A 52,409-nucleotide genomic window follows, 5' to 3' on the forward strand; every position below is an offset into this window, starting at 1 on the left:
TGCTATGTTGTTGATATTTTTATTTACAGATTATTTTCAGGACTTTTAATAACTTATTGATTCTTAATTGTTTGTCATCAGCAATCAGCACTTGCATCCCATTTCATTATCAATAATCAAAGCTTGTTGATAATGAAATGGGAAATCACCCCCTTTTAATAATTAATATTTATTGCTCAAACACAATCAGAGACTTGGTTTGATGATGAGGCATAGCCTCATCGAACTCAGGTAATTAGGGATTGAATCACCAGCAGAGATTAATTATCCCGACGAGTTGAGGAGTTTTTTGGGACGAAAAATTTGGCGATCGCAGATAAATTATATCGCCAAACATCCAGAACTGTGGAATGTTTTCATCAAGCCAGCGACTCGATCGAAAAAATTCACGGGGCGATTACTTACCAGTACTAAAGACTTAATTAGTTGCGGGGATGAGCTTGAAGATACTGAGATTTGGTGTTCAGAGCCAGTCAACTTCTTGGCAGAATGGCGATGCTTTGCGCTATGGCGAAATCCTGGGCGTGAAACCCTACTATGGCGATTGGCGAGTACATTTCGATCCACAAGTTATTGAAAATGCAATTGCAGCTTATCATTCTGCTCCGGCTGGCTATGCGGCAGATTTTGGGGTGACAGATGCGGGTGAAACTTTACTAATTGAGGTAAATGATAGATACTCGATCGGTTCCTATGGTTTATTTCCCGCAGATTATGCCCGATTGCTATCTAGTCGATGGGCACAAATAACTGGATCTAAAGATTATTCGCTCTATTAGAATACTCACATCTTGCACCAATACAAAATCACTATGGCAGTCCTAAATCAGATCCTTTGGTATTGAGACTGGTGCGTTACGGCTGAAGCCTAACACACCCTACATCGACATAGCCGATATCCGAAATCCCCCCGTCACCCCGTCACCCCACCCATCAGCAACGCCTAATATCTTAGCCCTGTCGAGCGGGTAGTGTCTTCATCAGCGTTGCCATTTCGATCGCGTTGAGCGCGTAACCCCATCCGTGATTTCCTTTAATCCCTGCTCGTTCTAAGGCTTGCGTCATCGTATCTACAGTCAGTACCCCAAAGATAACTGGCGTACCGCTTTGAAATCCTACTGCCGCCACACCTTTGGCGACTTCTGAAGATACATAATCAAAGTGGGGAGTATCGCCCCGAATTACCGCGCCCAAGCAGATCACCGCATCATAGCGACCAGATTCTGCCATCCTTTTGGCTACCAGTGGCACCTCAAAGCAACCAGGCACCCACGCATAGTCCACTTGAGTACCATTCGGGTCAACATCAATTCCGTGGCGTTTGAGACAGTCCTGACAGCTATCTAGAAGTTTATTAGTAACAAGGTCGTTAAATCGACCGACGACGATCGCAAACCGTAAAGAACTATCACAGACGAGAGTGCCTTCAAAAACTGACATTTAATTATGAGTTACATGTAAAACTAGATAACTCTATTATAAAGCTGTTACGGAATGTTGCGAGCGGCTGCATTCGAGACAATGTAATCGTCTGAGCAGCCAACCAGCTCAATCGGCAATCTAGACTACTAGGAAGTTCAGGACACCAACGACAACTACTAGCAGCAGCCAAGCTCCTGAGCCAACGAACAGGAGTTGTTTCGATCGATCCCAGTTTTGTGGTGCTGCATAAGCAACAGGCACGCCGACGATCATCACGAAAGACAGTACCACTAAGGCAAATAGTGCCAAGTTGAAAATTACGATCATTATCTATGCGCTCCCAAAACAGCAATATTTAATCCAGCTATTAAAAATTTAGCATCTCTTTGTTGGTTGTTGGTGATTTCTCGGTAGTTATCTCCACAGTCCCACTCTAGGAATGAATCGCGTATGTGGGCACCTGGAGAAAGTAGTTACGATTGAACTGTTCTTCCTCGATCGCGGTAAAGAATCTCAGTACTGTAACTAGTGAGTATAAGTCTACATCTTTATTTGTCATGGGCAACGCTGTACAGACGTTTTGGGGCTGCGATAATCCGATCGTCACTAGATTAGTCTGTGGCTGTAAGGATACCTCAAAATCAATGTCTACTAAAGCATCTAATCCCAATCTTACCAATCGATCGCTGATATTTAGGTGTGTTCCTAGTCGAGCTAGCTCGATCTGTTCATTAGTATTGACTAGATATTTAGCAATACCAACTAGCTGCTCGAATATTTCACGACTAGTCGATAGATTAGTAGACTGATAATCAAGAGCTAATTTACTATTTGTCTGAATTGCTCTTTGACGATAGCCTTGCAACTCACTCCAATTACTCGGACATTTTTTCACCCAAGTAACTGCGCCCAAATCTGCGTCGTGCTGGACTGAATCTTGACGAAAATCGAGTACTTCTAATCGATTACGATTGCTGAAATTGGGTGGAACTTGCTTGAGTTGTGAAATCGTACTAACGATCGCGGCTGGACGCACTTCAACTAGCCGAACTTCAAATTTCTTTTCATATGAATTAAAGTCTAGCTCGACGATCGCATCGCAAGTTACGCGCGGAATCTCATGGTCGTAATGTCCCCACCAAATTCCTGGAAAACCTTTCGGGCTAGTCGCATCAATTATCTCAAACTTTGTCCGAATATACTGAACGGTCTTACCTTTAAAGTCTTGGATGTTTTTGTTTCTTATCTCCTTGAATTGACAGTTTTTAATTAAGATCTTAGGTGCAGGATTGCCCATTCCATAAGGTTCCAGCAATAGCAGATCTTCAAATAATTCCCGTCCGCCAGATTTGCTGAGATCGGCAACTGTAATAATTAAGTCCGTCTGAATCGCTATTGGTGGTAGTTTTTCAATTTGGGCGTGTAGCTGACGATCGATCGCTTCAGTAAATATGGGAATATTTTCGACATTAATACTTATCCCCGCTGCGAAGGGATGTCCACCGAAACTATTGAGTAAATGAGCTTGAGAATTGACTAATTGATAGAGATCGACATTTTGAGTCGATCGAGCGGAACCTCTAGCAATTTTAGCTTTGTCTTTACCTGTATCATCCTCACTATTGGTACTTAATAGAATTGTCGGTTTACCGTGTTCTTGAGCAATTTGTCCGGCGATCAAACCCAATACTCCAGGCGACCAATTATTATCTACTAACACAATGACTGAAGTAGTAGACAGATCCAGTTCGGCTAATTTCGCCTGAACTTTCAGCGTCATATTCTTTTGTAATTCCTTTCGCCGCGTATTCGCTAATTCAGTCTCGGCTGCCAACTCATGACACCGCTCAATGTCCTTGCTAGTTAATAGCTCCACCCCAAAACTCGCATCGCCATGAATCCGACTAATGGCATTTATTCGCGGTGCAATTCCAAACGAAATATCCGTCGGTCGATCGCCATTCCGCTTACACAATTGTAATAACTTATTGACCCCTGGACGAAAGCCATCGATATCGGTTTGATTTTGCAATGTCAATCGCTTAATACCCATCTGGGCGAGATAGCGACAATCACCATTAAGCTTGACCAAATCGGCAATTAACCCAATCGCAACTAAATCTAACAAATACTCTACAGGCTGCTGCGGAACATTTGGTAAAGTTAGATAAAAAGCCTCCATTAATTTGTAAGCGACTGCAACACCAGCGAGGTTAAATAACGGATGACTTTCTTCAAAATAGCGCGGGTTAATAATTGCCGCCACAGGTGGACGTTGGGCTGGTAAAGTATGATGATCGGTGATAATCACATCCACACCCAAATTAGCTGCATATTCAACTTCTTTAATATTCGTACTACCCGTATCGCAAGTAATAATTAAATTCACCCCTTGTGCCGCCAATCGCTTCACCCCAGCCATATTCAACCCATGCGATTCCTTCATCCGATCGGGAATATAATAACTGAGCTGTCCTCGCCCGAAAAACTGCCCCAAGCCGTCCCAAAGTACGCTCGTCGCCGTTACCCCATCCGCATCAAAATCACCCCAAATAGCCACCTTTTCGGCATAGATATAGGCTTTTTTTAATCTCTCCACCGCCGCAGTCATTTCGATCCCAAAAGCAAAGGGACTAATGGGCTGATATTTGTCACAATCTAAATATCCAGGGATGCGATCGATCTCACGGATCCCCCGCTGCCATAATAATTGAGCGGCATATTTACCATTGACAGTCGGTTTACACGATCGCACCGCCGCGACAAATTCAGCGGGAATTTCTAATTGAGGTGGGAGTTGCCAGTCTAAGCTCATATTGCACCATCTTTATATAGCAATCCTAAACTATTTTCGAGACTATTACTCAGAGGATGTTTGGAAAGTATAAGATGGCACTCGTAAACCCGAGAAAATCCCCCCTTACCCCCCTTAAAAAGGGGGGAACCGGATAGAAGTCCCCCTTTTTAAGGGGGATTTAGGGGGATTTACCCACCTGAAACGTAGCAATTGGACTTTCCAAACATCCTCTCAATCTGGCATGAAATCGCGATCTTGCTGTTATGCTATCAGAAGAGGTTGAGGAATAATATGATTAATGCGGTTGAGGCTAAAACTTTAAACTACTACTTGACATTAAACTATCCAATCACTATTTACCCAGATCCAGAGGGTGGTTATGTAGCTGAAATAAAAGATCTACCTGGATGTTTGACTCAAGGGGAAAACATCGAAGAAACGATCCAAAATATCAATGAAGCACGAGAACTATGGCTACAAACAGTATATGAATTAGAGCGAGAAATCCCATTGCCAACAGATTAATTGTGATATTGGTTTACTCATGAATATTAATAAGATTAAAGATAGATTCGATCGCGGCGAGTCACTAGACTACTTATTTTTTTGGAGTCATCGACCGAATCCCGATGGAGCGGTAGGTAAAACTTGTTTCAGTCAATGGTTTGAGGCTAGCTTTGAAATAGATGGCATTAGCTACAAAACTGCCGAACATTACATGATGGCAGCCAAAGCACGCTTATTTGACGATCGAATTATCCTCCCTGAAATCCTAGCAGCAAATCATCCACGTCAGACCCAAATATTAGGCAGAAAAATCCAAGGCTTCCAGGAAACAATCTGGAACGAACATCGCTTTCAAATCGTTGTTGATGGTAATGTTGCGAAGTTCCAACAAAACCCCCTCCTCACAGAATTTATCCTAAATACCCAAGATCGTATTTTAGTTGAAGCTAGTCCAGACGATCGAATTTGGGGCATCGGATTAGCTGCTGACAATCCCAACATTAAAAACCCCCATCTTTGGCAGGGCAATAATCTACTCGGTTTTGCCTTGATGGAAGTTCGATCTCTCTTATAAAACGACCTAAATCTAAAATTTCTGCCGATTGCAGTTAAAATTAATGAAAAAGCCCACCTAGCAAAAGCTAGATAGGCTTGAAGCAAATAATTAAATTCAGTTTAGAATAAACCTAACGTTAAAGATTTGTCGATCGGTAAGGTTGCTGCGATACCTAAGTAGACTGTGAAGACAGTACCGAAGAGGAATACTGCCATTGCAACTGGACGACGGAAAGGATTTTGGAATTTGTTGACGTTTTCTAAGAAAGGAACTACCAACAGACCTAATGGTACGCCAGCCATGCAAGCGATTCCCAACAGTTTGTTAGGTAACACCCGCAAGAGTTGGAATACGGGCCACAAGTACCACTCAGGTAGGATTTCGAGGGGAGTTGCAAAGGGGTTTGCAGGTTCGCCGACGAGAGCTGGGTCGAGGATAGCTAGAGCAGTACAACAACCGATCGTCCCAAAGATGACGACTGGGAAAATGTAGAGCAGGTCGTTAGGCCAAGCAGGTTCGCCATAATAGTTATGACCCATGCCTTGAGCTAATTTGGCTCTTAAAGAAGGATCGGATAGATCCGGTTTTTTGAGAGTTGACATAGTAAATAATGGCGTAAGTTTTTGTTATTGGGTGATGTCTCGATCGATGGATGGGTGGTAAACCAACTGTGTAGCACTACCAAACCATGCCATCAAATCTATCAATTTACAAAGGACCAGAGATCCCTTGCTTACGAATCATGATGAAGTGCAACAACATGAAGACAGCAATCAACCAAGGCAGCACGAAGGTGTGCAAGCTGTAGTAACGGGTCAAAGTTGCTTGACCGACGCTGGAACCACCACGGAGGAGGTCAGCCATCGCTACGCCAACAACTGGAATCGCTTCTGGTACTCCAGATACGATTTTAACTGCCCAGTAGCCGATTTGATCCCAAGGTAGGGAATAACCAGTTACACCGAAACTGACAGTGAGTACTGCTAGGATAACTCCAGTAATCCAGGTAAGTTCGCGAGGTTTTTTGAATCCACCAGTGAGATAGACGCGGAAGGTGTGGAGGATCATCATCAATACCATCATGCTGGCACTCCAGCGGTGGATGGAACGAATCAACCAACCGAAGTTGACTTCGGTCATGATCTTCTGAACGGATGTGAAAGCATCAGCTACAGTGGGCGAATAGTAGAAAGTCATCGCAAATCCAGTGGCGAACTGAATTACGAAGCATACTAATGTGATTCCACCAAGACAGTAGAAGATATTAACATGGGGAGGAACGTACTTACTAGCAATATCGTCGGATAGTGCTTGGATTTCAAGACGTTCATCAAACCATTGGTAGGTTTTACTATTTGTGACTTGCTTGGTAAACATTGACGGGTTCCGTGCTTCTCTCTAATGTCGTGTTGTATATTATAACGCCAGTAGGATCTAGATCCTGTGGCTCGAAATAATGACTGGCTAAGATGTGTTATGTTGCCAAACAGTAATGTACTAAACATAACTGCTTGTACCAAACATGCCCAAAATTGTTTAATTTAGTAATATTTGGGTGCAGATCGCTCATATTACCTCTACAAAATTTAACACACCTCGAAAGGAGAGTGGTATCGATCGTGAGAGCTAGTTCTTGGTTTGGTTGGATCTTGAGTCTGCAAGTGGCTCTATTTTGGTGCTGGGGGACACCTCCAGCGGCTGCTTTTACGCCGGAGCAGCAATTAGTATTACAAGCATGGCGGACGATAAATCAGGCTTATTATGATGACAGCTTCAATCATCAGAATTGGTGGCTGACTAGAGATCGCACGCTCAAGCAGCAAATTCCCACTGAGGAAGCGGCTTATCAGGCGATTACCAAGATGATTGCTAGTTTAGATGAACCCTTTACGCGGCTGCTGCGCCCCGAACAATATCGCTCTCTTCAGGTGAATACAGCTGGGGAATTGTCAGGAGTGGGCTTACAAATCGGCGTGAAGGCGGGGAGTAAATCGATCGAGGTGATTGCTCCGATCGCAGGTTCTCCGGCTGCCATGGCGGGGATTTTGCCCCGTGACATCATCGTCGAGATTGACGCTACACCCACATCAGAATTGACGCTCGACACCGCTGCGGCGAAAATGCGGGGTGCTACTGGCACTAATGTTAGCCTGATCGTCCAAACATCTGACCAATCGCCGCGCGAGGTGATTTTAATTCGTCAAAAAATCGAACTTAACCCTGTCACCGCCAAACTCCATACCGAAAATGGTCGTAAAATCGGCTACTTGAGATTAGCTCAATTTAGTGCCAAAGCCGCCCAAGAACTCGGTGAAAATATTACTAAACTCAAACAACAAGGTGCGACAGGTTACATTTTAGACTTACGAAATAATCCTGGCGGATTGGTGCAAGCTGGAGTTGAAATTGCTCGTCAATGGCTCAATGAGGGGACGATCGTCTATACTGTCGATCGACGCGGAGCGATCGATGAGATCGATGCTACAGGTACTGCTCTAACTGATGCGCCCCTGGCTGTGTTAGTAAATGAAGGTACTGCTAGTGCGAGTGAAATCCTCGCGGGAGCATTGCAAGATAACGGACGAGCGACACTGATCGGGACAAAGACTTTTGGTAAAGGTTTGATTCAATCTCTATTCGACTTACCCAACGGGAGTGGTTTGGCTGTCACCGTTGCTAAGTATGAAACCCCCAATCATCATGATATTCACAAATTGGGCATCACACCCGATCGAGTCGTTCCCAATTCAGAGATTACCTTAGAGTCCGCAGCTACAGCCGAGGATACTCAGTATTTAGCAGCCGTCAAAGAATTAGGGAATAATTCATAATTAAACTTAACAACCACTCAATAAACAACCAGTCGGTAACTTATGAATGCACAGACTCTACAAGAACGGATCGCCCAAGTTGAAAGCAAGCGAGCATTACTCTTAAAGTTCAAAACCGATCCTACTCTTGGCACTTTATCCTTAGATGTAGATCAAGCTTTGATTGAAATGGATGACTTGATGATGGAGTTTCACAGAACTTTTCCGAATGGAGTAGTAATAGCAGAACCACCAATCGTTATCGAATAAATAATAGTCCGCATCCACATCGGTGAAGAGTATTCACAAAGGGCACCCCTACAAATTGTTTGTAAGGGTGCAGTTGTGGATGCTTTAGTTGTCAACTAAACCCCTGGAGTTTTTTTAATTCCCCGCCAAGAATTGTCCAAGCTTTGAGCTAATATTTGCATCACTTGTGTTTTCTCGTTTGCTGTTATAGCAAGTAGTTGTGGTTCTAGATTTTATCGATCCCAATACATCTATAAACTAAGAATAGCCACGATCTCCATCGATAAAAACGATCTGACAGATATTGGTGGGGATGGGCGGGTTCGATTTAAGAATAATGTTGCTCGATCGAAACTTTTAGCATAAACTCGCCCCTACGAGTTGGTGTAAATATAAATAAAGGTAAAAAATGACATTGATATAGATCTGTAGGGGCGGGTCTATGTAATTAGCTATGGACGAAACAAATCAACTACGAACGAACCCGCCCTCCACACACAATGATAAAAAGGGGTCGATCTTTAATCAGATCGACCCCTTTAGTTTGGGAATGAGTAGGACAGTTTCTACTGAAGAACCAAGGTAACATTGGCGTTTTGTAAACCACCACGTTGTTGAACTTCAGAGAGGGTTTTGTTTACTGCATACTTTTGGTTGATTGAGTTGATTAACTCAGTTTGGTTGTGCTTTTTGGCGACGCCCCAGAGGTCTGCGATAAGGTCGAAAGAACCATCGCTGTTGCGGGACCAACCTAAATCGTACTCACCTTCCAAGATGGCGACGATATCAGCACGGACGCGCTGACCTTGGTAGCCGCGTAGGTCTGTTTCGGTCTTGACGTTGATGCCAAGGTCGCGCAGGGAGGTTTTGAGAATTTCAGCGTCAGTGATTTTGGTACGGAGAGTGCTAAAGTGAGACATATCGGTTTCCTCTAATAATTGAGTTGGGCGAAACGACAACTTGAACTGTTACGGCAATCGATCGATTTTGTCATTCGATCGAGGTTGGTCTCCTCGCTAGTGTCGATCGGGTTGTTGTGCCCCCCGATCGAATTTACTAGCACCTTGACTCCGATAATCGGAGCAAGCTTGTTAAAACTCCAGTCGGTGATATTCAGCGACTGAGGCAGCGGCGGGACGTGCTCGCTGTCTTGCCCAATCTCGCAAAGCAGTTACCTGCTCTGTCATTGTCCGCGAGAGGGGCAGAGTAGCCTTGATGGCGGCGATGATGTCTAGTTGCGTGAACTCGCGGTTCTGAGCAAAGGCATCATACATAGCGGCGATCAAAGCTTGTTCTATTTCAGCTCCCGAGAAGCCATCGGCAACTTTAGATAGTTGCTCTAGGTCGAAGCGTTCTAAATCTCGGTTACGCTTACTCAAGTGAATTCTGAATACGGCTTCCCGTTCGGACTGAGTGGGTAAGTCTACAAAGAAGATTTCATCAAATCGTCCTTTGCGGAGGAACTCACCAGGCAGTTTTTCGATCCGGTTGGCTGTTGCCATCACGAAGATGGGTGAGGTTTTTTCCTGCATCCAAGTCAGAAATGAACCAAAGATACGGCTGGATGTACCGCCATCGGAGTCTCCCGAACCTGACCCAGAAAAGGCTTTGTCTAGTTCGTCGATAAATAGAATCGCTGGAGAGATCGATTCGGCTGTTTTGAGGGCACCGCGCAAGTTGGCTTCAGAGCGTCCTACCATTGAGCCATCATAGACTCGACCCATATCTAGTCTGAGTAGAGGTAAACCCCACAGTCTAGAGGTGGTTTTGGCAATCAGCGATTTCCCACAACCTGGTACGCCCAGGATGAGCATCCCTTTGGGTTGAGGCAATCCATATGTGCGCGCTCGTTCGCTAAAAGCACCAGAGCGTTGCACTAGCCAGCCTTTGAGTTCTTCCAATCCGCCAACTGCGTCGATGGTTTCATCCTCTTCAATAAATTCGAGAATCCCATTCCGACGAATCAGTTGCTTTTTCTCAGACAGAACTATATCAACTTCGGCTTCGGTAATTTTGCCGCGCTTGACTTGGGCTTTGCGGTAAACTTTCTCGGCTTCATCTTGGGTTAATCCAAGCGATGCTTTGAGGAGTTTTTCTCGCCCTTCATTTGAGAGGCGATTTTGGCGAGTTTTGTCTAATTGGTGAGAGAGAACTCGATCGAGTTCGCCCAAACTAGGCAGTGCGAAATCGAGAACTACTACTTCTTTTTCTAACTCGATCGGTATTTGTTGGATTGGCGACATCAGAATAATTACTTTCTGAGTACCTTGGAAGCTAGCTATAGCATCCCGCAACCAGCGAGTCACCGCCGCTGAATCTTTGAAAGGGTGTAAATCCTTGAAGACAAATATAGCTGGCTCCTTGTGTCTGGTCGTCCATTCGATCGCCGCTTCGGGGGAGATCGTGTTGTGCTGGGTCGTACGGGCTTGTCCGTGCTCCACCATCCCATGAGTCAATGTCCACACATACAACTTCCGAGGTTGCTGCTTCATCTGTGAGATTGCGGCGATTTCCTTTTCGGCGCGATCTTCCTCTGCGGTGACAAGGTAGATGAGGGGATATTGAGCTTGAATTAGAATATTTAGCTCTTCTTGCATGAGTTTCTATCCTCTAAAGATGGTGACTACGCTAGCCTCGTTGGTGTAACCTCTCCCCTGGAGAATCGACTACCCTGACAGTAGTTTTCAGAACTTACCCAGCAGCGATCGCTAGGTCTTGCTGCGTTTGAGAGTGAGGAGAAACTCCTACTTTGTCTGTACGTGAATTCGAGCGTTCTGTCAGTATCCCTGGTTGTTGCCCCAGAGCCACCATTTCCCCATCTCTAATTACGACCGGATGTTCGCATTCAGGACAGCTATAGACTTGGTGCGTCGAACCATTTATTTTGACCCCATCTACCACATCGGAGTGGTTGAGATAGAATTCCACAGCTTTTTCTACGATGTTAGACATCGAATCAGCATCTACTGCCGATCGAATTTTCAACTGACGATGTAGTTGTGGCGTCAGGTACAAAGTGACCTTTTGCTTGTCTTCCATACGATTTTCAACTGCTTTACCCGGGTATGTAACTACTCTAACTTGCTGCTTTTAAACTGTCAAGCTGTCAAAACGTTATAACGTCATATCGTTACATTAGTTTACAAACTCGTAGGTAAACCGGATCGACTGCGGTGAATAAATTCTAGTGGTAGGCGATCTGGATCGGCGAGGAAAGCCACTTCATAGACATTTTCCCCGATAATTTGCTGGGCAGGGGCGAGTAATACCGTCGGTGCTGGTTGAGCCGCTGCGGCGAGGATCGTCGCCAGATTGTCAATCCAGGTAGTCAAATCTGGCGCAAGCTCGGTGAGATCGAAGGAAAGATGATAATAACCGACATAGTGCTCGTCGCCAAAAGCATCTGGAGCTTGTTTAGGTTCGGGAATTTGGATCAGTTCCAGCCGTCCACTCAAGCCTTCGAGCCAACAAGCGAGGGTATAGCCAGTGGTAAACCTTTCGCTCACTGTAAATCCCAGACACTCATAAAAGGCGATCGATCGATGGATATCGGCTGTGCGAATGGAAATGTGGTGCAACATAGGTAGAGGGTAGAGGGTAGAGAGTGAAGGTTTAGGGTTTAGGGTTTAGGGTTTAGGGAGACTAAAAATTCCTGAAACTTGAAGGGTAGGCACTGCCTACCCTTCGACTACAACTTCGCTTAACATTGCTACTCAGCTCGAAATGCTTTTCTTTTCCCAAAGCCTCTACCCTCTACTCTCTACCCCTAACTAAGGAGACATCCGAAAATACGGGTACTGAATTGGAATCCCAGGTTCTTTTTCGAGCGCGAAATTAATCACTTTCCAACAGGGTTCGGCAGTAGCTTCAGGACTAAATTCAACAGGTAAGCCAAACAATCGCGGTACAATTGGCTGCTCTGCGTCGCCCACCCAGGAATGATAACGACGATCTTTGCCAGATTCTGTACCGACGAGATAGCTCCCAATCAGCTCCCGATAGCGTTCGGCAATGATTACCTTGGTAGCGCGGTAGCCTTGCGTATACAGCTTGTCCAAGGCATCATGGATCTCAAACCGAATGCCATCGGGATGATTATGTTGACGGTACCACTCATCTTCCCACAGGCACCAATGTCGGCTGGATTGAAGATGTACCAGTTCGCCTGTCTGTGGATCGGCTTCAAAAGCCCCATGTCGAGAGCATAAGTAAGTATCTGTCAGTGTCAGTGCGGGAATAGTTTGCCGACAATGGGGACACTGAATCTCTGAACCGAAAATAGGGTATTGAAGAACAAAATTCATGTCAAAAGCGCAGCAGGTGAGATGCCTGTACGGAATCAGTAAAGAAGGATTGACGGGCTTGGCTTTGCGATTAGTTATCTTAATTATAACTTTACGCTGGATTCTCCGCAGAAGCAGCTACTTCCCGATCGGTGAGAAATTAGATATTTAGTATAGGCGGTGAATAGCTTGCACTGTTGGCGTTAGCCTGCCGTAGGCAATGCGTAGCCGTTGGCGTTAGCCTGCCGTAGGCATAGTGTGGATGGTGGATGGTGAATGGTGGATGCCTATTTCTTGGGTGGGAAGGGAGTGGGTAGAAGATCGAAGCCCACACTATGTAGATAACAGATATCCACCCATACCAACGAGCAGTGTCAATAAGTGCTCGGAATTTAGTCACGATTTTTGGTATCGAGCGGCTTTAATAGAGAGATCCGATCGTTTTCGAGTTTTTGTGGGAATGATAATTCTAGACTCAAGCCGATCGACCGATCGAGCTAGAGGCATTTTCGATCCGATCGCCGGAGCTAAACTATGCACAAAACGGTCTAATTTCAGCAAGATCTAATCAGACGCTACTGAAAATAGTAAATTCACAAGTTGATATCTCGATCGAGTGATGTGGGTAATATAAAACTGAGTAGATCTGATTTACCACATATGTAGTAAATTATCGCTCATTTGTCTGCATAATATATCTAATAAGATCGCGATATATATTTAGAACCGCTAATGTGGCTTGCCATCCAAAGGTAGCGACTCTCTCTAGAGGCTGCGATCGAGTGGCATATTGCCTGATGGTAGGTTGTCACCAACGCCAAAGTCAACAAAATCCAACTCAAGCCAGATGATTATTTGGTTAACGATCGAAAAGTTGACATCAACTTTTGCTCGAATTGAGATATAACAAATATCTGTTTAGGAACAGGAAAATGGACGATAACAAGCAGCAGATTATTCACTACTTCATTGAAGAAGCACAGGAACATTTAGAGACAGTAGAACAAGGATTATTGGATCTAGCGGAAGTTATCTCCGACGCAGAACGTGTCAATGAAATGTTTCGCGCGGCACACTCCATCAAAGGTGGTGCAGCCATGCTGGGGTTTGAAGGTATCCAAGCAACCGCTCACAAATTAGAAGATTGCTTCAAAATTTTACGCGATCATCCCGTGCCGATCGATCGCAGATTGGAAACACTCTTTCTCAAAGGCTACGATGCACTCAAGGCATTGGTTGATGAATTGGCAAGTTCTCCAACTACGAATTTACGTCCAGAAGTAGTTGATGAGGTACTTTCAGGCTCCGCCGCAAATTTTGTCGCTTTACAAGAATATCTCGAAGAGATGCTCAATACTCATACTCACGACACTACCAAGGAAGCACCAGTGGTTGCTGCGACTAGAGATGTTGCGATTGGTGCTACTGCTGTGATGGCTCCACCGATTAACATCGTAGCCACAGTCATGACGACACTTCAACAGATGTTGGTATTATTTAAGCAAGGTGAGAGTCTCGCTAACCGCCAGCAGTTGATCGGTATTGCCCAATCTCTATCGACATTAGCAGTAGATGCAAATAACTGGCAAACTTTAGTCACAGCAACGACTCAGGCGATCGCCAACGAGCATAACACTTATAATGCTGTAGCTCCACTGGTAATCCGCGAATTGAAGCTTGCTGGAGATCTATTAGCAGCAAATCGCGATCGAGATATTACTATTTCGGCTAATCTCCAACAAGCGGCGGCTCCAGTGGCTCCAGTAGCTCCTATAACTGCAACGGTACAGATGACCCAAATTACCATTCCGGTCGATGTGCGTGTTGCAGCGCAAGCCATCTTGCAAAACTTCAGCCGCCAGCAAGTGACTGAGTTGGTAGTCTTACTCCATCGAGTAATCTCTTCTAAGCAAAACTAGTTGCACCTAAATCTGGGGGGATGTCTTGCCATCTTCCCTCGCCTACCGCCCGAATTGCTTCCGTGAGGTTAACCTCTCCAGTGTAGAGTGCCCGACCGACAATCGTGCCAGTGACACCAATAGTCGAGAGCGATAGCAGACTAAGTAAATCACCGAGAGAACTAACGCCACCAGAGGCAATTATCGGAATCTCGACACCACTAGCTAGTTCTCGCAGTGCCTCTAGATTTGGCCCTGTCATGGTGCCATCGCGGTGAATATCCGTGTAGATAATTGCGGCTACGCCCATGCTTGCCATCTGTTTGGCCAAATCTGTCGCTAATACTTCTGAAGTTTCCAGCCAACCTTTAGTTGCAACCTTACCAGATCGGGCATCGATGCCGACAACAATTTTTTGAGGATATTTTTGGCACAATGCTCGGACTAATTCGGGTTGTTCGACAGCTACCGTGCCCAAGATAACTCGATCGATCCCCAAATTCAACAACTGGACAACGCTCGCTTCAGTCCTCAGTCCGCCGCCAACTTGGATTTGAACTGGTTTAGCAGTTAACTTTACCATCTCTACAATACTCGCGATCGCGTCTAGATTGACCGGATGACCAGCTTTAGCACCATCTAAGTCTACCAAATGTAACTTATTGGCACCCTGTTCGAGCCAAGATTTAGCCATCGCTGCGGGATTGTCATTAAATACCTCTGACTTGTCATAGTCCCCCTGATACAATCGCACGCATTTACCATCTAATAGATCGATCGCCGGAAAAATATCCATAATTTTAAGCATAGTATCGAAAACAGCTCGATCGAATTATACAAATAAAGCACGATCGCTATTCGAGCGTTCTGGTTGAATATGAGCGGAGCTAGAGTTTTCAACTGATTTAGATTCGGTTTTCCCACCACAGTCACGACAGCCATAGGAGACAATGGAAGTGTTCAGATCGATAAATTGAACCATGATTGTTTCTAATTGGCGCAAAGCATTATTACCGATTTTATTATCGGTAGTCCTACTATTTTCAGCTTGTTCGAGTAAAGAACCATCCAAGTACGCCCAAGTCCAAAAAGACACCACAGGCAGAGGCGCGCCCGTCGCCGTCGCTAAAAATGCCGAAGCTGGTGGTGATTTTAACAAATTTTTCCCTGAAGGTAGTGCTGGCTATGCACGAGTATTCTCCCAAGAGAAGAAAGGCTTTGCTGAAGCAAAACTGAACAAAGGTGGTAAGAATGTTGCAGTATTGTCCATCAGCGATACCAGTAGTGTACCTGGTACCGCGAAAAAATATGAAAAGAGTATCAGCAAACTCAATAATTATCCATTGCTAGATGAACCAGCCGTCAAAAGCACTGGCGTATTAGTCAATAACCGTTTCCAAGTTAAAGTAGCCTCTCGCGATCCTTCATTTACGGCTGAAGATCGTCAACTCTGGCTTCAAAAGTTTAACTTAGGCGGATTATCCACACTCAAGTAGTCAACTAATAATTGTAATAATCTTCAGGAGTCCTGTATGAGCAAATCAATTTTTGAACTAGTAGACGAGTTGCCCACTGGGGGCTTAACCGTCATGTCATTGAACGCCTTGGATTTTGTCATCCCTGGACAATGGCAGAATACCGTCGGATTTGACAATACTATCAAGCTAGTTACTGGTACCGACGATCCCGAATATATCCAAGCGATCGGCGAACGCGCAGTTGCTTTATATAATGATAAAGGTGAAGGCTATCAGACAGCCATGTGGCTCTACAATACTGTAGACTCAGGTTCCCGTCTACTCGGTGCAGCAGCAATAGCCAATAAAGTCGGTCAGAAATTCTCAATGCTGGGCTTTTTGGGTAATATCACTCCAAAAGCAGAAACCGCGCAAACTATTGACTTGAGCGTCAAATTGGTAGCCGAAATTGTTGCCTTCTGTCAGATTAATGGTATTCCTGGTGATAGTGTCGGTGACTTCCTCGCTGCATTGGGCGATTATGGTGGTGAGTCTCTGATGCGGATGGCAGCTTTAGTCTGTTTCGACGGGTTGATTCCCTTAGGCCCAGATTTTATCGGCATGGTAATGGATAAAATGGGCGGAATGTCGCCGAAGGAATTAGAAGGGAACCAAACCTTCAAAGGAATCAAAGACCAAATTCCTGGTGGTGATACAGGCGGACAATTAGGTTTTATTACCCAGAGTTTTGGCTCTGTCAGCGGGTGGATGAGTGATTTCGTGAGTTCGCGGGGATTAACACCAGAGACAGTTGTTGGCAATCTTCGCAACTTTGTCGAGATAACTGATGATAAGCTCGATTATTTGGGGGCATTTCTCGATGTGAGCACCAACTATTATAGTCATACTGGTACTCAAACACTTGCCAGACGCTTAATCGAACGTGCAGCAGCAGAAATGTAGAGATCGGTAATCGGTAGGGACAACCTCTAGGGGTTGTCCCACATTCGCAAGCTAGCTACTTGTATTGTGACCAAATATTTGGTATGGTTATAGACTGTATGGCAGCATAGCCAAGTGGTAAGGCAGAGGTCTGCAAAACCTCCATCCCCAGTTCGAATCTGGGTGCCGCCTTGAGTAAAAAAACCTCTAGTTTCGACTAGGGGTTTTGTGATATCTGATGTATGGTGAGACGCTGAGTATATCGAATGGTCGAGACTAATTAGCCAAAAATTAGCGTAAACTACCAGCAGTGAGTGAGCTTTGGATCCATTGAGAATTTATTTCTACAAAGTTGATGCGCCTTATGGTTGCTTTTCTAACTTTTCGCCACACCCGATCGAGTTGGCTGGCAAACAGTGGGCAACTGTCGAACACTATTATCAAGCACACAAGTTTCAGGATACAAAGTTTGAATATTTGATGGTGCAAATTCAAACCGCCGCAACTCCGGTACTTGCGGCAAAAATTGGCCGTGACTGTGAATATCAACCCCACCCCAATTGGGATGAATGTAAATGCGATCTGATGTATCGTGCTGTCTGGCAAAAATTTCGTCACCACTTGGATATTCAGCAAATATTGCTCGATACACTGGATGCAGAGATCGTTGAAGATTCACCTGTAGACCACTTCTGGGGCTGTGGAATCGATCGAACTGGCGCAAATCATCTCGGTCGCATTTTGATGCGGGTGAGGGCGGATCTTCAGGGGGATCGAGTGTTGTCTGAGCGATCGAATTAACGTTAATTACTTAGAGCAGATGGTATCGAAGACGTTGCCGAAAAATTGAGGGTAGGAAAAATAGATCGATTTCTCTTACCCTCAATTGTGCTTGTGATTAAATCGGATTATTGGAGCGCAGAGTTACCTACTCCTGGTGCCCGTAGCTGCTCTAACGATAGTTGTGGCTTTTCAGTATATACCGAGTCTAACAACACATCCAGAATACCTGCCGATCGAGCACTAGCGATCGCTTTGTGGCTGATTAGCTCACCCACATTTAAAATTACCTCATCCTGACGATCGAGGATAACTCTAGTAGTGGGACGACCCAAAGCTCCCTTAATTCGCTTTTCCTCTAGTGCTTGTGTGCTGCGTCCTTGTACCTCTTGGGCGGTTTCTTTAACTTTTTCCCACAGATTGGTAGCATCTGATTGGAGCCGTTCGCTGGCGTTCGCTGTTGTGGCTTTGAGCTGAGAACCAGTTACTAGGGCGAAGTTGTTTGCTTGAGACTGTGCTGCAATAGCGAAGTTGCCTGCTTGAGACTGTGCTGCATCTGAAGCAGACAATCCAACAGCATCTAATAGGGCTGATTCCTGGTGAGCTGCTTTTGCACGATCGATAGTTCGTTCGGTGATGATTTGCCCTTGGGCGGCAATGATGTAACCTTCTGGGGTATAAATCGCTCGCTGTGCGCGTCGCCCTTGAGCTTGGTCGAGTGTCAGTCCCGCAACGCTACGATCTAGCCGCGCTCTCAATGGTATCGTCAAACTTCCACCAGCAGATCTATATAGTCCGTCGAGTATGTCCAGCCGCTCGGCGGTATTGGCGGCGGTGAGCGTAATTACTTCACCAGCTAAGACTAGACAATCGCCATTAGGGAGATAAACTGTTTGCTGTGCGACCTTATTTAAGACAAAGGCTTTTTGAGCCGATCGATCGACTACTGTATCGGTCAATCTAGTGGTAGCAGCCCGTCCAGCAGTTTGCATATTCTCACCTACGCTCTGGGCGGTGTCTTGGATCTTGGCGCCTGCGATCTGAGCGGTATCCTGGATCTTGGCACCTGCGCTCTGAGCGGTGTCTTGGATCTTTTCACTTGCGCTCTGGGCGGTTGCTTGGAGCTTTTCATTGGCATTTTGCATGGCAGCTTTGATGCCGCCCACTTGCTCTTCCATTAAGCCGACTGTCTCTGTCGGTACAAACGCTACATCCCGACCGATGTTGAGTGTGTGGAGAGCAGGTACGAACGCTCGACCCGAATAAGCATCGGCAAATAAGCCGCCAGAGACTTCGTAGCCCTCGACTATGCCTGTCTGTTCATCAAAATATAAATCGATTAATTTACCTAAATCGCGACCATCAGTTGTCATGATCCGAGTACCGTTGAGAAGATTATTATTTTTGATAATATCCTCAATATGCGGATATTGGCTGATATCGCCGATCGCCTCTTTTGAAGCCACGACGATCGCATCAACGCCGATCGCTTTGACTGAGGACAGTGGCAAAACTTTAGCATTGCTAAACCAGCCACTTTCTTTAATCAAGAATCCTAATAATCGATTTTCATCTTGGTCAAAAATTAGGTCTTTGATAGTTTGAAGTTTTGTTCCAGAGTTGTATGCAACAACAGTTCTACCAATAATGTCTTTTCCCTTACGCACGATCGTTATATTTCTGATATTTTAGAGGTTAGTTTAATTTTAAGACGATAAACTTTTGGCGGGATTACCTACCGTCGTTGCGGTGGATAATCAAAAGGTTCTGACGATCTTCTAGGTGCGATCGATCCACGATCGTAGCCAACTTCTGGAAGTAGACCTAGCTCACTGAGATATTCCAATGTACCTACCCCAATAATTCCAGCTATAATGGCAAGCCCAACATACACAGGAGCTTTTGATGGTTTACCGATTAGTCTTGGCATAATTTTTACAATCTTTGTTAGTTAATCATCACTCTTAATTATCATATCAATTCGATCGCTTATTAATGCTCAGTCTATCGGTCTAAAAATAATTTTTTCCACCCCTCATTAGAGCGATCTTTTATAAGAATTATCTATTTCTAAAGATATTGGCATATACAATAAAAAACTTAGGCACTAAATGCCTAAGTTCGATCGGTCAAAGTATACCAAGTACAATCGAGCGAGGGTAAATAACTATCCTATTTGTTTAACTCTTTTTTAGCATTGTCGATACCTTCATGGATCTTATCGCCTACTTTGTTGGCTGCATCAGCAATTTTATCTTTAGCATCTTCAACGCCTTCACTTACTTTTGCTCCAGCTTGTTTTGCTTTGCCTGCGGCTTCATCTTGAGAGCTTCCAGTAACTTTACCTACGACTTCTTGACCTTTGCCTTCGACGTTTTGTGCTGCTGCTTTGGTACGATCTTCGATACTCATGATATTTTCCCCTCAGGGTGTTTATTTTTTATTTGAACTATTCACACAATATGATATTTTTCGATTTAATCTCTCTCCTAAAAGCCATAGTTATAGCTCGATCGAGCCAGTCGATAAATCAGTCGATCGACGCTATTAAATGTACCTACCAATAGATAGAGCAGTGTTGCGGCGATGCTCGTGTGAAGGGCGATCGAGCGTCAGCTATCTAGGAATTTTCAACTGGGCGATCGATCTTTCGGGGATCTGGCACCAGCCGTTGAGCTTCATCTAGATTTTGCTCTTTCATGACTACGCAAGCATCAGCAATACTCTGAGGTTTTCCCTTTGTCTGTGTGGTTGCCACGATCCGTTCAGCTTCACTTTGATTTTCTACTTTCATCGCTGACAAAGCTGCTGTGAAAGTCTGAGATTTTTTGGTATTCGCCGCAACTGCTTGAAGATCTTCTGGAGTAGAGTTTGCATCATTCATTGTATTTTCAGGTGTGCAATTCACACAACTAAACAGATCGATACTATACGCTCGATATCTTGTCAAACTCTCTACCTAATTACAGATGTATACTCAATCGAGCGATTGAGCAATCTCAGCCACAACTCTATTACAGCAACCGCTACATCGTTTAGAACTAACAGATCCCCGACTTCTCAAAGAAGTCGGGGATCTGTCCTCATCACCCTGACAGCCGATCTGGTTCGCGATCGAGAACTGACTAGACTATGGACATCGAGCTTCAGTCCTCAAGCACCTAGAATCAACTAGACACCAACTGGAGTCTTGCTCTCAAGATCGGGACGAGCACCATTGGGAGATAGAGACTCGCCTTCGATAAAGGAGCGCAGCATCCAAGCGATTTCTTCGTGCTGTTCCATCAACCCAGTCAAAAAGTCGGCAGTACCTTGATCGTGGAAATTTTCGCTACAAGCATCAATGTGTTCGCGTAAGTTGCGAACAACGTGCTCGTGATCTTCTACCAGAGCGGCAACCATCCCTGTCGCCATCGGGATATTTCCAGGATGTTCGCCTAGAGAGGTAAAGTCTAGGAACCCTTTCATCGTACCGATCGGATAACCACCTAGTGCGCGAATCCGTTCGGCTATCGCATCGATATTGGTGGAAAGGATCTCATATTGTTTATCCCAAAGTTCGTGAAGAGAGATAAACTGTGGGCCAACTACATCCCAATGAAATTTCTTAGTTTTGACTACCAACAGATAAGAATCTGCCAAGTCGTGGTTGAGTAAATCGATGACACCTTCGCGTTGATCGTCGGTCAAGCCAATATTGATAGGACGCATATTCTTTATCTCCAGGAGTATTTTGATAGGTAGCTAGGAACACTAATCGATCGAGCCAAATTACTCGCTACTACAGCTAAACATAGTAGCGATGCGTTCTTACTTACCAAAGAAGTTTTTGACCCTTTCAGTCGCTTGCTCGGCAGCATTCTCAACTCTACCAGCAGCCTTGTCAACGGCAAGTTTCGCGTCATTGACATTATCTTTGACTTTCATCTTGGCAGCTCCAGCTTTGTCTTCCATGTCGGATTGGGTATTACCGATCGATCGGGTGGCTGCACCTTTGACTTCTTCAGCTTTTCCAGTTGCTTGCTTGGACATACTATCGGCACTGGTAGCCAATAGAGGTGATGCAATCGCAGCATCTACTCCAGGAATTGCACACTGCCAAACCAATGTCAGGATCAATAATCCACCGATAAGCCTAGTGAACTGGTGCTGCAAGGTAGAAACTAAGTTCTGAATGTTGAGTCTCATGTCGGTGAATTTATCTAGGATTGCACCTTCTAGTTATACGAGGAAACAGCCGATCGACACATCAATCAACAGACAGAGCTTGGCTCCGCCGTTCTAAATCAAATCTCTATCAATAGGAAGAGGGGTTGGGACGACAAAGTAGGGGCAATCGATCGATTGCCCCTACTTTATGCTCGAATTTTAGTCTTCCCGCTGACGCTGACGCACGTATCCAGCGATTCCCCGCTGAGAATCTTTGATAAAATCACATATTTCTCGAATCAAGTCTGAATCAAATTGGGCTTCTAGCTCTATTACTGCTTCGGGAATTAGTAAGTTCGATTGATAAAGTATTTTAAAAGCTCGTTTGAGTGTTAATCTTTGTTCGGATGTGAACCCAGCGCGACGCAATCCAATGGTATTTAAACCCATAATTTTGTTCAATGTCGTGCTGCGCGTCATACAAAATGGCGGAATATCTTTCTGTGCGGCAGAACCACCAGCCATCATCACCAATCTACCAACTCTGACAAATTGATGCACTAAGCAATTGCCACTGATAAATGCACGATCGCCAACTTCGACATAACCCGCCAAAAGTGCGCCATTGGCGACGATAACATCATCACCAATTTGGACGTTATGAGCTAGATGGCTATATGCCATCAATAAACAATTATTACCTACTGTGGTCACAGTTCCAGGTTTGGTGCCGCGATGAATTGTTACTCCTTCTCGCAAGGTACAATTGTCGCCAATCTTGACATAACTCGGCTCGTCTTTGAAGGCGAGATCTTGAGGCAAATCGCCGAGAACAACATTACTATGGAGGTGGCAATTTTGACCGATCGAGGTGTAGGGTAGCAGGGTGACGTGAGCATCTAGAATACAGTTATCCCCAATTTCTACATCATGTCGAATGTAGCAGAATGGGCCGATCGAGACATTGGCACCGATTTTGGCTCCAGGTTCGATCGCTGATAAGGGATGGATCTGCATGGATAGGGAATAGATCGGATTTCAGCACATATTATAGCCGACCTGTGCGCCCCCACAACTACCTAATCGCGATCGATACTTGCCTGCATCCGTTTGGAGGCGCGATAGGCATCAGCCATTCTCCCAAAGTTAATTTTAAATTCCGCCCACCCCAATAAACTGCCCTTGACGGTGCTATCTTCTTCCCAACAAGCAGAGAGAATCCCATAGGTGAGTCCCAAGACGCTCAATCCCAAACATCCCATACTCGTCAGTAAGACTAGCGTATTCTGAACTTTGAACAAGTGATTGGCAATTACCCAATAACTGCCCAAGAAGACGGCTACCCCCATCAAGACAGGGATACCACAAAATACCAGCACCCGCCGAATCATCCGTTTGCTGACAACATCGGGAATGTAACCAGAATCCTGTGCCATTACTGGTGGAGTAGTTTTTGGTTTGACAATTGGCGTCCCTTTTTTAGCTGCGGGTTTACGCTGCTTTTTGTTGGCGCGGGGTTCAAACGGGACAGATTGACGGGGTTTGTCGTCAGGCATATTCATCTGCTGGTGTGAGTGGGATCTGGTTTGATGCGATCCAGGGATAGGGATAGAGAGTAGGAAAAAGCTTTGATAATAGGCACTTGACACTACTTTCTAGCCACTAGTACCTGCGATCGATTAGTCTTTGACGCGACGGATACCGAGTCCATCGGCTAGATTTTGATAACGTTGGACGCTTTCAGATTGGATAAATGCTAGCAACCGTTTGCGCTGTCCGATCATTTTTAGTAAGCCTCGACGAGAAGCATGATCGCTTTTGTTAGCTTTTAGGTGCTCGCTGAGACGATTGATTCTTTCTGTCAACATAGCTACTTGGAGATCGGAAGAACCCGTATCGGTTGCGTGCAACTGATACTTTGTCACGATCTCTTGCTTGCGTTCTTGAGTTAGGGTCATGAATACTGAAAATTTCGATTAATTGCAACTTACTATATTAACATTTATAGTTGGATTTGACTATGCTCTGAGCAACTATTAGTTACTCGGATACCTATCCACCCCACACTCCTCATCCCCGATTAAAATGGGAACAGTAGGTCAAACTAAGTGAATATATGTCAACATTGGCGGCGATCGGCGTTTTAGCAGTATTAATTTTCGTCCATGAGCTGGGGCATTTTTTGGCAGCCAGATTGCAGGGAATTTATGCCAATAAATTTTCGCTAGGCTTTGGGCCAGTAGTATTGAAGTATCAAGGTAAACAAACTGAATATGCACTCCGTGCGCTACCACTGGGGGGTTTTGTTGGCTTTCCCGATGACGATCCAGACAGCGATATTCCGCCCAACGATCCTAATTTACTTCATAATCGGCCAATACTCGATCGGGCGATCGTCATCAGTGCTGGAGTAATTTCCAATCTCATTTTTGCTTACTTATTATTTGTGATCCAGGTAAGTGTCGCTGGGTTCCAACAGATTGATTATCATCCTGGAGTCACAGTTGCCGGGATTGCCGAAAATCTCAGTAGTGCTGCTGGGAAGGCTGGACTTCAAGCCAATGACATCATTTTGGCGGTAGATGGCAACAAATTGGGCAGTGCCAAACCTGCAATTGTCAAACTGATGGCAGAGATCCAAGATCATCCTCAGTTACCAATTTCCTTCGAGGTGCAACGCGGTACCGAAACCCTCAAGCTCCAAGTCACTCCCGATGCGAATGCGGAAGGGAAAGGACAAATCGGGGTCAAACTTGCTCCCAATGCCGATATTACCCTCGATCGAGCGCAAAATCCAATTCAGGCTCTAACTCTGGCAGCGACAGAATTTGAGCGAGTTGTAGTACTTACCATTCAAGGTTTGTCTCAATTAGTCACTAATTTTGGTGAAACTGCAACTCAAGTAGCTGGGCCGATCAAAATCGTCGAAATTGGCTCGAATATTGCTTCGACAAATATCACTGGACTGCTGCAATTTGGCGCACTAATCAGCATCAACTTAGCCGTAATGAACATTTTGCCATTACCAGCTTTAGATGGTGGTCAATTGGCATTTCTCTTGATTGAAGGATTGCTCGGCAAACCCTTACCGAGCAAGTTGCAAGATACGGTGATGCAAACAGGTTTATTTTTATTGTTAGGATTAGGCGTATTTTTGATAATTCGGGATACTGCCAATCTTTCTGGCGTTCAACAATTCTTTAAATAATTAGTACGATTGAATATCGATCGAGTTGGCTCGATTGAATGATTGTAGTAGTTAGCAACAACCGATCGTGGCTGGAGCAAGATAGACGATCCTACCGATTAATATGGGTATCGGCTCGATCGTCGATCGACAGCCATTGACAAGCTTGGGAATTGGCTTTACTTTTGCGGCATTAACATCATCTATTCCCTTCTTTATGTACACCCCGATTCCGCAACAGCAACAAGATTGGACGAGTCAAATCGATCGAGTCAGACAGAGATGCGATCGAGAATTCAAGCAAGAAGCTTTCGATCTTCCGGCGGAAGTAGAAGCAATGCCAATTTTTAGAGAGTGGATTAGTCACAATCTGGCTGCAAAAATTACTTCTCCGTTTTGGGAGTTGGCTGAATTTAAAAAGAATCAACGCTGCTTGGATATTGGCTGTGGAGTCAGCTTTTTGATCTATGATTGGCTCAAGTGGGAAACATACTTTTATGGGCAAGAAATCAGTAATGTGGCACGGAGCGCACTAAATTCGCGCGGTTCTCAACTAAATTCTAAATTATTTAAAGGTGTCCAGGCTGGTGCTGCTCATCAATTAAAGTATGAAAATGATACATTCGATCGAGCAGTTGCCACTGGGTTTAGTTGTTATTATCCACCTGAATATTGGCAGCTAGTTCTTCAGGAAGTAAAACGTATTTTAAAACCAGATGGAATCTTTATATTTGATGCGATCGATCCAGACACTGAACTAGCCGAAAACTGGGCAATTTTAGAAATGTATCTGGGTGCTGAAATATTTTTATCCCCACTCGCTCAATTTACGGAGCTAGTCAAAGAAGTTGGTGGTAAAGTTACAGCAACTAAATCAGGACAGTTATTTACAATGTATCAAGTTAGCTTTTGAGATCGATTAGAACTGGACTTTACGATACAACCATTTAGCAATTAGTTGCGGACAGTTTTTGATGAACCATCGCCAAGCAAATATTTTGGCGACTGGCTTCGATCTTTTGGCAATAAATTTTGCAAGTGAATTTAACGGTCGAAATCGCACTTTTTTATTGATTAAGTTAGCATAGCCAAGATCGTACAAACAATCGATAATTAATTTAATCGTCGCTTCCTCTCTTGCCATTAAACTCGTTAGCAAAATTAATATCTCTTGGACGCGCTCCGCTTCCATCTGACTTCGCTCGGATGTCGGTAATAAGTTAGTAATCGGTTGACTGGCTACGGAGATAATTTTGTTCACGATGGGATCTGGATTGATAATCGGCGAAATAGACTTATTTAGGGACTTGTATTGTCTCAGGAGATAGTGTCTATTTTAGTCGAGGTGTTAAGGTCGTCAGCGATCGAGCAATGGCAGCATTGTTGCTGTTACTATTCTCGCCGATACTGATAGTTGTGGCAATCGTCCTCCGCATCCGCATGGGTATCCCAATTGTATTTACTCAGCCGCGCCCAGGCAAAAATAGTTAAATATTTACCGTCTATAAGTTCTGCACGATCGATAGTGACTGTGATGCTGAAGGTAATTTGCTTTCTGATGAGGATCGGCTGATTCCTCTAAGAGGGTATTTGAAGGTGGTTTTGTCGAACTCAATCGAGTAGATATACTCTAACAAGTCTTGTCGAATCGATCGGATTCTTGTAATATAAAAGTACCATTGAGGCGAGATCGATCGTGACACCTGAAATCATTACCCGCACCGAACAACTTCGAGTCAAACTCCAGGCGGCTGGCTATGCTTACTACGTTCTCGACAATCCTGTGATGGAGGATGCTGTATATGACAGGTTGTATCGAGAGCTGCAAGATTTGGAGAGCCAATATCCCGAATTAGTGACTCCTGATAGTCCGACTCAACGAGTGGGCGAACGTCCGGCTTCGGGCTTTGTTTCAGTCAAACATAATATCTCTTTATATAGCCTTGAAAATGCTTTTGACATGGCAGAATTTGTCAAATGGGAAGCAGGTTGGCAGCGGAATATGGGGAGTAAGGATAGTGCCGAATATATCTGCGAATTAAAAATCGATGGTTCGGCGATCGCACTCACATACGAGAATGGATTATTGGTGCGAGGTGCGACGCGTGGCGATGGTGATACTGGGGAAGATATTACCCAAAATGTCAAAACAATTCGATCTATTCCACTCAAATTAAACCTCGAAAATCCACCCCCAGTAGTAGAAGTTCGGGGTGAGGCTTTTTTACCAATTGCTGTATTTGAACAACTCAATCAGGAACGCGAGAAAGTAGGCGAACAACTCCTCGCAAATCCGCGTAATGCCGCAGCCGGAGCATTGAGACAATTAGACCCCAAAATGGTCGCTCAACGGAAACTAGATTTCTTTGCTTATACGCTGCAAATTCCGACTACTACCCCTCAAACCGAACTGCACAGCCATTTAGAATCGCTGGCAATGCTGGAACAGATGGGATTTAAGGTAAACCCCCATCATGAATTATGTCCAGATGCCGCCAAAGTGGGCGAATATTACGATCGCTGGAATACCGAGCGGTTAAACCTGAGTTACATGACAGATGGTGTCGTCGTCAAAATTAATGATTTCGCGCTGCAACAGGAATTAGGCTTTACCAACAAGTTCCCCCGCTGGGCGGCAGCTCTCAAATATCCCGCCGAAGAAGCACCGACGCGGGTATTGGATATCAGTGTAAATGTGGGCAGAACGGGGGCAATTACCCCCTTGGCGCACTTGCAACCCGTTCAACTGGGGGGAACGACAGTTCAGCGGGCAACGCTCCACAATGGCGATCGGATCGCCCAGTTAGATCTGCGGATTGGCGACACGGTAATTGTCCGCAAAGCGGGGGAAATTATTCCCGAAGTTGTGCGGGTATTGACGGATTTGCGTCCGTCTGGGACTTTAGTTTTTAAAATGCCCAGTAATTGCCCTGTATGTGACGCTGTAGTTGTCAAGTTGGAAAAGGAAGCAGTTTTGCGCTGTATTAATCCTAGCTGTGCGGCAATTCTCAAGGGTTCATTGGTACATTGGGTGAGTCGGGATGCGCTGGATATTAATGGCGTGGGTGAAAAGTTAATCGAGCAATTAGTCGATCGCAAGTTTGTCAATTCAGTTGCCGATTTATACGATTTAACTATCGAAAAATTGATGACTTTGGAGCGAACAGGTGAGAAATCGGCAACTAAGACGATCGAGGGAATTGCTGCTTCTAAATCTCGCCCGTGGTCGAGAGTATTATATGGATTAGGAATTAGGCAAATCGGGAATAATGGCGCAAATATCTTAACTGAAAAATTTACCTCGATCGATCTATTATGCCAAGCCACGATTTCCGATCTACAAGATATTCGTGATGTCGGATTGGAAACTGCTCAATCTGTCTATAATTGGCTCCAACAACCAGAGAATATCGATTTAGTCGATCGATTGAAAATAGCAGGTTTGCAATGCGAGCGATCGATAGACGCTAATATTAGTGAAATATTTGCCGATAAAACTTTTGTGATTACTGGCACCCTACCAACACTAAAGCGCGATGAAGCTAAAGATTTAATTCTGAGTCATGGCGGTAAAGTTTCGGATTCTATTAGTGCGAAAACTGACTATTTGCTAGCGGGTGAAAAGGCTGGCTCGAAGTTGGCAAAGGCGGAGAAGCTCAGAGTCAAGACGATCTCTGAAGCTGAGTTGATGGAGTTGACATATACTTCTTGAGCCTCAGGATGGAGTAGAACTTCATACATCAGAGCGAAGGGTTCTCCAGTTTGTATAATCAGTTTTGGGTGTTAATTGATTTTGTTTAACTCGTTCTAATAATCCAGGAATTGCTAAAAGCTCCTGAGTTGCTGCTTCGCTTTCTGTATTTGCTAAATAAGCCGCGAAATCAGCAAGTACCTTTAGTCGATCTATAGATAGTTGCTGGAATGAGTTATGAAGCTGCTGCTGTAGTTTTGCCACCTCTAAAACTGCTGAAGATCGATCGTCGATCGGAGTATTCATCTTTTATCTCACAATTTAAGCATTTATTATCTATTCTAATATAGCAGTCTTATTTGATTTGTAAGAATACTGTAGGGTGTATTATCCCGTTCGCGTAGCGTCTCCACCGGAGAAGGGTAACGCACCAGAGCCAATGTAAATCTCGCAAATCATTTAGAATTGCTATATAATAAGCCGCTCCGATTGATGGGCAAAAGTTTAATTAGCCCAGATATTTATAGATCTTGTCAAGACGGATACTACCTTGTAAGAAACAATACCTTTGATTCGCTAACTATCTATCATAAGAGGGACAACATTACTACCTTTACTTAATTATATTGATGATAGGTCGATGGCAACTTCGTTACATACAGCGATCGCCTCAGCATTTTTATCACTCAGAACGGATAAATTATGGTTTTATTGCGTCCCGATTTGCCTTCGATGGAGGTATCAAAGGATTTTGGATCTTCAGCACCGCCAGATTACGATCGAGCAGAACGGTTATTTATTGAGCTTTTAACTACAGAAAATCTCGATCGGCGAGTGACGCTTGAGCCAAACTTGTCAGCCGAGTTTGAAGCTGCTTTACAAACTGCTTTAGCAACTGCCTATACAGATCTACCAGTAGTAGAAAATCGGTTTTTACAGCGGATTCTCTACCGCATCAACCGACTTAATTTTATCTGGTACAAAGATTTAAATGAATATACTAACGAGCGTTCGCTGTACGTGCAGTGGGTCAGAGATCGGATTGAAAAGCCTTGGCAAGCCTGGGAATCAGCTCAGATTGACCTAAGTATAAAAAAATTGTCAGCAGATGAAATTAAAGAGGCGTTAATCGCACAAGCTCATGTTGATTTAGAACCGCCAATATCGGCAAATAAGTGGTATTTGGGGCAAGAAATGACCCTGAAAAGCTATCGTCACCTGATTGCGATCGCTTCTTTGGATGGGTTGGTAGAGTCAAGTCGCCTGTGCAGTCTGTTAGGTGGTGCTAGCAATGAAATCCAGGCGACATTGATCCGCGTCTTGCTCGAAGAATATGGAAATGGTCGCCTCAGTCGCAAGCATTCTACTTTCTTTGCCCAAATGATGGCAGAACTCGATCTCGATCCTACCCCAGAAGCTTACCTGGATTTGGTGCCCTGGGAAGTTTTAGCCTCAATTAACCACAATTTTTTGCTCACACAGTGCAAGCGCAATTTCTTACGCTACATCGGTGGCTTTACCTACTTTGAAATTGTCGGCCCTTCCAGCTATCAAGACTACATCGCTGCGGCTGCTCGGTTGGGACTTTCCGAAACCGCCCAGGGATATTGGGAATTGCATATCAAAGAAGACGAACGCCACGGACAATGGATGCTCCACAACGTCTCGTTACCGCTAGTCGATATGTATCCCCAGCAAGCGTGGGAACTGCTGCTCGGATACGACCAAGACAAGTATATGAGCGATCGCGCTGGCAATGCGATCGTCAAAATTATTCAAACTTCAACCTTTAATTAGAAAGCAAATGAATTCGCTCCAAACTTTATCCGTTGGCGGAGCCTATCTGCAAGAGAATCGAGAACTTACCTCGGTTCAATCTTGTTCGCCTAAAGAAGTATTTTTCTGTCCCGAAGAGTCTCAATTTTATTCCCAATGCTTAGACAGGATGGTTCTCAACCGTTGTACCAGCTCCGATCTGGTAATTGAGTTTGGTTCGGGTGATGGTAGTCCCGTGATTCACAGCTTGCTTAGAACTCCTTTTCAAGGCAAAATTCACGGGTATGAGTTGACTTCTACCGCAAGTAAGCTGGCTCAATCGCGAATCGCTCAGTATGGATTGAGCGACAAATATGTCGTTCGTAACCAATGTTTTTTTGAAGGTTGGGAACAGTCTGGAGCCAATTATCTGATTGCTAATCCGCCTTATTTACCTGCACCTGACAACGATATTTACATGCCATCGTTGCATGGTGGAGCCGATGGTGCCGCGATTACTAAACTGCTGTTTACAGTAGGTTGCGATCGGGTGTTATCGCTAATTTCTGCCTATTCAAACCCCGTCGAAACTATTGAGTATGCGATCGATTGCGGCTATCAAGTAATTGATTTTACGATCTCACCGCTGCAATTTGGCTACTATAGCTCTGAGTCAAAGGTGAGAGAGACTATTAGCTCGCTCAAAAGCGATCGCAAAGCTTTCTATTCGCCTAACATATATCTACTCGCTGGCGTATTATTTGAAAAGCAAGGTCAAGGCTCCCAGGATCTCTCCGCAGAACTACTGCAAGTTATGACCGCTTTTTAGACTTCGCGGATCGAGAAGCTAGAAGACACATCCCCGACTTCTTCGAGAAGTCGGGGATGTAATAGCAACGCACCAGCTAAGGAATGGCAGCTACTTAGTAGCGTGAATTACAGCACTTAAATATTGAGTCAAAGTCAGAGGATCGACACTGAGATCTCCGCGCTCTCTAGCTGCCAAAATTCCGGCTTGAGAGTGCCACCAAGCTGCTGTCGCGACAACTTCGGCAAGATCGATATTTAGCCGACTGTCAGCGGCAATTAAGCCGCCAATCAGCCCAGTTAAAACATCACCGCTACCGCCCCTAGCTAGAGCTGGAGTACTCTCAGGAATCACGATCGAGTTACCATCATGTGCGATGATAGTTCTCGCTCCTTTGACTAATACAACTGCGCCACTAGATTGAGCTGCCGCACTTGCCGCGACGAGTTTGTTAGCTGTCGGAATTCTGGTAAATAGCCGTTTGAATTCACCAGTATGCGGTGTTAAAATAGTGGGATGTGTTCGGGTGGATACTGTTTCTAAACCTAGTTTAGCGATAATATTTAGGGCATCGGCATCAAGAACGATCGGACAACTTGCAGCGAGAATTTGTTTGACTATTTTAGATGGTCGCTCGGTCAAACCACAACCACAGGCGATCGCTTGATATTTAGTAAAATCTAGTTCTGGTAAAGATTTAATTGTACCTGCTTCAGTTTCTGGACAACTAATAATTAAGGCTTCTGGTAGATAGTTTAATAATGTTGGTTTGAGCGATTTGGGAACTGCGATCGATAGCATTCCGACACCAGTTGCTCTCGCACCCAAGCTAGCTAAAATTGCCGCGCCGCTGTATTGCTCGGAGCCAACTATTAGTAATAAGTGACCCTGCTGATATTTGTGCGTAACTGGCGATCGATGTAGCGGTAAATTTGCGATCGCGCGATCGGTTGTCATCCGCGTTATTGTCGGTTTGCCTACTATACTCTGAATATCTGCGAGGGACAAATCGAAATCTATGAGCGCGGTTTTACCTAGATATTCAATTGCTTGTTCCTGAATAAAAGCTAATTTCCATAGCCCCAAGCAAAACGTATGTTTCGCCCTAATTGCCGTACCTAAAACATTACCACTATCACCATGAATACCTGAAGGTAAATCGATACTGACAATCGGGACTGCTAATTGATTAATCAACTCGATCGCATCAAATAAATTATCGGTAATTTCACGATTTAAACCAAACCCAAATAAGCCATCCACGATCGCATCGCAATCTGCAAAACTTCGCGCATCATCAACAATTTTGACACCCAAACTCGACACATAACAATAATGTTGATTGGTGAGTTCGCTCAATTGCTCCGATGGTACATAAATCGCCACCTCATATCCCTGAAAATACAACTCGCGGGCAACTACTAGCGCGTCGCCACCATTATGCCCCATTCCTACTAAAATACCGACTTGTCGATATCTAGAGCGAGGATATAAAACTTGAAATCGCCGCGCAATTAATCCCCCCACTTTTTCCATCAATGCGGCGACAGGCATACCAGCGGCAAATACCTTGCTTTCGATCTGCTGCATCTGTTCGGTAGTAACCAGCAATCGATCTAATGATTGAGCGCGACTGAGCATTATTTCTCTAGATATTAATAATTAGCAGATAGCACAGGCTAAGTTAATCTCACTCACTGTCTTACTATTTTTACTCACAAACGTGAGGGCACATTCATTTTGTTGGCGATCGGCTAAACTAAAGTACCGTCCTTTTTTGCCAGTCATAGCAGTTTTTGAATAAGCCTTTTCAGCTTTGCCCATCAAGTCTCCTACTCTAATTCCTTTACTCGTAAGATAGCGCGAATTAGTAGTGATAATTGCTGTTAGGTGACTTTTACTCTTCTTGTTAGAACCTTCCTCTAGGTATATAGCCAGATTGTTGTATTTTAAAGTAATATCATCAGTCCCAGTACATCCGTTAGCTGCTACCTGCCGACTGTTAGGAGTACCTAACTTTTTAATAACTTCATTTTCACTCATCCCTATTTTAAGACCGCCGATGGATGTATACTAAACACGGATGAGAGCTAGACTTTTACTCTAACGGTTGAAACCCTTGTGGAGCAAAGCTTAGGCTATTGAATAAAAAGTCCATCCTGTAGCCGTTTTGAGTATAGTGCTGAGAGTGATATATCCTTTCTGGCTCAAAGCCAATTTTTCTAGAGGTGTATTTGATAATGGTATCGTACTGGATATCGAACTGATTAATAAGGGAATAGTAAGAGCTAGAAATTTATACATGGTCGAGTAAGCATTTTATAATTAGCAACTTGGATTATTTATTTACTACTTGCTGATACATCACGACGATCGCATCGACTACTTCTTCGATACTCAGACGATCGCTAACAATTTCCACAGCATCAACCGCTTTTTTCAATGGGGAAATTTCTCGTGTACTGTCAATTAAATCCCGTTCGGCGATCGATCTCTCCAATTCTGCCAAGCTTACTTCACCTTGCCCGCGATCGCGCAAATCCTGTTGTCGTCTACGTGCGCGTTCGGCTACCGATGCCGTCAAAAAAATCTTCACCTGAGCATCTGGAAATACCTGCGTACACATATCCCTACCTTCAGCAACGATGCCACCTTGTGCGCCAATCGCCTGTTGCTGCCTGACTAATTCTGCTCTAACTACTCCGAGCTTGGCAATTGCCGAAACTTTGCTCGTTACTGTCTGTGTCCGAATCGCTTCAGTGACATCGATACCATTCACCACAACTCGCTCCCCCGCGAGAACAATTTTTGCTCTACTCACCAACTCAGCAATGTTTAGCTCATCATCTAGGGCTAGATTCGCCTCCAGCACTAGCCAAGCAATCGATCTATACATTGCCCCCGTATCTAGAAACAACAACCCTAATCGGGCAGCTACGAGCTTGGTAACAGTAGACTTCCCTGCACCTGCGGGGCCATCGATCGCGATAATAGGTAATTGTGACATTGGATAGGGGAGTTGATATGAGGATTCAGTTCGATCGAATTGCAGACAACCTGTAGGGGTGCCCCTGTCTTGTCGTTTTTTGATTCGGGGGGAACCCCCGCATCAAAACGCCGCTCGTGGGTACCCGAAGATCTACGCTTTTACTAGCCACCAACGATCGTATTATCAATCAAGCGAGTACCCTCAATCCGTCCGGCGATCGCGAGTAAAGCCAATTTATCTAGAGTATCGATCGGTTGTAGGGTGTCAAGATCGACAAGTTCTAAATACTCTAGTCGAAATTCTGGTACTGTAGCTAATTCAGTAGTCACAGCAGCTAAAAGTTTCTCGGCATTAATTTCTGGGACTGCGAGTGTCTGAGCTTGTTGTAAACTCCGATAAATCACCGCAGCCTGAGATCGGCCGATCGGCGATAGATATTGATTGCGAGAACTCAGTGCCAAACCAGATGCGGCGCGGACAGTCGGACAACCGACAATCTCGACAGGAATGTTTAGATCTGCCACGATCCGGCGGATAATCGCCAGTTGCTGGGCATCCTTTTCGCCAAAATAGGCGCGATCGGGTCGAACGATATTTAAGAGCTTGGTGACGATCGTCGCCACACCTTGAAAATGTCCCGTGCGAGTACGTCCGCACAATCTGCTCATCATCGCCACTGGTGGGATGACTTGAGTGAGTACATTTTTAATTCCCATACTTTCCACCGTAGGCACAAACAGGGCATCTACACCTGCTTGCTCACAAATAACTCGATCGAGTTCCAACTGACGTGGATAGCGATCGAGATCTTCATTAGCCCCAAATTGTAAAGGATTGACAAAAATACTGACGATCGCGACAGCATTTTCATGTCTGGCTCGATCGAGTAAGCTCTGATGTCCCAAATGTAACGCTCCCATTGTCGGGACTAGTCCGATGGATTGAGAGCGGTGGCATTGGAGATAGGAATCTAGTTCCCTGGGGGTAGTAAAAATGGGTAGATTCATTAGCAATAAGGATAGCGGAGCGGGGTTGGAAACTAGAGCTAACGATCCAGGTTCCTAACTCTGTGCCACTTGCCACAATCTAACGAAACATACTACTCACCGAGTTTTCTTCATGTACTCGCCAGATTGTCTCACCCAATAAGTTGGCGACAGATAGTACCTTCAGTTGTGGAAACCACTGATCTTTAGGGATCGGGAGCGTGTTGGTGACGATTACTTCCTCAAACACTCCACTGGAGAGCCTTTCGATCGCTGGTGGTGAAAATACCGCATGGATCGCACAAGCATAAACTTCACGCGCTCCTTGCTGGCGCAAGATTTTGGCACCTTCGGAGATCGTACCGCCCGTGTCGATCATATCATCGACCAGGATGGCTGTTTTACCAGCGACATCACCGATCACATTCATCACTTCAGCCACATTATGTGCCTGACGACGTTTGTCGATAATGGCGAGTGGTGCGTCATTGAGCTTCTTAGCAAAGGCACGAGCGCGGGCGACACCACCAACATCTGGCGATACCACTACGACATCTGGTAAGTTTTTTGCTAGTAAATAATCAATGATGACTGGCGAACCGTAGATATGATCCAGCGGGATATCAAAATAACCCTGGATTTGGGCAGAGTGGAGATCCATCGCCAAGACTCGATCGGCACCAGCAGTAGTAATCTGGTTAGCGACTAGTTTGGCGGTAATCGATTCTCGCCCAGCAGTCTTGCGATCGGCACGAGCATAACCATAGTAGGGGAGTACTGCGGTAATTTGTCGTGCTGAAGCCCGCCGACAGGCATCGATCATGATGAATAGTTCCATCAAGTTATCGTTCACCGGATGACAGGTAGGTTGGATCAAATAAACATCACAGCCGCGAATGGATTCTTGGATCTGGACATAAATTTCCCCATCAGCAAATCGTTTGCGAATCATCGGCCCGAGATCGAGTCCGAGATAACGCGCAATTTCTTCAGATAAAGGTACGTTAGCATTCCCAGAAAGCAGTCGGAGACGACTGTTATCAGCAATCGATTGGATTGTGGGCGGAAGTGTTAAGGTGGCAGAACGGATCACAGCAGACCCTCAATAAAGTGCTATATTTTGCATGGCAATTCTAACACTCTCATTCCCCGATCGTCCCGTTAAAGTCAAAAAATTGTCAAATATCTAGCAATAGGACTCGCGATCGTTGTCTGATTTTCGATCGATATTATCGATCGGCGATGCTCCAAAGGAGTAGTTGTGCCAATGACTAAACCCACCACAAATCGTTAGCCCTGCCCAAATGTGTGGAAACCCCTACATTTGTTATGGCGTCTTTCAATAAGGGAAAGATACAATATAAGGTATCCTGCTCTCAAATATCCCGCTAACTTAGTCTAAATAGCCAAGATTATGACCAATCAAGAAATAAAGATGACCATCGAAGACCGGATCGAGCAAGCACGCGAAGCAGCTCAGGAAGCTGGCGAAAAATTCGGTAAAACTTCTGCCGAATTTGCTGTAGAGATGGACATCCTAGAGGAATTACATCAACAATCTGGACACACCAAGAATGCTAAACCTAAGAATTCTCTCGAACGTTTCTGCGATGACAATCCAGAGTCCTTAGAATGTCTACTGTACGACACTTAATTTAGTTGATAGTTGATAGTTGATAGCTGAAACTGTGCCTACGGCAGGCTAACGCCTACGACGGCACGAGGCAGAGGCTACGCCAACGATAGGCTTCAGTGCAAGCAGTTACCAACGAATCAAAACCATCGCTGAAATAGAGGCATAACTTCATGCCTCTATTCTGATTTGATTTAACTTGTTCGATCCTCGGCAGCTCCCAAGAGCGCAAATCGCTATCAACACTTTGGCTTCGCTCAGTGCAAGCTATCAACTATCAACTATCAACTCTCCTCAGGTAGCTCATGTCTGGTAATTGAGGAATAATTCCGCCAGGATTGAGCGGAAACAAATTACCGTAGTAGTCTTGCAGGATCGTTGAAAAGTTGCAGGTAGCAGCTACCCCAGGAAGCTGGTAAATATTGGATAGATAAGCTTGAAGCTGGGGATAATCCCGAATCCGCCGTCGGTTGCATTTGAATAGATGGTTGTAAACCAAATCGAATCGAATCAGAGTCGTAAACAGTCGAATGTCAGCCAGAGTCAATAGATCGCCGCAGAGATAATCTTGACTTGCCAGTAAATCGTTGACTCGATCGAGCGTAGCAAACAATTCAATATGGGCGTTGTCATAAGCAGCCTGTGTTTGGGCAAAACCGCAGCGGTAGACCCCATTATTGACAGTTTCATACACTACCTCGTTCCACTGCTCGATCGAGTCTTGCAGGGCAATTGGAGCCAGATCTAGTTCGGGATGGCTGGCGAAATCATTGAAATCTGAATTAAGGATCTCGATAATTTCTGCACTTTCGTTATTAACGATCGAATACGTCTGAGTATCCCAGAGCATCGGCACTGTCGATCGACCTGTATAGCCCAATTTCCCAAATCGATACAATTGGGCTAGAGTATTACAGCCATGTTCTGGCTTTGATAGTGTCCAACCACCTGCATTTGCATCACCCTGAACTAGCACGATCTCGATCGAACTTTCTAAACCCTTTAATGCCCGTACTACCAATGTTCGATGTGCCCACGGACAACTCCAGCCGACATACAATCGATAGCGATTTGGCTCTGGAGCATAGATCCCATCGAGGCGATTTCGGAACTCACTCTGCGGACGTTGATATTCTCCTCGATCGTTTGGTGGCGCAAGTTGTGACATCATTAGTTGCCAGATCTGCGTCCAGATCGAGCGACCAGTTTTGACGATCCAGCTAGGTGGAATTGCCATAGAGCTAAGAGATAGTGAATAGTATGGTACGCCCTGGGAGATAAAACGATCATAAATCTCGATGTGTAAATGCTTTCGGATTTTCGCCTGTATAGGTACCAGCAATATGTCCGTCGCCAGTAATTTGATACTTATAAGTCACCAATCCTTCCAAGCCAACTGGCCCGCGCGGGGGCATCTTTTGAGTACTGATGCCGACTTCTGCACCAAAACCATACCGGAACCCATCCGAAAATCGGGTCGAACAATTGTGAAAAACATTTGCGGCATCAACTCGATCGAAAAATACTTTGGCGGTAGTAAGATTTTCGGTAACAATCCCATCTGTATGGCGCGAACCATAGGTATTGATATGGGTGATGGCTGCATCGAGATCGGGGACGATTTGGACGGCGAGAGTGAGATTGCTATATTCAGTCGCCCAATCTGTCGCGATCGCCAGATCGATCGTGAGATTCTCTTGATTACCTAAGATTTCGTGTCCGAGTTCGCTCAGTCTTACTTCTACTCCATTTGCCTGTAATTGATTAACAATTGGCATTAATAATTTACTAGCAATCGATTGATGGATCAGCAGGGTTTCGATCGCATTACAAGCTGCTGGATACTGAGTTTTAGAATCGATCGTAATCGCGATCGCTTTATCTAAATCCGCTTCGAGATCGATATATAAATGACAGATTCCATCAGCATGACCGAGAACGGCAATGCGGGTATTATCTTGGACGTATTGCACAAATTCATTGGAACCACGCGGAATAATTAGATCGATATAACGGTCTAATTTTAGTAGCTCGGTGGTTTCGGCGCGGGTAGTCAAAAGCTGAATTACATCGGGACTGACTTCAGATTGAGCCAATCCCGCTTTGATTGCTTTAACTAATACAGTACAAGACTCGATCGCTTCTCGTCCACCTTTTAAAATTACCCCATTACCCGACTTAATTGCCAAACTTGCAATCTGAATTACTGCATCAGGACGAGCCTCAAAAATCACCCCTAAAACACCGACAGGACAGCTTACGCGCTGCATAATCAAGCCAGCATCGAGTTCTCTATGGATCTGCATTTGACCCACTGGATCGGCTAATTTAGCCACATCGCGGACACCAAGGATCGCACCTTTGAGTTTAGTCGCATCTAGTTTTAGTCGGGCATACAAAGCTGGGGCAATTTCGCCCTCAGCAGCTTGACAATCGGCAGCATTTGCGGCGACGATTTCATCAGCATGGCTTTCTAGCGATTTGGCAATCGATTCGATCGCTTTATTCTTAGCCTCAGTCGGAAGACTCGCTAAATGTTGGGCGGCTAGCCGAGTTTTTTGGGCGATTTCAGTCAGCATGGCATCTTAGATGGTGGGCATTGCCCACCCTACTTTCTACTTTCTTCTGTGTGTTGCGTAGTCCTTTACCCCACCCCAGCCCTCCCCTTATCAAGGGGAGGGCGCGAAAGCCCCCTTTTATAAGGCAGGGCTGATCTATTGGAAAAAGAATAATGCTAAAACCCAATTGTTTCGTTTAACTTCCATCTACATTCGATCGAGACTTAATGACAGAAAAGGGTTAGAGCGGTTTTTCTCTGGTGGATGGATCAGCCCTGCCTTTTATAAGGGGAGTTGGGGGGTAAAGGACTGCGCGTCAAAGCCAGTGTATATACGTGTTAGCTTCTGATTAGAGTTAGAAGGGTAAATTCCAATAACTATTTCCGTCGCGATTGGAGTTCGCGGTAGACATCGCGGATGCTGACACGGTGGTGAGCGAGGGCGACGAGAGTATGATAGAACAGATCGGCAACTTCACCTGCGATTTCGTTGGGTCGATCGTCCTTACAAGCCATCACGACTTCTACGGCTTCTTCACCAATTTTTTTGAGAATCTTATTATCCCCACCTGCAAATAGACTTTGGGTGTACGAGCCTGCTTGGGGCGCGTCCCGACGATCGCAGATAGTCTGGTATAAATCTGAAAGTGTATCGGCGGGTGGTGCGGCGGTAGCAGTGGCGATTTGGTGAAAGCAACTACGCGCTCCTGTATGACAGGCGATGTCCCCAACTTGCTCAACGGTAACTAGTAATGCGTCACTGTCGCAGTCATAACGAATATCTTTGACGTGCTGAGTATGTCCACTAGTTGCACCTTTGTGCCAAAATTTCTGACGAGAACGGCTCCAAAACCAAGTTTCGCCTGTATCTAGAGTCTTTTGCAGAGATTGGCTATTCATCCACGCCATCATCAGTACGGTTCCATCCAGGTAGTCTTGGATAATAGCCGGAACTAAACCCCGATCGTCGTATTTAATCCGATCGATTGGGACAGCATAATGGAGATCGATCGATTCATCAACGGACATAGGTTTGAACTAAAATGGCGATCGGTGGTAAATATCCACCTGAGCATATTTTACCATTGTGACGTGCTTAGATCGTTAACTCAAACTTGGCATGGCGATCGATCTTAAAAACAGTCAAGATCGCTACTCTTTTACGCTAATTATTCGACAAAAGAGTAGTAACATTTAGACTAATAGACTACATCTATATCGCGATCGATCGATTATACTGCTTTGACTTCTTCGATGGTAATGTCTTGCACTTTTCCAGCAAAGTCATTGTCTGGGGTCAGAAATAACATGCAATGACATTCTTTACGTTCGCGCATAGGAACACATGGACAGTTCCAAAAAGCAGCTTTGACTTCAGCTTCCTTGTCTTCATAGTGACGACACGGACAAAGGGGTGAACCCAAATCTTCTTTATTTTTTGCCAGTCCCTTAATCACGACAGCAGTGACCGAAAGGTCTACACAGAAGTAAGTGTCGGTATTCTTAGCATAAGTTTCGGAAAAATGTCTCATGGCTTCCAGCGATTTGTCGCTGGGTTCATTCGTTATATCGCTGGTTTCCTTGGTTGCTGCTGGGTTCATGACCATCGAGTTAGGGAGTGAGTGATTACTTGTTCTAGTAGCATTTTACCGAAAAACTCGTCATCTGGCGATTGATTGTTAAGTTGTGACACGCTTGAATGAGTAGCTACTCATTAATTGGATCTAAGTCGAAACAATTTAGATCTAGTATCTGAAGCTACAGAATCGGCGCGACAAAAAATATTTATAATTAAATTATAATTGCCTATAAATGATGTCACCGTCCATTTTACGATCTAGATGAGACCGAGTTGGGGATTGAGATCGAGCTGGCAATATCTATCGATCGACTGATAGAGTTTAAAGTGATATAATATATTGTTATTATACTCTTACTTTAGGATGGAGGTATTTTATATGCAGCTTATAATTCAATTGGATGCTGAAACTGTTCGTCAGTTGGATGCCATTCAAGAACATACAAATCAAGAGCCTACTTTAGTAATCCAGCAAGGAATCAGTCTTTATTACCAACAGTTGCAGCCACATCGTGAGTTTTACATTGAAACTAAAAAACAATATGGATTGGTCGGTAGCAGTCCTGTAAGTATCAGCTCAAATTAATTACTAATAATCACCCAACCTTGGTCTGTCTCCCCTGCTCGATCGGGGATTTTTTTTAGTAATGTATGCACTTTAACTAATAACATTGTTAATGTACAATGGCAACTGTGTATATATATTTACATTCTACTAGCTAATGAATGCACCCAGATCGTCCGTCGGCGCAGCCTCTCCCTTGGAGCATCACTTATCTACTTATTTAGATGTAGCAACGACAGCAGCATTAGCCGCAGGAGAAGTATTGCAGGCTTGTTGGGGTAAGCTAGAATCGATCGTCGAAAAAGGTCGCCCAGGCGATCTAGTCACAGAAGCAGATAAGCAAGCGGAAGCAGTTATCTTAGAGATTATCCGCCAGCATTTTCCCGATCATTCGATTTTGGCTGAAGAATCAGGTCAATTTGGCGATCTCGATGCTGAATATCTTTGGGCGATCGATCCGTTGGATGGTACGACCAATTATGCCCACCAGTACCCATTTTCAGCAGCTTCGATCGGATTATTAATTAATGGTGTTCCGACAGTCGGCGCGATCTTCGATCCCTTCCACAAAGAACTATTTCGCGGTGCGGTAGGAATAGGTGCAACTTGCAACGACCAACCAATTCATGTCTCTATTGTAGATAAATTAGCTCAAAGTCTGCTCGTGACAGGTTTTGCTTACGATCGACGCGAAACCCCCGATAATAATTATCAAGAATTTTGTTATCTGACCCATATTACCCAAGGTGTCCGACGTGCGGGCGCAGCTTCGATCGATCTGGCTTACGTCGCCTGTGGTAGGTTGGATGGCTACTGGGAGCGCGGACTCTCTCCCTGGGATTTGGCGGCTGGGGTAGCGATTGTTGAGGCTGCTGGCGGTACCGTTACTGCTTACGATTGCAGTCCATTCGATCTTCGCTCAGGTCGAATTCTAGCAACTAATGGGCAATTACACGCCGAACTGAGCCAGGAGTTACTTCACGTCGCCCAGATCGAACCGTGGTCATGGTTGAATAGTTGATAGTTGATAATTGATAATTGATAATTGGGTATTTAAGATGGGGATTTAGCGACACGTCTTCGCTTACAGCGTGCGTTTGGATCGAGACAGCGCACCAATCAGCGAGACAAGACAAGTAGACCCCTGATTTTCGATCGGTCGGTAATTTCGGCGAGTATCTCTGATATTGCCGACAAAAATGGCTGGTAATAACATTACCAGCCATTTAAAGCTTAAACCCCGATTTCCCTTAGTAATGGTGAATTTACAGTTAGGTCAGCACTACTAAAAAAGAATTATTAAAATTCGTATTGCTATACTTAAAAAACTTAAATTAGCGTTTTGAATCTATCCATCTAATGTATTCTAGCTGACTAGCTTCTAACATCAGCCATTTCATGTAAATTATTTACAGATCGATCGCCAAAGTGGATGCTCCGATCGGTGATAATATTGGTTAGGCAAAAACGATCTGCTATTGCTGTTAAAACATGAGTGCTGTAACAGCAACGATCTGAGGGCGTGAGTAGCGTCGATCGATCGACCGTTGGGGATCGATCGATCGCGACATTCCGAGCAAATTACCTAAGATATTTGGCTTATCGGTTGTGATTTCCCAGCTACAATTTTAACGTCAAAGGCGATCGCTACCCTAGCGATCGCCTTTCTTCTAAACTAGGCTGGTGCTAGTTTTGGCTAGCAACAGCAAATCGACACTAAGCTGATGCAGGTTTTGGCACTGAGGCGGGATGGATCAACAATTCAGCAGTCGAACGTTTTTCCACCATTTCCCGCGTGATCGTACAACGGGTCAAATCCTTACGGGAGGGCAGCTCATACATCACATCGAGCATCAACTCCTCAACAATCCCGCGCAAGGCTCTAGCTCCAGTTTTACGGCGGTGAGCTTCTTTAGCGATGGCTCTAATCGCATCGGGGTGAAATTCGAGGGCGACATTATCCATGTGTAGCAGCTTTTCGTACTGCTTGACGAGGGCACTGCGAGGCTCGGTCAGGATCGAGACGAGGGCATTTTCATCCAATGGCTTGAGGGTAGCGATCACTGGTACCCGACCGACAAATTCGGGAATTAGCCCATATTTGACCAGATCTTCAGGTTCTAAATGTTTCATCATATCCGCTGTCCGCTGTTCGCGATTGGGAGTATCACCTGGCTGAATAAAGCCCATGGACTTTTTACCCGTTCGTTGCTCGATGACCTTATCTAGCCCTACAAATGCCCCACCACAGATAAACATGATATTGCTGGTATCGATTTGGATGCAGTCTTGATAGGGGTGTTTTCTACCGCCTTGGGGTGGAACGCTGGCGATCGTCCCTTCGAGCATTTTGAGTAGTGCTTGCTGGACGCCTTCGCCGGAGACATCACGAGTAATTGAGGGATTTTCACTTTTGCGGGCGATTTTGTCGATCTCGTCGATGTAAATAATCCCGCGCTGGGCTTCTTCTACGTCTAAATCGGCGGCTTGGAGTAGTCTGAGCAAAATATTCTCGACATCTTCACCGACATAACCTGCTTCGGTTAGAGTCGTGGCATCAGCGATCGCAAAGGGTACGTCCAAGACTTTAGCTAGGGTTTGGGCGAGCATGGTTTTGCCACAGCCAGTTGGGCCGATCAGCAAGATATTCGACTTCTGGAGTTCGACACCATCATCATTAGCGTTAGCTTTGTGGATGCCATTGACACCTGTGGATGGGGCTTGGGGGGTATTAGCTTTAGACTGAGCGTAGCTCAGTCGTTTGTAATGGTTATAGACAGATACAGAGAGGACTTTTTTGGCTTCATCTTGGCCGATCACCCGATCGTCTAGATATTTTTTCAACTCGCGCGGCTTAGGCATTTTGCTAAGATCGATCGGCACTGATTCGCGGCGTTTGCGCTGTGGCTCGGATTTTGCGGGAGGATGAGAGCTGGGGCCGTTGGGATCTAGTAATTCTTCATCGAGGATCTCATTACATAGCTCTACGCATTCATCACAGATGTAGACTCCCGGCCCAGCAATTAACTTGCGAACTTGTTCTTGTGATTTACCACAAAAAGAACATTTGAGATGGGAGTCATAGTTTTTAGTAGTTGGCATATTTGAGAGCGTGCCTCATGAAGAAAGGTAGAGTACCGATAACTGGACGGGTGATGAACGATAAGCGGGCGGTGAGTTTTGGTGGCGATGTGAGAATACCAGCGATCGAACTTAATGTTATGGTGTGACGATAAGCCGATCGATGTTTACAGTTGTCTTGTTACTATCGCAGGTTTAGAGCCGATCGATCGTCCGATCGATCAATCCATACGCTTGAGTTTCTGCTGGTGACATCCAAAAGTCCCGCTCGGTGTCCTCTGCAATTCTTTCGATCGGCTGTCCGGTATGATGTGCTAGCAAACCATTGAGGTGATTTTTGAGATACAGAATCTCTCGCGCCTGAATTTCGATATCTACTGCTTGTCCCTGAGCACCACCGAGCGGTTGATGAATCATAATCCGCGAGTTGGGTAGGGAGCTACGCTTGCCATGTGTACCACTGGCTAATAAAAATGCACCCATCGAAGCAGCTAAACCATAGCAAGTAGTTGCCACATCGGGACGGATTTGTTGCATTGTGTCATAAATTGCCATCCCTGCGGTGATCGAGCCACCAGGAGAATTGATATACAATTGAATATCTTTTTCCGGATCTTCAGCTTCTAGAAAGAGCATTTGGGCGACTAAGCTATCGGCAACGGCATCATCTACTTGAGTACCCAAGAAAATAATTCTTTCGCGTAATAATCGCGAGTAGATATCAAAAGATCTTTCGCCAACTCCAGATTGCTCGACTACCATCGGCACCACGTTAGCACCTGCATAGATTTGGCTCTGGTTGTAGCTAGTAATCGACCTGTGAGTATTGGATATCAGCATGGTGGAATATAAGTAAGAAAGGCTCAACAGTAGTTTAAATAAGTGATATGCACCTATGTAATTGAATTATACCAATCTCTATTGTAAAGTTGCCTCGCTCGGTTGCTGCAATTGGTTCGGGAAACCAGACTAGATTACACATCTAGTCTGCCTCCTGAATGTAACCTTAGCCCCTCTTGTCGGGGGGGAGCAATCTGGAGAGGTTTGAATCCTTTTCCGTATTACTCAAGCAGGGCAAGGGCAATTTAAGACTTCACTAACTAACTGAGATAGCTGTACGCTCGATCGCTCTATTCAGCTACTGCTTCGGCGATGATGTCGATCGCTTCAGCTTCACCTGCGGCGGCGGCATCTTCATCTTCATCCTCATCGGCTGGTTTTAGGGAGCCTTCAGGTACTAATTCTACTTGAGCGCGTTCCTTGAGCCATTCCAAGGTCTTCTCCTTTTGGAGATCCTCAGTGATATAGCTACGGAGGCGATTTTCATCGACATTCTCACCAGCTAATTGGGGCAGAACCTCAGACATTTTTGCCACGATTTCTTCGTCAGTGACAACAATACCTTCTTTTTGAGCAATTTCGGCGATCGCCAGTTGCTGTTTGAGATTCTTAACTGCGTCAGTACGGCAATTCTCCTTCATTTTGGGAATTGTTTCGCGGGTGAAGAGTTGGTTGACGTCCATTCCGTATTGACTAAACTGATTAGCCATTTGGTTGAGGATATTCATCGTTTCCCGTTCGATCAGTGTTTCTGGCAAATCTGCCTCAACGAAATCGATCGAGGCTGTTTCGATCGCCGCGATGATATTCTGGTCGGTAGATTTTTTGGCTTGTTCTTGGAACCGAGTGACGATCGATTCTCGGTACTCAGCCAGCGTGTCAAAATCGCTAGCTTCCTTGGCATAATCGTCGTCTAAGCTGGGTAATTCCTGCTCTTTGAGATCTTTGAGGACAACGTTAAAAATCGCGGCTTGAGCGGCCAATTCTTCGCGGGGGTAGTCTTCAGGGAAGACAACGTTGACATTGCGAGTTTCGCCGACACTCATCCCAACGATACCATGCACGAGATCGCTGATAAATTTCCCTTCTGAGAGTTCGATATCAAAGTCCTCAGCTTGAGCACCGTCGATGGCAGTACCGTCTGCTAGCTTGCCACTATAGTCAACTACGGCAATATCTTCGAGTTGGGCCGCTCGACCGACTACTGGAATAATTGTCGCCTTTTCGCGGCGTTGGCGATCGATGAAATCTTCGACTTGGGCGGGATCGTAGACGACTTCCTCAGCTTTGACAGCCAATCCGGTATAAGTACCCAAAGTCACTACAGGCGGCACATCTACTACAGCACTAAAAGTCAAAGTCTGTCCAGGGACATAAGTTTGGAGTAGGTCGTCAAAATTGGATGAGATCTGGTAATTACCGATGGCGGGAACTGTCTCTTGTTTGATTGCTTCATTGATTGCTGGTTCGAGCAAAGCTTCGAGAGCCATCGCCTTAATCTGGGACTGACCCATCCGTTGTAAAATTACTTGGCGAGGAATTTTTCCTTTGCGGAACCCAGGAATGTTAGCACTGGTGGTCAGTTTGCGGATTGCTTGTTCGTAATATTTAGTCGTTTGGTCTCCGGTAACTTCAATCTGTAAACCAATCCGGCTTTGTTCGAGTTTTTCCTGGGTAACTTTCATGGTATGTATATCTAACAACAGTCAATGATGATATTTGAGGGGCTGGGAAATCGCGTAATTATGATATGCTAAACCTAATATTGGTATGACGATCGAGGGTAGCTTGCTCTGAGATAAGTCGAATTGCAAATTCTCTACCTGGATCTGGTCATCATAGTCGCATCACTTTGATGGATGCGATGTTTGTCTGCACGATTCACCTATTTGATGATAGTACATTGCCGTTCGGTATTAAGTATTTAAAGATTAAGTATTTCAAATCCTCAACTGACATATCCATCAGGATGGAGATTCGATCGGACCTACAGTTTTTCCGGTAAAAGGTCGCTAAGTCGCGCAGCCAGAGTAAAATTAGGTTTTGTTCGGACAGTGTTGTCCCAGATCGCTTTACAACTATTTAGTATCAGTGGAGGCAGTTTTCTTGTCCAATTCATATCGCGTTGCTATTTTAGGAGCGACAGGTGCCGTTGGTACAGAATTAATCGCACTACTCGCAAGTCGCAATTTTCCAATTGCCGAACTCAAACTTTTTGCCTCACCCAAGTCCGCAGGTACAAAGTTAAAGTTTCGAGGTGAGGAAATTACGGTAGAAGTAGTGGGAGATCGCTCGTTTGAATGCATCGATATCGTCCTGGCATCTGCTGGCGGTTCCACCTCCAAAGCTTTAGCTCCTGTGGCTGTCGCGGCTGGAGCGGTAGTAATCGACAATTCCAGTGCCTTTCGGATGCGTCCCGATGTGCCACTAGTCATTCCTGAAGTCAATCCAGATGCAGCGGCTCATCATCAGGGCATCATCGCCAATCCCAACTGCACGACCATTTTAATGGCTGTCGCAATTTATCCCCTCCACCAGATCCAGCCGATTCAACGCATCGTAGCGGCTACTTACCAGTCAGCCAGTGGTGCAGGTGCCAGAGCAATGGCGGAAGTGGAAAGCCAAAGTCGCGATATCTTGGACGGGAAAACACCCAAGCCCGAAATTTTCCCCTATCCTCTAGCATTTAATTTATTTCCTCACAATACCCCGATCGACGAACATGGATATTGTGAAGAAGAAATGAAAATGGTCAATGAAACTCGCAAGATCTTTGGTACGCCAGATCTACGCGTTACGGCTACCTGTATCCGAGTGCCAGTGCTGCGCGCCCATTCTGAAGCGATTAACCTCGAATTTGCGACCCCGTTCGATCCAGACAAGGCTCGATCGATCCTTGCCCATGCTCCTGGTGTAAAATTGGTCGAAGACTGGAGTAATAATTATTTCCCGATGCCGATCGACGCTTCTGGCAAAGATGAGGTCTTAGTCGGGCGGATTCGTCAAGATATTTCCCATCCTAATGGGTTGGAATTGTGGCTCTGCGGCGACCAAATCCGCAAAGGTGCAGCTCTCAATGCCGTCCAAATTGCTGAGTTATTGATTGAGAAAAATTGGCTCAAACGGAGATAGGGGGTAGAGGGTAGAGGTAGGGCATTAGGAAATTGTCAATTTGGACGCAAGCGTCCGTTCTCTAATCCCATGCCCAGGACTCAATATATCCTACAGACTCCCTACCCCCTACAGACTACCTACCCTCTACCCTCTACCCTCTACCCCATGACAATCGATTTTGGACGAGTCATCACGGCAATGGTCACGCCCTTTGATAAAGAAGGCAATGTTCATTATGCTGAAGCAGAGAGATTGGCAGCGCATTTAGCCGCAAATGGTTCGGATGGGATTGTGGTATGTGGCACCACAGGCGAATCACCGACTTTAAGTTGGGATGAAGAATACGAACTTTTTCAAGTCGTCCAAAAAGCTGTAGCCAGTCGAGCTAAAGTAATTGCAGGTACTGGGTCGAATTCTACCAGTGAAGCGATCGAAGCTACCCAAAAAGCTGCTAGACTAGGAGTAGATGGAAGTTTACAGGTAGTGCCTTACTACAATAAACCACCCCAAATTGGTTTGTATCAGCACTTCGCCGCGATCGCGTCGGCTTGCGACCTGCCAATGATACTTTATAATATCCCTGGTCGGACTGGACAGCAGTTAGAACCTGAGACAGTTGGCAAGTTAGCTCAGTTAGATGGAATTGTCGCCATCAAGGAATCCACAGGCAATTTAGACATAGCTAGTCAGATTCGCAGCCTGACACCACCAGACTTTGCAATCTATTCAGGTGATGATTCTTTGACATTGCCGCTTCTGGCTGTCGGTGGGACTGGAGTAGTCAGCGTTGCTAGTCATTTAGTTGGGAATGAAATTCAAGCGATGATTGCTGCATTTGAGTCTGGTAATAATCGCCTCGCCACTCAGATGCACATTAAAATGCTACCCCTATTCAAAGGGTTATTTATGGCACCCAATCCAATGCCAATCAAAGCAGCATTGAAATTGCAAGGTTGGGAAGTTGGTGGGCTTCGACTACCTTTGTGTGAATTACCGATCGAACTATTGCCTTTGCTTGAACAGTTACTCCAACAACAGGGACTAATTGAATTTTCATCATCACAGGTTACGCCAACGGCAAACACAAGTATAATCAATAATCGATCGTTGATTCATTGACCCATCGCCGATATTGTGATACAACTAGAGTAATGAGGCAAAAGTATAAACCAGCTTAGAAGCCACTAAGTTATAATGTGACAAGTTAGTAACATAAGCTGTGTGAATCTAACCGATTTAATCCTGTTCGAGCGCAATAAGTTTAAAGTTGATAATAAGCGTAAGTCCTAGTATTATCAGCTCTAATAACAAATATTCAGTTAGTTTAATAATAGCCAGTGCAAATTTCTAGTGCATAGTCTTACCAGACAGTATTATCTATTCGCGATCGGAGATAGAGCCGTAGAACTACTGCTATCGTTAACCTCATCACAGTTGAATAGCAGTCATTGCGAACGAACCGAATCGAGATCGCTGCGATCGCACCTATAGTTTTTCAATCTTAACTAGTGGGAAAAACAACGCTCCAGAGTTAAACCAGGAATAGTTAATCGATCGAAATCATCAGTTTTTTCTAAAAATAATCCAAATTATCTAAGTTTATCTAAATGCGTCCAATTATCAAATCATCTACAGTACCGACAATCGCCAAAAATCCTAACGAACCTACGCTCAAAATTATCCCATTGGGTGGTTTACATGAAATAGGTAAAAATACCTGCGTCTTTGAAATTAACGACGAGATTTTACTACTCGATGCAGGATTGGCTTTTCCTACAGATGGAATGCACGGGATTAATATTGTCTTGCCAGATATGACTTATCTGCGGGAAAATCAGCACAAGATCAAAGGAATGATCGTCACTCACGGACATGAAGATCATATCGGTGGGATTCCTTATCACCTCAAGCAATTTGACATCCCCATCATCTACGGTCCTCGCTTGGCGATGGCACTATTGCAAGGTAAATTAGAAGAAGCTGGAGTTGCCGATCGCACCAAAATCAAAACAGTCGCACCGCGTGATATCGTCAGAATTGGCGAATCCTTCTTCGTCGAGTTTATTCGGAACACTCACTCGATCGCCGATAGTTTTACAGTTGCACTGCATACTCCTGTAGGTGTCGTCATCCATACCGGAGACTTCAAATTCGACCATACTCCAGTTGATGGTGAAGCGTATGACTACGCCAAACTGGCCGAACATGGTGAAAAAGGTGTCTTGTGTCTGATCAGTGACTCCACTAATTCCGAAATACCTGGCTTCACCCCATCAGAACGTTCGGTATTTCCCAATCTCGACCGATTTATCTCTCAAGCTCCTGGGCGAGTGATGGTGACTACCTTCTCATCATCCGTGCACCGGATCAACATGACGATCGAGATCGCCATGAAGTACAATCGTAAAGTCTGTGTGGTCGGTCGATCGATGCTCAACGTGATCGCTCACGCTCGGAACCTGGGTTATATCAACTGTCCCGATGACGTGTTCGAGCCGCTCCAATCAGCCAATCATCTTCCCGATAATAAAGTCCTAGTGCTCACCACTGGCTCCCAGGGTGAAACATTAGCAGCGATGACACGGATTGCCAACGGTCAACATCGCCAAGTACGGATTCGCAAAGGCGATACCATTATCTTCTCAGCTAACCCAATCCCAGGCAATACGATCGCTGTAGTCAACACCATCGATAAATTGATGATGCAGGGTGCTAACGTCATCTACGGACGCGATAAAGGGATTCACGTTTCTGGACATGGTTGTCAGGAAGATCAAAAGCTGATGCTGAGCCTGACTCGTCCTAAATACTTTATCCCAGTTCACGGCGAACACCGGATGCTGATCAAGCACTCCCAAACCGCTCAAAGCACTGGCATTCCAGCAGAGAATATGGTAATCATCGATAACGGTGATATCGTCGAACTGACTGAAAATAGCATCGGTAAAGCTGGTAAAGTTCCGTCAGGAATCCAACTAGTAGACAACGCCGGAATCGTCCACGACCAAGCACAGGTAATGGAAGAACGTAAACAGCTCGCCGGAGACGGTGTAGTGACTGTTGCCCTGGCGATCGGACTCGATGGTAAAATGATGGTCAAGCCACAGGTTAATCTGCGGGGTGTCGTCACTGCTGTCGAACAATCGCTGATTGCAGCGTTGATCCAAAAGACCATCGAAAATTGTTTGATCGATCGTTGGGACAGGTTTGCCCGTACGTTTGAATCTGGTCAGCTTGATGTAGACTGGGCTGGACTCCAGACCGAATTAGAATCTGCACTGCAACGTCTAGTACGTCGCGAATTGCAAAGTCGTCCGCTGCTAGTCTTGATGATGCAAACGCCTGAAGATGGCTCTACTGCAAATAAAGCTAATGTTCCTGTTGGTGCAGGTGCCAGTAATGGTGTTGCACCAGTCGGTCGTCGTAAACAACGTTCGACTGCAAAAGTTGGAGCTTAGTTTCAGTTAATCGGACTTACATAACATAAATGGTAGGGGCAATGTCTTGTTTCCCGACGAGCGCGAGACAAGACATTGCCCCTACCATTTTGCTAGAGTTGGTATTTAGTCGCTATGTATCGCGAACAATTATTATTTGTCTGTAGCCGCAATCAGTGGCGGAGTCCTACCGCAGCCATTCGTGACAAGTTAAGAAGCGATCGCATTTGTCAAGCGGGTTTGAGGCGATGAATCGAAGAAAAAATTGTCCGTTCGACTTACGGAATCAGGAAAAGGTGCAATGATCAACTTTTGATGAGGTTTTCGGAGCGTTTTA

54 protein-coding genes, 1 tRNA gene and 2 pseudogenes are annotated in these 52,409 nt (G+C 45.1%); 23 read left to right on the forward strand and 34 right to left on the reverse strand.

Translation table 11 applies throughout. From position 1 onward, the window contains the following. Window positions 1–289 precede the first annotated feature (289 nt). Window positions 290–779, forward strand: a pseudogene (locus tag ACEW9J_RS14460) (ATP-grasp domain-containing protein). Window positions 780–951: 172 nt separating this feature from the next. On the opposite strand, the gene ribH reads toward ACEW9J_RS14460, so the two are convergent. The 3 genes from ribH to recJ all read right to left on the reverse strand — a co-directional run bounded on the left by ribH (window position 952) and on the right by recJ (window position 4,237). Then, complete coding sequence (gene ribH, locus ACEW9J_RS14465) at window positions 952–1,440, reverse strand: 6,7-dimethyl-8-ribityllumazine synthase (RefSeq protein WP_373545815.1); 489 nt, start codon at window positions 1,438–1,440, stop codon at window positions 952–954. 120 nt (window positions 1,441–1,560) lie between these two features. Next, a complete protein-coding gene (gene psbZ, locus ACEW9J_RS14470; protein ID WP_373545816.1) occupies window positions 1,561–1,749 on the reverse strand; it encodes a photosystem II reaction center protein PsbZ in 189 nt (62 codons plus the stop codon). Window positions 1,750–1,855: 106 nt separating this feature from the next. Beyond that, a complete protein-coding gene (recJ, locus tag ACEW9J_RS14475) occupies window positions 1,856–4,237 on the reverse strand; it encodes a single-stranded-DNA-specific exonuclease RecJ (protein WP_373545817.1) in 2,382 nt (793 codons plus the stop codon). 273 nt (window positions 4,238–4,510) lie between these two features. Here recJ and ACEW9J_RS14480 point away from each other — a divergent pair, with 273 nt between their 5' ends. Then, complete coding sequence (locus ACEW9J_RS14480) at window positions 4,511–4,744, forward strand: type II toxin-antitoxin system HicB family antitoxin (RefSeq protein WP_373545818.1); 234 nt, start codon at window positions 4,511–4,513, stop codon at window positions 4,742–4,744. 19 nt (window positions 4,745–4,763) lie between these two features. Next, window positions 4,764–5,300 carry an NADAR family protein gene (locus ACEW9J_RS14485; protein ID WP_373545819.1) on the forward strand — a complete coding sequence of 179 codons (537 nt, stop codon included), beginning with the start codon at window positions 4,764–4,766 and terminating at the stop codon, window positions 5,298–5,300. A 101-nt stretch (window positions 5,301–5,401) separates the two neighbouring features. Here ACEW9J_RS14485 and petD read toward each other — a convergent pair whose 3' ends face one another. Continuing rightward, window positions 5,402–5,884 (reverse strand): cytochrome b6-f complex subunit IV, encoded by a 483-nt coding sequence (petD, locus tag ACEW9J_RS14490; RefSeq protein ID WP_373545820.1) that lies wholly within the window; start codon window positions 5,882–5,884, stop codon window positions 5,402–5,404. A 106-nt stretch (window positions 5,885–5,990) separates the two neighbouring features. After that, window positions 5,991–6,659: a cytochrome b6 gene (petB, locus tag ACEW9J_RS14495; protein WP_373545821.1), complete on the reverse strand. Its 669-nt coding sequence runs from the start codon at window positions 6,657–6,659 to the stop codon at window positions 5,991–5,993. Between the two features lie 239 nt (window positions 6,660–6,898). Between petB and ctpA the strand changes: the two genes are divergently transcribed. Then, the gene (ctpA, locus tag ACEW9J_RS14500; RefSeq protein ID WP_373545863.1) at window positions 6,899–8,113 is read left to right on the forward strand and encodes a carboxyl-terminal processing protease CtpA; all 1,215 of its coding nucleotides are present in this window, start codon (window positions 6,899–6,901) and stop codon (window positions 8,111–8,113) included. 42 nt (window positions 8,114–8,155) lie between these two features. Beyond that, a complete protein-coding gene (locus ACEW9J_RS14505; protein WP_373545822.1) occupies window positions 8,156–8,362 on the forward strand; it encodes a hypothetical protein in 207 nt (68 codons plus the stop codon). Window positions 8,363–8,907: 545 nt separating this feature from the next. Here the strand turns inward: ACEW9J_RS14505 and ACEW9J_RS14510 are convergent. The 5 genes from ACEW9J_RS14510 to ACEW9J_RS14530 form a co-directional block, all read right to left on the reverse strand. After that, window positions 8,908–9,261: a DUF1257 domain-containing protein gene (locus ACEW9J_RS14510; RefSeq protein WP_373542325.1), complete on the reverse strand. Its 354-nt coding sequence runs from the start codon at window positions 9,259–9,261 to the stop codon at window positions 8,908–8,910. A 171-nt stretch (window positions 9,262–9,432) separates the two neighbouring features. Further along, window positions 9,433–10,938: an AAA family ATPase gene (locus tag ACEW9J_RS14515; RefSeq protein WP_373545823.1), complete on the reverse strand. Its 1,506-nt coding sequence runs from the start codon at window positions 10,936–10,938 to the stop codon at window positions 9,433–9,435. Between the two features lie 94 nt (window positions 10,939–11,032). Next, window positions 11,033–11,380 carry a hypothetical protein gene (locus ACEW9J_RS14520; RefSeq protein ID WP_373545824.1) on the reverse strand — a complete coding sequence of 116 codons (348 nt, stop codon included), beginning with the start codon at window positions 11,378–11,380 and terminating at the stop codon, window positions 11,033–11,035. A 101-nt stretch (window positions 11,381–11,481) separates the two neighbouring features. After that, window positions 11,482–11,922: a VOC family protein gene (locus ACEW9J_RS14525; RefSeq protein ID WP_373545825.1), complete on the reverse strand. Its 441-nt coding sequence runs from the start codon at window positions 11,920–11,922 to the stop codon at window positions 11,482–11,484. Between the two features lie 189 nt (window positions 11,923–12,111). Next, window positions 12,112–12,645: a TIGR02652 family protein gene (locus ACEW9J_RS14530; protein ID WP_373545826.1), complete on the reverse strand. Its 534-nt coding sequence runs from the start codon at window positions 12,643–12,645 to the stop codon at window positions 12,112–12,114. Between ACEW9J_RS14530 and ACEW9J_RS14535 the strand changes: the two genes are divergently transcribed. Both ACEW9J_RS14535 and ACEW9J_RS14540 read left to right on the forward strand, forming a co-directional pair. After that, window positions 12,644–12,796, forward strand: a complete 153-nt coding sequence (locus ACEW9J_RS14535) for a hypothetical protein (protein ID WP_373545827.1) — start codon at window positions 12,644–12,646, stop codon at window positions 12,794–12,796. The genes ACEW9J_RS14530 and ACEW9J_RS14535 overlap by 2 nt on opposite strands. A 760-nt stretch (window positions 12,797–13,556) precedes the next feature. Next, the gene (locus tag ACEW9J_RS14540; protein ID WP_373545828.1) at window positions 13,557–14,543 is read left to right on the forward strand and encodes an Hpt domain-containing protein; all 987 of its coding nucleotides are present in this window, start codon (window positions 13,557–13,559) and stop codon (window positions 14,541–14,543) included. On the opposite strand, the gene hisA is transcribed toward ACEW9J_RS14540, so the two are convergent. Further along, window positions 14,530–15,318 (reverse strand): 1-(5-phosphoribosyl)-5-[(5-phosphoribosylamino)methylideneamino]imidazole-4-carboxamide isomerase, encoded by a 789-nt coding sequence (gene hisA, locus ACEW9J_RS14545; RefSeq protein ID WP_373545829.1) that lies wholly within the window; start codon window positions 15,316–15,318, stop codon window positions 14,530–14,532. The two genes, ACEW9J_RS14540 and hisA, sit on opposite strands and share 14 nt — an antisense overlap. A 36-nt stretch (window positions 15,319–15,354) precedes the next feature. Next, the gene (locus ACEW9J_RS14550; protein WP_373545830.1) at window positions 15,355–15,504 is read right to left on the reverse strand and encodes a hypothetical protein; all 150 of its coding nucleotides are present in this window, start codon (window positions 15,502–15,504) and stop codon (window positions 15,355–15,357) included. Here ACEW9J_RS14550 and ACEW9J_RS14555 point away from each other — a divergent pair. The 4 genes from ACEW9J_RS14555 to ACEW9J_RS14570 all read left to right on the forward strand — a co-directional run bounded on the left by ACEW9J_RS14555 (window position 15,503) and on the right by ACEW9J_RS14570 (window position 17,722). After that, window positions 15,503–16,018: a hypothetical protein gene (locus ACEW9J_RS14555; RefSeq protein ID WP_373545831.1), complete on the forward strand. Its 516-nt coding sequence runs from the start codon at window positions 15,503–15,505 to the stop codon at window positions 16,016–16,018. The two genes, ACEW9J_RS14550 and ACEW9J_RS14555, sit on opposite strands and share 2 nt — an antisense overlap. 36 nt (window positions 16,019–16,054) lie before the next feature. After that, entirely contained in the window at window positions 16,055–16,942 is an 888-nt protein-coding gene (locus ACEW9J_RS14560) for a hypothetical protein (RefSeq protein ID WP_373545832.1), read from the forward strand. 100 nt (window positions 16,943–17,042) lie between these two features. Beyond that, window positions 17,043–17,113: transfer RNA gene (locus ACEW9J_RS14565), tRNA-Cys, on the forward strand. A 138-nt stretch (window positions 17,114–17,251) separates the two neighbouring features. Further along, a complete protein-coding gene (locus ACEW9J_RS14570) occupies window positions 17,252–17,722 on the forward strand; it encodes an NADAR family protein (RefSeq protein WP_373545864.1) in 471 nt (156 codons plus the stop codon). Window positions 17,723–17,829: 107 nt separating this feature from the next. On the opposite strand, the gene ACEW9J_RS14575 is transcribed toward ACEW9J_RS14570, so the two are convergent. The 9 genes from ACEW9J_RS14575 to rpsO form a co-directional block, all read right to left on the reverse strand. Next, window positions 17,830–19,368: a PRC-barrel domain-containing protein gene (locus ACEW9J_RS14575; RefSeq protein ID WP_373545833.1), complete on the reverse strand. Its 1,539-nt coding sequence runs from the start codon at window positions 19,366–19,368 to the stop codon at window positions 17,830–17,832. A 68-nt stretch (window positions 19,369–19,436) separates the two neighbouring features. Further along, the gene (locus tag ACEW9J_RS14580) at window positions 19,437–19,631 is read right to left on the reverse strand and encodes a hypothetical protein (protein ID WP_373545834.1); all 195 of its coding nucleotides are present in this window, start codon (window positions 19,629–19,631) and stop codon (window positions 19,437–19,439) included. A 242-nt stretch (window positions 19,632–19,873) separates the two neighbouring features. Beyond that, complete coding sequence (locus tag ACEW9J_RS14585; protein WP_373545835.1) at window positions 19,874–20,113, reverse strand: CsbD family protein; 240 nt, start codon at window positions 20,111–20,113, stop codon at window positions 19,874–19,876. Between the two features lie 208 nt (window positions 20,114–20,321). Further along, window positions 20,322–20,585 (reverse strand): hypothetical protein, encoded by a 264-nt coding sequence (locus ACEW9J_RS14590; RefSeq protein WP_373545836.1) that lies wholly within the window; start codon window positions 20,583–20,585, stop codon window positions 20,322–20,324. Between the two features lie 287 nt (window positions 20,586–20,872). Beyond that, complete coding sequence (locus ACEW9J_RS14595; RefSeq protein ID WP_373545837.1) at window positions 20,873–21,412, reverse strand: Dps family protein; 540 nt, start codon at window positions 21,410–21,412, stop codon at window positions 20,873–20,875. Between the two features lie 99 nt (window positions 21,413–21,511). Further along, complete coding sequence (locus ACEW9J_RS14600) at window positions 21,512–21,889, reverse strand: hypothetical protein (RefSeq protein WP_373545838.1); 378 nt, start codon at window positions 21,887–21,889, stop codon at window positions 21,512–21,514. Between the two features lie 180 nt (window positions 21,890–22,069). After that, entirely contained in the window at window positions 22,070–22,867 is a 798-nt protein-coding gene (lpxA, locus tag ACEW9J_RS14605) for an acyl-ACP--UDP-N-acetylglucosamine O-acyltransferase (protein ID WP_373545839.1), read from the reverse strand. A gap of 62 nt (window positions 22,868–22,929) precedes the next feature. Then, a complete protein-coding gene (locus tag ACEW9J_RS14610; RefSeq protein WP_373545840.1) occupies window positions 22,930–23,406 on the reverse strand; it encodes a PAM68 family protein in 477 nt (158 codons plus the stop codon). 123 nt (window positions 23,407–23,529) lie between these two features. Continuing rightward, window positions 23,530–23,808, reverse strand: coding sequence for a 30S ribosomal protein S15 (rpsO, locus tag ACEW9J_RS14615; protein ID WP_373545841.1), 279 nt, complete (start codon window positions 23,806–23,808; stop codon window positions 23,530–23,532). Window positions 23,809–23,966: 158 nt separating this feature from the next. Between rpsO and rseP the strand changes: the two genes are divergently transcribed. Then, window positions 23,967–25,058, forward strand: coding sequence for an RIP metalloprotease RseP (rseP, locus tag ACEW9J_RS14620; RefSeq protein WP_373545842.1), 1,092 nt, complete (start codon window positions 23,967–23,969; stop codon window positions 25,056–25,058). Window positions 25,059–25,254: 196 nt separating this feature from the next. Further along, complete coding sequence (locus ACEW9J_RS14625) at window positions 25,255–25,950, forward strand: class I SAM-dependent methyltransferase (protein WP_373545865.1); 696 nt, start codon at window positions 25,255–25,257, stop codon at window positions 25,948–25,950. A 6-nt stretch (window positions 25,951–25,956) separates the two neighbouring features. Here ACEW9J_RS14625 and ACEW9J_RS14630 read toward each other — a convergent pair whose 3' ends face one another. Continuing rightward, window positions 25,957–26,298 (reverse strand): hypothetical protein, encoded by a 342-nt coding sequence (locus ACEW9J_RS14630; RefSeq protein WP_373545843.1) that lies wholly within the window; start codon window positions 26,296–26,298, stop codon window positions 25,957–25,959. 50 nt (window positions 26,299–26,348) lie between these two features. On the opposite strand from ACEW9J_RS14630, the gene ACEW9J_RS14635 reads away from it, so the two are divergent. Both ACEW9J_RS14635 and ligA read left to right on the forward strand, forming a co-directional pair. Beyond that, on the forward strand, window positions 26,349–26,528 hold the full coding sequence (locus ACEW9J_RS14635; RefSeq protein ID WP_373545866.1) for a sugar transferase: 180 nt from the start codon (window positions 26,349–26,351) through the stop codon (window positions 26,526–26,528). Between the two features lie 205 nt (window positions 26,529–26,733). Next, window positions 26,734–28,749, forward strand: coding sequence for an NAD-dependent DNA ligase LigA (gene ligA / locus ACEW9J_RS14640; RefSeq protein ID WP_373545844.1), 2,016 nt, complete (start codon window positions 26,734–26,736; stop codon window positions 28,747–28,749). Between the two features lie 21 nt (window positions 28,750–28,770). Here the strand turns inward: ligA and ACEW9J_RS14645 are convergent, their stop codons facing one another. Then, complete coding sequence (locus ACEW9J_RS14645; RefSeq protein ID WP_373545845.1) at window positions 28,771–29,034, reverse strand: hypothetical protein; 264 nt, start codon at window positions 29,032–29,034, stop codon at window positions 28,771–28,773. Window positions 29,035–29,460: 426 nt separating this feature from the next. On the opposite strand from ACEW9J_RS14645, the gene ACEW9J_RS14650 reads away from it, so the two are divergent. Next, complete coding sequence (locus ACEW9J_RS14650) at window positions 29,461–30,525, forward strand: iron-containing redox enzyme family protein (protein WP_373545867.1); 1,065 nt, start codon at window positions 29,461–29,463, stop codon at window positions 30,523–30,525. 7 nt (window positions 30,526–30,532) lie between these two features. Continuing rightward, window positions 30,533–31,312 (forward strand): SAM-dependent methyltransferase, encoded by a 780-nt coding sequence (locus ACEW9J_RS14655; protein WP_373545846.1) that lies wholly within the window; start codon window positions 30,533–30,535, stop codon window positions 31,310–31,312. 90 nt (window positions 31,313–31,402) lie between these two features. Here the strand turns inward: ACEW9J_RS14655 and ACEW9J_RS14660 are convergent, their stop codons facing one another. From ACEW9J_RS14660 to ACEW9J_RS14675, 4 genes and pseudogenes are all read right to left on the reverse strand, one after another. Next, window positions 31,403–32,932 (reverse strand): NAD(P)H-hydrate dehydratase, encoded by a 1,530-nt coding sequence (locus ACEW9J_RS14660; protein WP_373545847.1) that lies wholly within the window; start codon window positions 32,930–32,932, stop codon window positions 31,403–31,405. A gap of 21 nt (window positions 32,933–32,953) precedes the next feature. Further along, window positions 32,954–33,334, reverse strand: coding sequence for a hypothetical protein (locus ACEW9J_RS14665; RefSeq protein ID WP_373545848.1), 381 nt, complete (start codon window positions 33,332–33,334; stop codon window positions 32,954–32,956). 295 nt (window positions 33,335–33,629) lie between these two features. Then, window positions 33,630–35,287 (reverse strand): annotated as a pseudogene (locus tag ACEW9J_RS14670) (bifunctional pantoate--beta-alanine ligase/(d)CMP kinase). 79 nt (window positions 35,288–35,366) lie between these two features. Further along, entirely contained in the window at window positions 35,367–36,359 is a 993-nt protein-coding gene (locus ACEW9J_RS14675) for a ribose-phosphate pyrophosphokinase (RefSeq protein ID WP_373545849.1), read from the reverse strand. A 342-nt stretch (window positions 36,360–36,701) separates the two neighbouring features. Here ACEW9J_RS14675 and ACEW9J_RS14680 point away from each other — a divergent pair, with 342 nt between their 5' ends. Next, window positions 36,702–36,920: a Calvin cycle protein CP12 gene (locus tag ACEW9J_RS14680; protein WP_373545850.1), complete on the forward strand. Its 219-nt coding sequence runs from the start codon at window positions 36,702–36,704 to the stop codon at window positions 36,918–36,920. Window positions 36,921–37,176: 256 nt separating this feature from the next. Here ACEW9J_RS14680 and ACEW9J_RS14685 read toward each other — a convergent pair whose 3' ends face one another. The 4 genes from ACEW9J_RS14685 to ACEW9J_RS14700 form a co-directional block, all read right to left on the reverse strand. After that, on the reverse strand, window positions 37,177–38,136 hold the full coding sequence (locus tag ACEW9J_RS14685) for a glutathione S-transferase family protein (RefSeq protein WP_373545851.1): 960 nt from the start codon (window positions 38,134–38,136) through the stop codon (window positions 37,177–37,179). A gap of 49 nt (window positions 38,137–38,185) precedes the next feature. Beyond that, window positions 38,186–39,478, reverse strand: coding sequence for a glutamate-5-semialdehyde dehydrogenase (locus tag ACEW9J_RS14690; RefSeq protein WP_373545852.1), 1,293 nt, complete (start codon window positions 39,476–39,478; stop codon window positions 38,186–38,188). Window positions 39,479–39,834: 356 nt separating this feature from the next. Beyond that, window positions 39,835–40,485: a bifunctional phosphoribosyl-AMP cyclohydrolase/phosphoribosyl-ATP diphosphatase HisIE gene (gene hisIE, locus ACEW9J_RS14695; RefSeq protein ID WP_373545853.1), complete on the reverse strand. Its 651-nt coding sequence runs from the start codon at window positions 40,483–40,485 to the stop codon at window positions 39,835–39,837. A gap of 203 nt (window positions 40,486–40,688) precedes the next feature. Then, on the reverse strand, window positions 40,689–41,063 hold the full coding sequence (locus ACEW9J_RS14700) for a ferredoxin-thioredoxin reductase catalytic domain-containing protein (RefSeq protein WP_373545854.1): 375 nt from the start codon (window positions 41,061–41,063) through the stop codon (window positions 40,689–40,691). Between the two features lie 351 nt (window positions 41,064–41,414). Here ACEW9J_RS14700 and ACEW9J_RS14705 point away from each other — a divergent pair, with 351 nt between their 5' ends. Together ACEW9J_RS14705 and ACEW9J_RS14710 are read left to right on the forward strand one after the other, a co-directional pair. Next, window positions 41,415–41,621 carry a hypothetical protein gene (locus ACEW9J_RS14705; protein ID WP_373545855.1) on the forward strand — a complete coding sequence of 69 codons (207 nt, stop codon included), beginning with the start codon at window positions 41,415–41,417 and terminating at the stop codon, window positions 41,619–41,621. 136 nt (window positions 41,622–41,757) lie between these two features. Continuing rightward, window positions 41,758–42,621 carry an inositol monophosphatase family protein gene (locus ACEW9J_RS14710; RefSeq protein WP_373545856.1) on the forward strand — a complete coding sequence of 288 codons (864 nt, stop codon included), beginning with the start codon at window positions 41,758–41,760 and terminating at the stop codon, window positions 42,619–42,621. Between the two features lie 695 nt (window positions 42,622–43,316). On the opposite strand, the gene clpX is transcribed toward ACEW9J_RS14710, so the two are convergent. From clpX to tig, 3 genes are all read right to left on the reverse strand, one after another. After that, window positions 43,317–44,702: an ATP-dependent protease ATP-binding subunit ClpX gene (gene clpX, locus ACEW9J_RS14715; RefSeq protein WP_373545857.1), complete on the reverse strand. Its 1,386-nt coding sequence runs from the start codon at window positions 44,700–44,702 to the stop codon at window positions 43,317–43,319. A gap of 174 nt (window positions 44,703–44,876) precedes the next feature. Further along, window positions 44,877–45,521 carry an ATP-dependent Clp endopeptidase proteolytic subunit ClpP gene (gene clpP, locus ACEW9J_RS14720; RefSeq protein ID WP_373545858.1) on the reverse strand — a complete coding sequence of 215 codons (645 nt, stop codon included), beginning with the start codon at window positions 45,519–45,521 and terminating at the stop codon, window positions 44,877–44,879. Window positions 45,522–45,811: 290 nt separating this feature from the next. Next, a complete protein-coding gene (tig, locus tag ACEW9J_RS14725) occupies window positions 45,812–47,206 on the reverse strand; it encodes a trigger factor (RefSeq protein WP_373545859.1) in 1,395 nt (464 codons plus the stop codon). A 421-nt stretch (window positions 47,207–47,627) separates the two neighbouring features. On the opposite strand from tig, the gene ACEW9J_RS14730 reads away from it, so the two are divergent. From ACEW9J_RS14730 to ACEW9J_RS14740, 3 genes are all read left to right on the forward strand, one after another. Continuing rightward, complete coding sequence (locus ACEW9J_RS14730) at window positions 47,628–48,653, forward strand: aspartate-semialdehyde dehydrogenase (protein ID WP_373545860.1); 1,026 nt, start codon at window positions 47,628–47,630, stop codon at window positions 48,651–48,653. 147 nt (window positions 48,654–48,800) lie between these two features. Then, window positions 48,801–49,754 (forward strand): 4-hydroxy-tetrahydrodipicolinate synthase, encoded by a 954-nt coding sequence (dapA, locus tag ACEW9J_RS14735; RefSeq protein ID WP_373545861.1) that lies wholly within the window; start codon window positions 48,801–48,803, stop codon window positions 49,752–49,754. Window positions 49,755–50,242: 488 nt separating this feature from the next. After that, the gene (locus ACEW9J_RS14740) at window positions 50,243–52,093 is read left to right on the forward strand and encodes a ribonuclease J (RefSeq protein WP_373545862.1); all 1,851 of its coding nucleotides are present in this window, start codon (window positions 50,243–50,245) and stop codon (window positions 52,091–52,093) included. The last annotated feature ends 316 nt before the right edge of the window (window positions 52,094–52,409 follow it).

This window comes from Chamaesiphon sp. (genome assembly GCF_041737865.1).
Classification (GTDB): domain Bacteria; phylum Cyanobacteriota; class Cyanobacteriia; order Cyanobacteriales; family Chamaesiphonaceae; genus Chamaesiphon.

Coding starts and splice junctions, on each gene's coding strand:
- ribH (WP_373545815.1), bottom strand. CDS start 1,440: ATGTCAGTTTTTGAAGGCACTCTCGTCTGTGATAGTTCTTTACGGTTT.
- psbZ (WP_373545816.1), bottom strand. CDS start 1,749: ATGATCGTAATTTTCAACTTGGCACTATTTGCCTTAGTGGTACTGTCT.
- recJ (WP_373545817.1), bottom strand. CDS start 4,237: ATGAGCTTAGACTGGCAACTCCCACCTCAATTAGAAATTCCCGCTGAA.
- ACEW9J_RS14480 (WP_373545818.1), top strand. CDS start 4,511: ATGATTAATGCGGTTGAGGCTAAAACTTTAAACTACTACTTGACATTA.
- ACEW9J_RS14485 (WP_373545819.1), top strand. CDS start 4,764: ATGAATATTAATAAGATTAAAGATAGATTCGATCGCGGCGAGTCACTA.
- petD (WP_373545820.1), bottom strand. CDS start 5,884: ATGTCAACTCTCAAAAAACCGGATCTATCCGATCCTTCTTTAAGAGCC.
- petB (WP_373545821.1), bottom strand. CDS start 6,659: ATGTTTACCAAGCAAGTCACAAATAGTAAAACCTACCAATGGTTTGAT.
- ACEW9J_RS14505 (WP_373545822.1), top strand. CDS start 8,156: ATGAATGCACAGACTCTACAAGAACGGATCGCCCAAGTTGAAAGCAAG.
- ACEW9J_RS14510 (WP_373542325.1), bottom strand. CDS start 9,261: ATGTCTCACTTTAGCACTCTCCGTACCAAAATCACTGACGCTGAAATT.
- ACEW9J_RS14515 (WP_373545823.1), bottom strand. CDS start 10,938: ATGCAAGAAGAGCTAAATATTCTAATTCAAGCTCAATATCCCCTCATC.
- ACEW9J_RS14520 (WP_373545824.1), bottom strand. CDS start 11,380: ATGGAAGACAAGCAAAAGGTCACTTTGTACCTGACGCCACAACTACAT.
- ACEW9J_RS14525 (WP_373545825.1), bottom strand. CDS start 11,922: ATGTTGCACCACATTTCCATTCGCACAGCCGATATCCATCGATCGATC.
- ACEW9J_RS14535 (WP_373545827.1), top strand. CDS start 12,644: ATGTCAAAAGCGCAGCAGGTGAGATGCCTGTACGGAATCAGTAAAGAA.
- ACEW9J_RS14530 (WP_373545826.1), bottom strand. CDS start 12,645: ATGAATTTTGTTCTTCAATACCCTATTTTCGGTTCAGAGATTCAGTGT.
- ACEW9J_RS14540 (WP_373545828.1), top strand. CDS start 13,557: ATGGACGATAACAAGCAGCAGATTATTCACTACTTCATTGAAGAAGCA.
- hisA (WP_373545829.1), bottom strand. CDS start 15,318: ATGGATATTTTTCCGGCGATCGATCTATTAGATGGTAAATGCGTGCGA.
- ACEW9J_RS14555 (WP_373545831.1), top strand. CDS start 15,503: ATGATTGTTTCTAATTGGCGCAAAGCATTATTACCGATTTTATTATCG.
- ACEW9J_RS14550 (WP_373545830.1), bottom strand. CDS start 15,504: ATGGTTCAATTTATCGATCTGAACACTTCCATTGTCTCCTATGGCTGT.
- ACEW9J_RS14560 (WP_373545832.1), top strand. CDS start 16,055: ATGAGCAAATCAATTTTTGAACTAGTAGACGAGTTGCCCACTGGGGGC.
- ACEW9J_RS14580 (WP_373545834.1), bottom strand. CDS start 19,631: ATGCCAAGACTAATCGGTAAACCATCAAAAGCTCCTGTGTATGTTGGG.
- ACEW9J_RS14585 (WP_373545835.1), bottom strand. CDS start 20,113: ATGAGTATCGAAGATCGTACCAAAGCAGCAGCACAAAACGTCGAAGGC.
- ACEW9J_RS14590 (WP_373545836.1), bottom strand. CDS start 20,585: ATGAATGATGCAAACTCTACTCCAGAAGATCTTCAAGCAGTTGCGGCG.
- ACEW9J_RS14595 (WP_373545837.1), bottom strand. CDS start 21,412: ATGCGTCCTATCAATATTGGCTTGACCGACGATCAACGCGAAGGTGTC.
- ACEW9J_RS14600 (WP_373545838.1), bottom strand. CDS start 21,889: ATGAGACTCAACATTCAGAACTTAGTTTCTACCTTGCAGCACCAGTTC.
- lpxA (WP_373545839.1), bottom strand. CDS start 22,867: ATGCAGATCCATCCCTTATCAGCGATCGAACCTGGAGCCAAAATCGGT.
- ACEW9J_RS14610 (WP_373545840.1), bottom strand. CDS start 23,406: ATGCCTGACGACAAACCCCGTCAATCTGTCCCGTTTGAACCCCGCGCC.
- rpsO (WP_373545841.1), bottom strand. CDS start 23,808: ATGACCCTAACTCAAGAACGCAAGCAAGAGATCGTGACAAAGTATCAG.
- rseP (WP_373545842.1), top strand. CDS start 23,967: ATGTCAACATTGGCGGCGATCGGCGTTTTAGCAGTATTAATTTTCGTC.
- ACEW9J_RS14625 (WP_373545865.1), top strand. CDS start 25,255: ATGTACACCCCGATTCCGCAACAGCAACAAGATTGGACGAGTCAAATC.
- ACEW9J_RS14645 (WP_373545845.1), bottom strand. CDS start 29,034: ATGAATACTCCGATCGACGATCGATCTTCAGCAGTTTTAGAGGTGGCA.
- ACEW9J_RS14650 (WP_373545867.1), top strand. CDS start 29,461: ATGGAGGTATCAAAGGATTTTGGATCTTCAGCACCGCCAGATTACGAT.
- ACEW9J_RS14655 (WP_373545846.1), top strand. CDS start 30,533: ATGAATTCGCTCCAAACTTTATCCGTTGGCGGAGCCTATCTGCAAGAG.
- ACEW9J_RS14660 (WP_373545847.1), bottom strand. CDS start 32,932: ATGCTCAGTCGCGCTCAATCATTAGATCGATTGCTGGTTACTACCGAA.
- ACEW9J_RS14665 (WP_373545848.1), bottom strand. CDS start 33,334: ATGAGTGAAAATGAAGTTATTAAAAAGTTAGGTACTCCTAACAGTCGG.
- ACEW9J_RS14680 (WP_373545850.1), top strand. CDS start 36,702: ATGACCATCGAAGACCGGATCGAGCAAGCACGCGAAGCAGCTCAGGAA.
- ACEW9J_RS14685 (WP_373545851.1), bottom strand. CDS start 38,136: ATGGCAATTCCACCTAGCTGGATCGTCAAAACTGGTCGCTCGATCTGG.
- ACEW9J_RS14690 (WP_373545852.1), bottom strand. CDS start 39,478: ATGCTGACTGAAATCGCCCAAAAAACTCGGCTAGCCGCCCAACATTTA.
- hisIE (WP_373545853.1), bottom strand. CDS start 40,485: ATGTCCGTTGATGAATCGATCGATCTCCATTATGCTGTCCCAATCGAT.
- ACEW9J_RS14700 (WP_373545854.1), bottom strand. CDS start 41,063: ATGGTCATGAACCCAGCAGCAACCAAGGAAACCAGCGATATAACGAAT.
- ACEW9J_RS14705 (WP_373545855.1), top strand. CDS start 41,415: ATGCAGCTTATAATTCAATTGGATGCTGAAACTGTTCGTCAGTTGGAT.
- ACEW9J_RS14710 (WP_373545856.1), top strand. CDS start 41,758: ATGAATGCACCCAGATCGTCCGTCGGCGCAGCCTCTCCCTTGGAGCAT.
- clpX (WP_373545857.1), bottom strand. CDS start 44,702: ATGCCAACTACTAAAAACTATGACTCCCATCTCAAATGTTCTTTTTGT.
- clpP (WP_373545858.1), bottom strand. CDS start 45,521: ATGCTGATATCCAATACTCACAGGTCGATTACTAGCTACAACCAGAGC.
- tig (WP_373545859.1), bottom strand. CDS start 47,206: ATGAAAGTTACCCAGGAAAAACTCGAACAAAGCCGGATTGGTTTACAG.
- dapA (WP_373545861.1), top strand. CDS start 48,801: ATGACAATCGATTTTGGACGAGTCATCACGGCAATGGTCACGCCCTTT.
- ACEW9J_RS14740 (WP_373545862.1), top strand. CDS start 50,243: ATGCGTCCAATTATCAAATCATCTACAGTACCGACAATCGCCAAAAAT.